Below are 57,671 nucleotides of genomic sequence, written 5' to 3' on the forward strand. Positions count from 1 at the left end.
AGAAGACTCGAACTTCCACGACCTTGCGGTCACCAGCACCTGAAGCTGGCGTGTCTACCAATTTCACCATCTGGGCAGCATCAGCAGCGTTGCACGCCGTTGATGGAGCGCACTATACGGAGCGGGTTTTGATCTGTAAACCCCTGTTTTGGTTTTAATAAATGGTTTTTCCGCTGAGGCAAACAAAATCGGCAACAGACGCAATAATCAAAAGCACAAAACCTAAACCCTGAAATGCAAAAACCCGCTTTCGCGGGTTTTTGGGAGAGTCATCAGATTTAATCTGCTGCTCTGAATTGGTGCCCAGAAGAAGACTCGAACTTCCACGACCTTGCGGTCACCAGCACCTGAAGCTGGCGTGTCTACCAATTTCACCATCTGGGCAATATCGACAAGCGTCTACCTGTCGATGGCGCGCACTATACGGAGCGCCTTTTGCACTGTAAACCCCCAGTGGTTAAAATATTTGAAAAAATTCGCAGGCGGTGTATTTGAAGGCTTTTTTGCATCCGGTCACGGGTTTTTCAGGCGATGTTCGAGTGTGAAATTTCCCGTTTCAATAGGTGTATGCCAAACTAGCCCCCATATAGACAAGGTGAAAACTATCTAATGGCCGATTGGCAGTCCCTCGATCCCGAGGCCGCTCGTGAAGCGGAAAAATATGAAAACCCTATCCCCAGCCGTGAATTGATTCTGGCTCACCTCTCCGATCGCGGTTCGCCTGCGAGCCGTGAGCAGCTGGTGGAAGAATTTGGCCTGACAACTGAAGATCAGTTCGAAGCCCTGCGCCGCCGTTTGCGAGCAATGGAGCGCGACGCTCAGTTGATCTACACCCGTCGTGGCACCTATGCCCCGGTGGACAAGCTGGACCTGATCCTGGGGCGAATCTCCGGGCATCGTGATGGTTTCGGCTTCCTGGTCCCTGACGATGGCAGCGATGACCTGTTCATGAGTCCGGCCCAGATGCGTCTGGTGTTCGACGGTGACCGTGCTTTAGCGCGCGTTTCCGGTCTGGACCGCCGCGGTCGCCGCGAAGGCGTGATCGTCGAAGTTATTTCCCGCGCCCACGAGTCCGTGGTCGGCCGATACTTCGAAGAGAGCGGCATTGGTTTTGTCATTCCTGACAATCCAAAAATTCAGCAGGAAGTGCTGGTTACTCCCGGTCGCAATAACAACGCGAAGATCGGTCAGTTCGTCGAGGTGAAAATCACCCACTGGCCAACGCCGCGCTTCCAGCCTCAGGGCGATATTGTCGAGGTCGTAGGCAACTACATGGCGCCCGGCATGGAAATCGATGTCGCGCTGCGTACCTACGATATTCCTCACGTCTGGCCAGAGGCCGTGCTTAAAGAAGCCGCCAAACTCAAGCCGGAAGTGGAAGAAAAAGACAAAGAAAATCGCGTCGACCTGCGCCATCTGCCGTTCGTCACCATCGACGGTGAAGATGCTCGCGACTTCGATGACGCTGTTTATTGCGAAGCCAAGCCCGGCAAATTGCGTCTGTTCTCGGGTGGCTGGAAGCTCTACGTCGCTATCGCTGACGTGTCGAGCTACGTGAAGATCGGCTCTGCTCTGGACGCCGAGTCGCAGGTGCGTGGCACCTCGGTTTACTTCCCCGAGCGGGTTGTGCCAATGCTGCCTGAGCAGCTTTCCAACGGCTTGTGCTCGCTGAATCCGCACGTTGATCGTCTGGCCATGGTTTGTGAGATGACCATCTCCAAAACCGGCGAGATGACTGATTACGTGTTCTATGAAGCTGTCATCCACTCCCATGCGCGTCTGACCTACAACAAGGTCAGTACCATGCTGGAACAGCCGAAAAGCAGCGACGCTCGCCAGTTGCGTGGCGAATACCCTGACGTGCTGCCGCACCTGAAGCAGCTTTATGCGCTGTACAAGGTGTTGCTCGGTGCTCGTCATGTGCGTGGCGCTATCGATTTTGAAACACAGGAAACCCGCATCATCTTCGGGACCGAGCGCAAAATCGCTGAAATCCGCCCGACTACGCGTAACGATGCTCACAAGCTGATCGAGGAATGCATGCTGGCTGCTAACGTCGCCACTGCCGAGTTCCTCAAGAAGCACGAAATTCCTGCGCTTTACCGCGTGCACGATGGCCCGCCGCCTGAGCGTCTGGAAAAACTCCGTGCGTTCCTGGGTGAGCTGGGTCTGTCTCTTCACAAAGGCAAGGACGGTCCAACTCCGAAGGATTATCAGGCGTTGCTGGAAACCGTACGTGATCGTCCGGACTATCACCTGATTCAGACCGTCATGCTGCGTTCGTTGAGTCAGGCGGTTTACAGCTCTGACAATAACGGCCACTTCGGTCTGAATTACGAGGCGTATACCCACTTTACCTCGCCGATTCGTCGTTATCCGGACCTGCTGACTCACCGCGCAATCCGCAGTGTGATCCGCTCGAAGCAGGACACCCCGCACGTGCGCCGAGCGGGCGCCGCGGTAATCCCGAAAGCTCGTATCTATCCGTATGACGATGCCATTCTCGAACAGTTGGGCGAACAGTGTTCGATGAACGAGCGCCGCGCCGATGAAGCTACGCGTGACGTGGTCAATTGGCTCAAGTGTGAGTTCATGAAAGACCGCGTAGGCGAATCTTTCCCTGGTGTGATCACCGCTGTGACTGGTTTTGGTCTATTTGTAGAACTGACTGATATCTATGTCGAAGGTCTGGTGCACGTCACTGCTTTGCCGGGCGATTATTATCACTTCGATCCGCTGCATCACCGCCTGGCGGGCGAGCGTACCGGTCGTAGCTTCCGCTTGGGCGATACCGTTGAAGTGCGCGTCATGCGCGTTGATCTGGATGAGCGCAAGATCGACTTCGAGATGGCCGAGAAAACCATCAGCGCCCCAATTGGCCGCAAGCGTCGCGGTGCAGAGCCGCAGCCAGTTGAAAAAGCCGCTGCTTCAGAGCGCGCACCGAGCAAGCGTCCGGCCAAGGCTAAAGCCAAGGCCAGCGCTGAGCCAGAGGCCTACCGGCCTAGTGATGCAGCCGCGAAAAACGCTGAAGTGCGCAAAAGTCGCGAACTGAAACAGGCTCTGTTGGCTGAAGCGAAGGGTGGTAGCAAGGCATCGTCGGGAAAGTCCGGTAAAGCCGGTTCTGCGCCATCATCGGACAGACCTGCTAAACCTAGCAAACACCGTAAAGGCCCGCCGAAAGCGGGTTCTGCTCCAGCCGCGAAAAGCGGCGGGGCGCGCAAGCCTAAGGCCAAGTCATGAGTTCGTTGGAAAAAATCTACGGCGTGCATGCCGTAGAAGCGCTACTGCGTCACCACCCCAAGCGGGTCAAGCAAATCTGGCTGGCCGAGGGTCGTAATGATCCTCGTGTGCAGGTGCTGGTTGCGCTGGCTGGTGAAAATCGCGTGTCGATCGGTCAGGCCGAGCGGCGTGAGATGGACGCATGGGTCGAGGGGGTGCATCAGGGCGTTGTTGCGGAAGTCAGTCCTAGTCAGGTCTGGGGCGAGGCAATGCTCGATGAGTTGCTGGATCGTACCGAAGGCGCGCCGTTGATTCTGGTGCTTGACGGTGTAACCGATCCGCACAACCTCGGCGCATGCCTGCGCACTGCCGATGCTGCCGGAGCGCTGGCGGTGGTCGTGCCCAAAGACAAGTCTGCAACCCTGACGCCAGCAGTGCGTAAAGTGGCTTGCGGCGCGGCTGAAGTGATCCCGTTGGTTGCCGTGACCAACCTCGCGCGAACCCTGGAGAAACTCCAGCAGCGCGGCCTGTGGGTTGTCGGTACTGCGGGGGAGGCTGAGCAGGAGTTGTATCAGCAAGACCTCACGGGCCCGACCATCCTGATCATGGGTGCTGAGGGCAAAGGCATGCGCCGTCTGACGCGTGAGCACTGCGATTACCTGGTGCGCCTGCCGATGGCGGGTAGCGTCAGCAGCCTGAACGTCTCGGTTGCAACCGGCGTTTGCCTGTTTGAAGCGTTGCGTCAGCGCAACGTAAAGGCGGCGGGAACCAAGAAGTAATATCCCCGCAGGAGAGCTGCCGCAGGCTGCGATTGGCCTTCAATCGCGACGAGGGTCCATCGGACCTTCGCAGCCTTTGGCACCTCCTGCGGTGGTTTATGGTAATTGCTCAAATATTCACCAATTGCCTTGCGCCTCTTCATCCCCTTCTCTACAATTGCGCCCCTTGCTGTCACGGCAGGCGCTCATGTGCCTGTCCCTGAGTAAGACTAACAGTGTCATTCACTCCTTGTCTGACCGCTTATTGGCGGCAGGCTACAACCCGTAAGGAGCATTCATGCGTCATTACGAAATCATCTTTTTGGTCCACCCGGATCAAAGCGAGCAAGTCGGCGGCATGGTAGAGCGTTACACCAAGCTGATCGAAGAAGACGGCGGCAAAATCCACCGTCTGGAAGATTGGGGCCGTCGTCAACTGGCTTACGCAATCAACAATGTTCACAAGGCTCACTACGTGATGCTGAACGTTGAGTGCACTGGCAAGGCTCTGGCCGAGCTGGAAGACAACTTCCGCTACAACGATGCAGTGATCCGTAACCTGGTCATCCGTCGTGACGAAGCCGTAACTGGCCAGTCCGAGATGCTCAAGGCTGAAGAAAACCGCAGTGAGCGCCGTGAGCGTCGCGACCGTCCTGAGCACTCCGACAGCGCCGATGGCGTTGATGGTGATGACAGCGACAACAGCGATAACGCTGACGAGTAATCCACGGACCTTTTAAGGAGCCAATCACATGGCACGTTTCTTCCGTCGTCGTAAATTCTGCCGCTTCACCGCTGAAGACGTGAAAGAGATCGATTACAAAGATCTCAACACTCTGAAAGCATACGTATCCGAGACCGGCAAAATCGTTCCAAGCCGTATCACTGGTACCAAAGCACGTTATCAGCGTCAGCTGGCCACCGCTATCAAGCGTGCCCGCTTCCTGGCCCTGCTGGCCTACACCGACAGCCACGGCCGCTGAGACCGGGCAGTCGACAAAGTAGTAAGGATCTAATGCATGCGCGCCTTGGCTGAATTCATCATGCGGGGACGCTTGCAGGCCATGCTGGTTGTGGCCGGATTTGCGGCATTGCCGTTGTTGTACTGTGTGGGTGCCGCTGCAGCTAGCCTTGTGCTACTGCGGCGCGGTTCGGACGCCATTGGCGTCATTGGTGTGGGAGTGCTTTCAGCGTTGGTTTGCTGGTACTTCCAGAAAGATCCCGGTGCACTTTTAGTGTTGCTTGGGGCTTGTGGTCTGTCGCTGGTTTTACGCGCAGGCCACACCTGGAATCGCGCGCTGCTGGTCAGCGTGGTAGTCGGGTTGTTGTGTGCAGTGAGCTTTGGAACGGTTTTCAGTCCCATGGTTGACAGTTTGAGTCAGGAGTTCGAGAAACTCATGCCTCAGGCTTTCGGTGAGGTCTACGAGAAACTCTCGGCCGACCAGCGAGTTACCTTCGCTTCACTGATTCCACCCCTGATCATCGGTTCGATGGCGGTTACGCTTCAGGTTTTCAGTGTGTTGTGCCTGATTCTTGGGCGCTATTGGCAGGCGTTGTTGTACAACCCCGGTGGTTTTGGTCGCGAGTTTCGTCAGATCAGAATCCCGAAAGGACTGGCGTTATCGTTGCTGGCAGCGATGTTTGTAGGGCCGATGCTTGGCGTACAGATGTTGATTTTGTTGCCGTTGTTGAGCATACCGTTGGCCTTCGCCGGGCTAGCCCTGATTCACGGGCTGGTGGCGCAGAAAAAACTGGCCAGTTTCTGGCTGGTGGGGATGTACGTCACGCTGGTGCCATTCATGCACCTGATAGGTCCGTTGCTCGTGGTTATTGCCATTGTCGACAGCCTGATTGATTTTCGCGGTCGTCTGGGATCGAAAGACTCCGATAGCGCGAACGGTGAAGGTTAAAAGTTAAGAGGATTTTCACATGCAACTGATCCTTCTGGAAAAAGTCGCGAACCTGGGCAACCTGGGCGACAAAGTAAATGTTAAGGCCGGTTACGGTCGTAACTACCTGCTGCCTTACGGCAAAGCTACCGCTGCGACCGCTGCTAACATTGCTGCGTTCGAAGAGCGTCGTGCCGAGCTGGAAAAACTGGCTGCAGACAAAAAAGCTTCTGCCGAAACTCGCGCTGCCCAACTGGCTGAGCTGGAAGTGACTATCACTGCCACTGCTGGTGACGAAGGCAAGCTGTTCGGTTCGATCGGCACCCACGACATCGCTGATGCACTGACCGCCTCTGGCGTTGAAGTTGCAAAAAGCGAAGTTCGTCTGCCGAACGGCACCATCCGTAACGTTGGCGAATTCGACGTAGCCGTGCACCTGCACAGCGACGTAGAAGCAACCGTTCGCGTTGTTGTGGTGGCTGCTTAAGCAGTACGTAATCGTCTGGCGACTTGCTCGCTAGAGGATTAACATCGGGCACGATCCTGTTTACAGGTCGTGCCCTTTGTCTTTCTGTACCCTTGGTTTTTACAAAACCTGATTTTTCACAACCCCTGATTCTGAGTGGTCATGAACGATATCTCCGCCCCTGAGCAATATGATCTGCAAACCGCCGCGCTGAAGGTGCCGCCGCATTCCATCGAGGCCGAACAGGCCGTACTCGGTGGTCTGATGCTGGACAACAACGCCTGGGAGCGCGTGCTCGATCAGGTGTCGGATGGCGATTTCTATCGACATGACCACCGTTTGATTTTTCGCGCCATCGCCCGTCTGGCTGACCAGAACCAGCCCATCGACGTGGTCACGCTGGCCGAGCAGCTGGAAAAAGAAGGCCAGACCTCGCAGGTTGGCGGGCTGGGTTACCTCAGCGAACTGGCGAAAAACATTCCGTCGGTTGCCAACATCAAGGCCTATGCGCAAATCGTCCGTGAACGGGCGACGCTGCGTCAACTGATCGGCATCAGCACGGAAATCGCCGACAGCGCGTTCAATCCGGAAGGGCGCAACGCTGCTGAGATCCTCGACGAAGCCGAGCGGCAGATTTTCCAGATTGCCGAAGCGCGTCCGAAGACCGGTGGCCCGGTTAGCGTGACCGACCTGTTGACCAAGGCCATCGACCGTATCGATACCCTGTTCAACACTGACAACGCGATTACCGGCCTGTCTACCGGTTATACCGACCTGGATGAGAAGACCAGCGGCCTGCAACCGTCCGACTTGATCATCGTCGCCGGTCGTCCGTCCATGGGTAAAACCACTTTCGCCATGAACCTGGTGGAAAACGCCGTTTTACGCAGCGACAAAGCGGTGCTGGTTTACTCGCTTGAGATGCCAGGTGAATCGCTGATCATGCGTATGCTGTCTTCGCTGGGTCGCATCGACCAGACCAAGGTCCGTGCCGGTCGCCTGGAAGACGACGATTGGCCACGCCTGACGTCGGCGGTCAATCTGCTCAACGAGCGCAAGCTGTTCATCGACGATACGGCCGGTATCAGTCCGTCGGAAATGCGCGCCCGGACACGGCGTCTGGTGCGTGAACACGGCGACATTGCCCTGATCATGATCGACTACCTGCAGTTGATGCAGATCCCCGGTTCAGGTGGTGATAACCGGACCAACGAGATTTCCGAGATTTCCCGCTCGTTGAAAGCCCTCGCCAAGGAATTCAACTGCCCGGTGGTTGCCCTTTCGCAGCTCAACCGATCTTTGGAGCAACGTCCGAACAAGCGCCCGATCAACTCCGACTTGCGGGAATCCGGAGCGATCGAGCAGGATGCTGACGTGATCATGTTTGTTTACCGGGACGAGGTGTATCACCCGGAAACCGAGCACAAGGGCATCGCTGAAATCATCATCGGCAAGCAGCGTAACGGGCCTATTGGTACCACCCGGCTTGCGTTCATCGGCAAGTACACCCGCTTTGAAAACCTCGCACCGGGCAGTTATAACTTCGACGACGAATAACATGCGGTGACTGTTTTACGTGGTAGCGGTGCATCTCAAGCTTATGCAAAACCTGTGGGACCGAATTTATTCGGGAAAGGGCCGGCAGTATTCAATACTTCTGTCGCCTGACAAGACGCATTCGCGAATGAATTCGCTCCCATCGGGATCACCTTTGCAGGCCAACATAGAATCTCCCACAGATAACCGTCTCAGGGCGGTCGCAAATCCCTGTGGGAGCCGGGCTTGCCCGCGATACTGGCGACTCGGTTTCATGGCCATACCGCGTCATCGTTCATCGCGAGCAAGCTCAGCTCCCACAGGTACTGGGCAGTACCGCCATCAGTAACTCAATTCCGACCATTGCCGTCGGACTTGATCAAAATTTGTGCTATATTCCGCGCCCGCGATTTTTCCAACGTGCAAACGTAGGTTCCAACATGCAAGCAGCCAAGCCGTTATTTGACTATCCGAAGTACTGGGCCGAATGTTTCGGGCCTGCGCCTTTCCTGCCCATGAGCCGGGAAGAAATGGATCAGCTTGGCTGGGATTCCTGCGACATCATCATCGTGACCGGTGATGCGTACGTCGATCACCCGTCGTTTGGCATGGCAATCATCGGCCGGCTGCTGGAGTCTCAGGGCTTCCGCGTCGGGATTATTGCCCAGCCGAACTGGCAGTCCAAAGACGATTTCATGAAGCTCGGCGAGCCGAACCTGTTCTTCGGTGTCGCTGCAGGCAACATGGACTCGATGATCAACCGCTACACCGCGGACAAGAAAATCCGTTCCGACGATGCCTACACACCAGGTGGCATGGCGGGCAAGCGTCCGGACCGCGCCAGCCTGGTTTATAGCCAGCGTTGCAAGGAAGCCTACAAGCACGTGCCTATCGTGCTGGGTGGCATCGAAGCCTCGCTGCGCCGCATCGCCCATTACGATTACTGGCAGGACAAGGTCCGCAACTCGATCCTCATCGACGCCGCCGCCGACATTCTCCTGTACGGCAACGCCGAGCGCGCCATTGTCGAAGTGGCTCAGCGTCTGTCCTACGGCCACAAAATCGAAGACATTACCGATGTGCGCGGCACGGCGTTCATCCGCCGTGACACGCCTAAAGACTGGTACGAAGTCGACTCCACCCGCATCGACCGTCCGGGCAAGATCGACAAGATCATCAACCCGTATGTGAATACCCAGGACACTCAGGCCTGCGCCATCGAGCAGGAAAAAGGTCCGGTTGAAGATCCGAACGAAGCCAAGGTCGTGCAGATCCTGGCCAGCCCGCGCATGACCCGTGACAAAACGGTCATCCGTTTGCCTTCTGTGGAAAAAGTGCGTGCCGATGCGGTTCTCTACGCCCACGCCAACCGCGTACTGCACCTGGAAACAAACCCGGGTAATGCCCGTGCGCTGGTTCAGAAGCACGGCGAAGTCGATGTCTGGTTCAACCCGCCACCGATTCCCATGACCACTGAAGAGATGGACTACGTGTTCGGCATGCCCTACGCACGTATTCCGCATCCTGCGTACGGCAAGGAAAAGATTCCGGCCTACGACATGATCCGTTTCTCCGTAAACATCATGCGTGGCTGTTTCGGTGGCTGTACTTTCTGCTCGATCACCGAGCACGAGGGCCGGATCATTCAGAACCGTTCTGAAGAGTCGATCATTCGCGAGATCGAAGAGATTCGTGACAAGGTGCCAGGTTTCACCGGGGTGATTTCCGACCTCGGCGGCCCGACTGCGAACATGTACCGCATTGCCTGCAAGAGCCCGGAAATCGAATCCGCGTGCCGCAAGCCGTCCTGCGTGTTCCCAGGCATCTGCCCCAACCTGAACACCGATCACTCTTCGTTGATTCAGCTGTATCGCAGCGCTCGTGCGTTGCCGGGCGTGAAGAAAATTCTGATTGCTTCCGGCTTGCGCTATGACCTCGCGGTCGAGTCGCCGGAGTACGTTAAAGAGCTGGTGACTCACCATGTGGGTGGTTACCTGAAGATCGCCCCGGAACACACCGAGGAAGGTCCGCTCAACCAGATGATGAAACCGGGCATTGGCAGCTATGACAAGTTCAAGCGCATGTTCGAGAAGTATTCTAAGGAAGCGGGCAAAGAGCAGTACCTGATTCCGTACTTCATCGCGGCCCACCCAGGCACTACCGATGAAGACATGATGAACCTGGCGTTGTGGCTCAAGGGCAACGGTTTCCGCGCGGATCAGGTGCAGGCGTTCTATCCATCGCCGATGGCCACTGCGACTGCCATGTACCACTCGGGCAAAAACCCGCTGCGCAAGGTCACCTACAAGAGCGATGCAGTGACCATCGTGAAAAGCGAAGAGCAACGCCGTCTGCACAAGGCGTTCCTGCGCTATCACGACCCGAAAGGCTGGCCAATGCTGCGTGAGGCACTGACCCGTATGGGCCGCGCCGACCTTATTGGTTCGGGCAAGGATCAACTGATCCCGCTGCATCAGCCAACTACCGACAGCTACCAGAGTGCCCGACGTAAAAACTCGACACCCGCTGGCAGCCACAAGGTCGCCAAGGAAACCACGCGGATCCTCACCCAGCACACCGGCTTGCCACCTCGGGGCAGCGATGGCAGCAAACCCTGGGACAAACGCGAGCAAGCCAAGGCCGCCGCCGAGGCGCGCAACAGGCAGGCCGCTAAAGAACGTATGGATGCTGCGAAAGGCAAAGGCCCCAAGCCGCCCAAGCGTAAGCCGGTTGTTCCGCGCTGATCTTCAGTTGAACTTGCCAAACGCCAGCTTCGTGCTGGCGTTTGGCTGTCTGGCGGTTGTGTAGCCTGCGTTCAAGGTGTTACCTATCAGCAGTTGCAGAAAGATATCCATCTGGCCCGCTAAAAGCTGGAGCGATACAGTCTGAAGAGTGCCCGCATAGTTGTTCACGATTTTGCGAACTGATCGTGTACGTATCAAAGGTTTCACTTCAAGGAAGAGTAAGTATGAGTAGCCTCCCTCTGGGCTTCGGCATGGACTCCAATCGTGCTCAGTTCATGGCGCGCCAGCGTGTCGAAAGCCAGATAAACCTGCCGCGGCTGTTTGCCGCCATCGATGCCGACCCCGGTGTTGTTGGTGCTGGTGTGGTGTACATCGATGCCGACTTCAATATCCTGACATTGCGTGAGTTCAAACCCATCTGCAGTATCAAGCCCAAGCGCATCATTTTGCGCGAGGCTCAGAAGTACATAGCGCCATCTCAATTCGCCGAGCAAGTGGTCAGTAATCCCCGGGAGTCCAGGCTGATTGGCGAGGCGGTAAACACCGGTCTCTCGTGCTTGGGTGCGATCCTCAGTTGGGCGGCCATTGCCAGTGGAACAATTCTGGTGCCCTTCAGTGCTGGCGCTAGCTCCGCCGTCGTTGTGATTGGATACGCGGCGGCGGGCGCAAGTGGGCTCCAGTGTGTCAATGGAATTACCCGAACAGCGCTCGAAATCGCCAAGCCGGAGGTAAATGATTGGCTCAACAGTGAGGCGTGGTATCAGAACGCATCAATACTTCTCGACGCCACATCGCTGGTTGGTGTGGGTACTTCGGCTCTTACGACGGTAAGGCTCATCACCGCTGCCAAAGCATCTACCGGCAAGAGTCTGCGTGAGATCCTTCGCGGGTTGAACCGCCAGGAACGGGCAAGGCTCACCAAAGAACTGCTGAGCATTAATGATCCTCGATTAACTGCCAAGATGCTCGCGCTCAAGCAGATGTCCGGGGAGCTGGCCAAACGCTTTACCCCTACTCAGCTCAAGCACAGCACAATCACCCAGATTAAAGACGTCTTGGGAGCCGCGGTAGGATTCACAGGAAGCGCATATTCAGGGAATGTCAAAACCATCGCGGTGGGGCTGTACGAGGAAATGGCCGAATGAGTCAGTTAATGACGCTGCGCGATTTTTTCAGGCATTACTTTTTGACGTTCATCGCCGGGATCTTCGCCGCTTACTTTTCGTTGGCTTTCGCCACTGCGCTTGCCTTCGTAACTTACTTTTCCGACAAGCCCATTGCAGATGGCTCTGGCAAGGGGATCATGTTCACTGGGGCTGCGCTAACGCTAGTGACCGTCCACAGTAACTTCATGATTCTGCGGGGGCGGCCGTCCTGGGTACGGGTGATGATAGGCATCCACGTTATGTGCGTACTGTTTGTGCTCCCGATGATTCAATACAGTCCTCACAAAGTCATTTATGCGCTGGCGCTGATATCCCCCATGCTTGGCCTGCTTATAATCAATAGTCGGGCTCAGCGAGAGATGCGTACAAAGCTCGTGGAAATTCGGGCCATTCGTGAGTCCGCTTAATCAGCCCGCTAGTCTCCGTGAGCGTCCGTGCAAGCATTTCCTGTACTGAAGGGAATGGTCTGATAAGGCGCAATCTGTCTGTTTTTTGCGGTATGAGCTTGTTTCTAACGCGGATAAAGGGCGCCGACTCGTGCTGGAGACTGACTGTCGCGCTGGTTTTCCTCCAAATAACAACCCGTCTGCCGCGCACTGAAATCAAATCAAGACTATTCCCACGCGACGACGCAGTTGGTCCTACATCCAGTAGGGCGGCCTGAGCCTATCCTCGGTTTCTTCAACAGAAGCGCTAGCGTTGCTAGCCGCCTAAGTCAGGGAGATCGCGGTGCTCATTATCAATAACAATTCAGTGAGAGCTCAGGGTTTCATCTCAACTCTGGACAGCAGGCCCTCAGCCACAGCAAACATAGTTGCTGACGAGGTGACCGATCAGGCTAGCACCGGTAGCTCGGTTTCAGTCCTCGCTCGTCAGATTAGCGCGGCTGCTTCGCGTGCCCAGGCCAGGGATGCCTCGCTCGACCCGCAGGCACTTGGGCAAAAGGCGTCGCAATTGCTCGACGAGCTATTGGGCGGTACTCATCAAGTTAAGCAAGCCAATACGTTTGCCAACCCTTTTCAAGGTATGCCCCGAGATCAGTTGGCTTTGATTGCGTATGACGAAGGTGGTGATTTTCCCTTCGCAGAGCGTGCGGCGGCCCTGCAAGAGTCCTCCAGTCTGGAACAGCGCTGGCGGCAGAATGCGACCCAGCACGCGCTGCTTGAGTACGACACCACCGGGAAAATGACCGGCTTTTTTAATGAAGCGCTCTCTCATTTCAAGTCACTGGCACCCATTGAGCAAAGCCAGTATCCGGTTGGTTATGCCGTCGATTTGCAGCAGAAGATTGAGCTCTATTCGGGCAGCAAGATGTCGCTAAGCGTAATGGACGCAGCGAACCCTCTGGAGGTGATTCAACAATCACTTCCCGAGCTGGCCTTTACTCAAGCATTGAGGTTGAGCGAGCAGCCGAAAGTTGTTCCCCCGTCTCAAGTTGATGTAGCTGCTACTCAAGCAAATAAGGTGGGCCGCCAGTTAATGGTGGAGCGCTTGTTCGGAGTGCGCGAGCCCGCCATCGCGGATGCGTCCAAAGGTTTAAAATTTGGGGACCTCGCCCGTAACGAATGTGAGTACCTCACGAAAGAAGATCGCGGGCTGCTTTCTGATATCTATGCTTATGCTCAAGGTGAAGATGTTGATATGGAATATGTTGATGGGGTCGCTCGTTCTCTTGGGCATTATCGGATGTATGGGCATTTCAAGTCGGATTTTAACAAGTGCAATTACGATCTCCAGGGTTGGAAGTTGACGGTTGCTTTTCCAGAAGAAGATGCAGTTGTCGCGTCGCGTATATTGAATGGCGCCGCTATAAATAGCACACGGCTCGATCCGGATTTTTTACGATATGCGCTGACTCCAGCCTCTGGCGCGTTGGTGAACTTGGGTTATTTTGAATTCATGGAACATGTCGTGACGAAGTTCTCTGATGAATCTAATACAGCAGCTCCTGTGGAGAGCACGTTCTCTAGCTATGTGCCCAGGTCAGGGGAGGGGTACTACGTAATGACGACCTCCAGTACGGTCAGGATGGCGAATTTCGTTCAATATGTCGTCAGTGAGGGGGGAGTTTTGCGTCTGACAGAGAAAGGTCGAGCACTGAGGGGGGATTCGGGGGAGGGGGACGATAAAACAGTTCGACCCCATCTGGAGCTTGTGAGGACCAGGGCGGGGCTGGAGATATTACGCGAATGGCCCGGCAATGATCTTCACCCAAGAGAGCCGGGTTGGCTTGGCAGTCTATGGGATCGGCTTGGCGAAATGTAGGGCTCGCACCGATCCTCGGCTTACAACGGCGCGAATCACTTGGTCGCGCCGTATTGAGCGCAGCGATGCCTCTGATTGGTCTTTTATTTAATATATATGTATGTCGCGCGGCCTGGACTGTTGAGTAAGCTTGGGGTATTAAGCACCACACTCAAGGAATGACTCGTGAAGAAAATTATAGCAATCACACTTTTGACTTTGTCAGCCAATACGTTCGCAGCAGAGGATGTCATTACAAAGTCTAAAGTGCCTGACCGGATTGTGGTCGCCAAAGCTGGCGTTGGTCTGTCCCAGTTTACGATGATGACTATGGATTTTCCCAGAAGTCAACGTTATTTACCGAAACGCTTGGAGAGCATAAATTGGACTAGTACCTACTATCCGAATAATACAGGTGAGAGCGTTCAGATATGTTATACCCGGCCAGGAAGAGCTGGTTACGACCAGTGCGAAGAAATTTCCAAGAACTCTTCAGGCTCGATTGAGGCTTTTAATCACCATAGTTTTGACAGATTTGCGAGAATTACTATTAAGCATTTGGTGAGTGGCGGACAAAACCAGGGAACTCCCGCTGGTGAAGATTCAATAGCTGTTCACTACAGCTACTAAGAGTCTACTCACGCGAATTTCTAACTCACGCTACAGTTTAATATCCTCACTGTTTCTCCGCCGGCTCCCAGTGGCAGCGAATTCATTCACAAAGCACCACGTCAGACGTAACTGATTTCAGTAGTCCCGCTGTCGTAAATGAATTCGCCGCCACAGCTGATCACAATCTGCTCAGCCCCCTCGACTGTCCGCCAGCTCGTTCACAAATTTTCCCTCCCTGTGCCTTATTTCTGTGCAACGCTTGCACCGCGGGGCACGGTAGGCGCTTTAATAGTGCCTGGTTCTGCCTCGCCATCGAGGAACCGCCGTATTTGCCCGGATGGCATAAGTCTTGCGCGGTTCCATTACCGTCCAGGCTCGCAGGAGGCACGCCGTGTCGATTCACATTGCCTTGCACCACGTCACGCATTACCGCTACGAACGAGCGGTTGAACTGGGTCCGCAGATTGTCCGCCTGCGTCCTGCGGCCCACAGCCGCACCCGGGTTTTGTCGTATTCACTGAAAGTCCTGCCTGAAAATCACTTCATCAACTGGCAGCAAGACCCTCAAGGCAACTACCTTGCGCGTCTGGTCTTTCCGGAAAAGACCAACGAGCTGCGTGTTGAAGTCGATCTGGTCGCCGAAATGGCGGTCTTCAACCCGTTCGACTTCTTCCTCGAGCCTTATGCCGAGAAGATCCCGTTCTTCTATGCCAGCGAAGAGCAGCGCGAACTGGCGCCGTACCTTGAAAAACTTCCGCTGACGCCAAAGTTTGCCAACTATCTGGCCAGCATCGACCGCACGCCATTACCTGCCATCGACTTCCTGGTCGGGCTCAACCAGCGCCTGAGTCAGGACATCGATTACCTGATCCGTATGGAGCCCGGCGTACAAACCCCGGAATTCACGCTGGAAAATGCTTCCGGCTCCTGCCGCGACTCGGCATGGTTGCTCGTGCAGCTGCTGCGTCATCTGGGCATGGCCGCGCGTTTCGTGTCCGGCTATTTGATTCAGCTCAAGGCTGACGTTGAAGCGCTTGATGGGCCATCCGGTACCGATGTCGATTTCACTGACCTGCACGCCTGGTGTGAGGTGTATCTGCCGGGCGCAGGCTGGGTGGGGCTTGATGCGACGTCCGGCCTGTTCGCGGGGGAGGGGCATATTCCTCTGGCGTGCAGCCCGGAGCCTTCGTCGGCAGCGCCGATCAGTGGTCTGGTTGAGCCCTGTGAAACCGAGTTCAGTCATGAAATGTCGGTGGAGCGCATTTGGGAAGCGCCTCGTGTTACCAAGCCTTACACCGAAGAACAGTGGGCCGAGATTCAAGCGCTGGGCCATCAGATCGACCGCGACCTGACTGACAACGATGTGCGACTGACCATGGGGGGCGAGCCCACGTTTGTCTCCATTGATGATCGCGACGGTGCCGAGTGGAACACCGCTGCGCTGGGGCCGAAAAAGCGCGCCCTGTCGGCTGAGTTGTTCCAGCGCATGCGCAAACACTATGCGCCGCTGAGTATCGTGCACTTTGGTCAGGGCAAGTGGTACCCGGGCGAGCAGTTGCCGCGCTGGTCGCTCAATTGCTTCTGGCGCAAAGACGGGCAGCCTGTGTGGCACAACAATGCGTTGATCGCCGACGAAACCGAAAGCTACGGCGCAACGGGCGAACTGGCCGGGAAGTTCCTGGCCAGCGTCGCTGAGCGGCTGAAAGTGCCGACGCGTTTTGTGTTCCCTGCCTACGAAGACAATTTCTATTACCTGTGGCGTGAGGGCGCACTGCCTGCCAACGTCAGTGCCGAAGACTCACGTCTCAGTGACGAACTCGAGCGTGCGCGACTGCGCAAGGTGTTTGCTCAAGGGCTGGACAAGGTTATCGGTCAGGTCCTGCCCTTGGCGCGCTCCGTCGACGGTGATCGCTGGCAGAGTGGTCGCTGGTATCTGCGGGATACCCATTGCCGTCTGGTGCCGGGTGATTCGGCGCTGGGCTATCGTTTGCCGTTGGCATCGCAACCCTGGGTCAAGGCGGCGGAATATCCGTTCATTCACCCCACCGACTTCAATCAGGATTTCCCCGAGCTGCCAGATGACGGGCAAGTTCAGGCGCAACTTACCGGGCTAACAGAACAGCTGGACGCCAACGCTGAACGTATGCCGAAGATCGACGAGTCGGCCGACTGGCTGACCCGCACGGCGCTCTGTGCCGAAGCGCGGGAAGGGCGTTTGTATGTGTTCATGCCGCCGCTGGAAAAACTCGAGTATTACCTGGAGTTGGTGTCGGCCATCGAAGCCAGCGCCGAAGAGCTGAACTGCCCGATTCTGCTTGAAGGCTATGAGCCCCCGAGTGATCCGCGTCTGGCGAATTTCCGTATCACGCCTGATCCGGGAGTCATTGAAGTCAACGTACAGCCGTCCGCATCCTGGGACGAGTTGGTGGAGCGCACCGAGTTTCTCTACGAACAGGCGCGTCTGACGCGACTGACCACCGAAAAATTCATGATCGACGGCCGTCACACCGGTACCGGCGGCGGCAACCACTTCGTACTGGGTGGCGCGACGCCCGGGGATTCGCCGTTCCTGCGCCGTCCTGATGTACTGCGCAGCCTGCTCAGCTACTGGCACAACCATCCGTCGCTGTCGTACCTGTTTTCCGGGCTGTTCATTGGCCCGACTTCCCAGGCACCACGGGTCGATGAGGCGCGTAACGACTCCCTGTACGAGCTGGAAATTGCCTTCGCGCAGATGCCCAAACCCGGTGAAGAAGTAGCGCCCTGGGTCGTTGACCGGTTGCTGCGTAATTTGCTGATTGATGTCACCGGCAACACCCACCGGGCCGAGTTCTGTATCGACAAGCTCTATTCCCCGGACGGTGCCACTGGCCGTTTGGGGCTTTTGGAGCTGCGTGCCTTCGAAATGCCGCCGCATGCGCGGATGAGCCTGGCTCAGCAACTGTTGCTGCGTGCGCTGGTCGCGCGGTTCTGGCGCGAGCCGTATGCACCGGCCAAGCTGGCCCGATGGGGTACTGAGCTGCATGACCGGTTCATGCTGCCGCACTTCATCGAGCAAGACTTTGCGGACGTGATCGAAGAGTTGAACAGTGCCGGTTATCCGGTACGCGCCGAGTGGTTTGCGGCGCATCTGGAGTTCCGCTTCCCCAAGGTTGGCGATTATGCAGTCAGCGGCATCGAGCTGGAATTGCGTCAGGCGCTGGAACCGTGGCACGTGCTGGGCGAGGAGGGTTCGGCCGGCGGCGCTGTGCGTTACGTGGATTCTTCGCTGGAGCGCTTGCAGGTCAAGATTAATGGCCTTCCGCCGAAACGGTATGTATTGACCTGTAATGGCATTGCGATACCGTTGCAGCCCACCGGGCGGGTTGGCGAATTTGTTGCCGGTGTGCGTTATCGGGCCTGGCAACCTGCCAATTGTCTGCAACCGACCATTCCGGTGCATGCACCGCTGGTCTTCGATCTGGTTGATACATGGATGCAGCGCTCACTGGGCGGCTGCGAGTATCATGTCGCGCATCCTGGTGGGCGCAATTACGAAACCCTGCCAGTCAACGCCAACGAAGCGGAAAGCCGCCGTCTGGCGCGGTTCTTCAGGATCGGTCACACCCCCGGCAAACTGGAAGTGCCACTGCTGAGCGTTAACGATGAACTGCCAATGACGCTGGATATGCGTCTGCATAAATAAGAAACAGGTAGGAGCTGCTGCCCCAGTATCCATTGCTCCGCGCTGTTTCGCGGCAACATTGGACTGTAGGAGCTCACCGAGGTTACGAGGCCAGCGATAGCGGTTTGTCTGATACGCCGCCATCGCTGGCCTCGTAACCTCGGTGAGCTCCTACAGGGAATCCTTTTTTGCATAAAACGCAGTCGACCCTCAGCTGACATCCGACTGCGCTACTCTGAAATTTTTAGTCTCTGCCGAGCCTTCCATGCGCGACTTGCTTGACCATTACCCTGTGTTTGCGGGTACCTATCACGAAATGCTTGATGCCGATGGAGCTGTTCGCCCTCATTGGCAGCGCATGTATGAGCAACTGCAACGCAGCACTCCCGCGCAATTGATTCAACGGCAGGCCCTGTTGGCCCGGCAGATTCAGGAAAATGGCGTCACCTACAACGTCTACGCCGACCCCAAGGGCGCGGACCGTCCGTGGGAGCTGGATCTGCTACCGCACCTGATTCCTGCCGAAGAATGGCAACAGGTTGCGGCGGGCATTGCGCAACGGGCCAAAGTGCTCAATGCGGTACTGGCTGACCTGTATGGTCCGCAAACCCTGATCGCCCAAGGCCTGCTGCCCGCCGAACTGGTGTTTGGTCACAACAATTTTCTCTGGCCGTGCCAGGGCATCACTCCGCCGGAAGGCGCATTTCTGCATATGTACGCAGTGGATTTGGCGCGTACCCCGGATGGTCGCTGGTGGGTAACGGCTGATCGTACCCAGGCGCCGTCAGGCGCTGGTTATGCACTGGAAAACCGCCAGATCGTGTCCCGTGCTTTCCCGGAAACCTATCGGGATTTGCGGGTTCAGCACCTGTCCGGTTTTTTCCGTGCATTGCAGGAAACCCTGGCGCGTCAGGCGCCGGCCAATAACGAAACGCCGCTGATCGTGCTGTTGACCCCGGGGCGCTTCAACGAAAGCTATTTCGAGCATCTGTATCTGGCGCGTCAGTTGGGTTATCCACTGGTCGAAGGTGGCGACCTCACGGTGCGGGACGCGACGGTGTATCTGAAAACCCTCAGTGGCCTGCGTCGGGTGCACGCGATCATGCGTCGCCTGGACGATGATTTCTGCGACCCGCTGGAGCTGCGCACCGATTCCGCGCTTGGCGTGCCGGGCCTTCTGGAAGCGGTGCGTCAGGGCAAAGTACTGGTTGCCAACGCGTTGGGCAGCGGTGTGCTGGAGTCGCCGGGCCTGCTGGGCTTTTTACCGAAGATTTGTCAGCACCTGTTTGGCGAGGACTTGATCCTGCCGTCCGTGGCGACCTGGTGGTGCGGCGAGCCGCCCGTGCTGGCTCAGGCGCTAGAGAAGCTGCCAGATTTGCTGATCAAACCGGCGTTCCCTTCGCAAAGTTTTTCGCCGGTGTTTGGCCGGGATTTGAACAAGGCACAACGCGAAGCACTCGCCCAGCGCATGCAGGCCAGACCCTACGCCTACGTGGCTCAGGAACTGGCGCAGCTGTCTCACGCGCCGATCTGGCAGTCCGATGGTCAGCAGTTGCAGCCTCGTGCCATTGGTATGCGTGTGTATGCCATGGCCAGTTCTGAAGGTTATCGAGTTCTGCCGGGCGGTTTGACTCGCGTTGCCGCCGAAGCTGATGCCGATGTGGTTTCGATGCAGCGCGGCGGTGCGAGCAAAGACACCTGGGTGCTGGGCGAGCTGTCGCAAACCGGCGAGCCCTGGAAAGGCCAGCGCACGTTGGGCGTGCACGACCTGATTCGTCGCGATCCGTATTTGCCGTCCCGCGTGGTGGAGAACCTGTTCTGGTTCGGTCGTTATTGTGAACGTTGCGACAACAGTGCGCGCCTGCTGCGCATCATGCTCACCCGTTATGTGGACGGCGACGATCCTGAAGCGCTCGAGGCGGCCGTGGAACTGGGTGAACGTCTGAACTTACTGCCTGATGAGGAAGAGGGCGGAACATTGCCTGAGCGGCTTCTCGCGGCCCTTCTCGGCGAAGAGTGGCCGTTCAGCCTGCGCGCCAATCTGCAGCGTTTGCAGTGGGCCGCCTCGCAAGTGCGTGGCAAGTTGTCTCGGGAAAACTGGCAGGCGCTGGTCGAACTGCAGCGTGAAGCGACTAGCCTGGACAGCAAGGATCCAGATTTCGGCGAGCTGTTGGACTTCCTCAACCGGCTGGTCATGTCGCTGGCAGCGTTATCCGGTTTTGCCCTGGATGACATGACCCGTGACGAAGGCTGGCGCTTCCTGATGATCGGTCGTCGTATCGAGCGGCTGAAGTTTCTCAGCAACAGCCTGTCGGCGTTTCTGCGCAGCGCGGCCGTGACCGATCAGGCCGGTCTGGAGTGGCTGCTGGAACTGGGCAACAGCAGCATTACCTATCGCTCGCGATACCTGGCCGTGCCGCAGTTGATCCCGGTCCTGGACCTGCTGTTGCTGGACGATCAGAACCCTCACGCGGTGCTGTTCCAGCTCAAGCTGGTGTCCAAATCCCTGAATCATCTGAACGAAGAGTTCGGTGCGCCTCGCGATGCCAGTCTTGGGACGCTGGTTCGACGCCTGTCGAGTTTCGATCTGGGTTGTCTGGAGAATCCCTTGTTTGGTGACAGCAGTATCAAGGCCGTGCTGGAAGGGCTTGCGGACATGTTGCATAGCATTGGAGATGCCAGCGGGCAGGTTTCTGATCGCCTCGCCTTACGTCACTTCGCCCACGTCGACGATATCAGCCAACGTACGGTGTCCGTCTGATGAGCGCCCGTTACCAGATTTTTCACGACACGCATTACAAATACGACAGCCCGGTTTCGCTGGCCCAGCAGTTGGCGCACCTGTGGCCGCGACCCAATCCCTGGCAGCGCTGCACCGAGCAGCAGTTACTGGTCAGCCCGATCCCGACGATTCGCCGGGATGAGTTCGACGTGTTCGGCAACCCGCTGACCCGGCTGGCATTTGAGCGGCCTCATGATGAACTGGAAGTGAATGCGCGCCTGCAGGTCGAAGTCCTTGAACGCTCGCCGCTTAATTTCGATCATTCGCCTGCGTGGGAAATGACTCGCAGCATCATGACCTACAACGCCCGGCCGATGTCAGCGGACATCATGGAAGCCTGTCGCTATCGTTTCGAATCGCCTTACGTGCATTTGAAGCAGTCGTTCATCGAGTTCTCGGCAGATTGCTTTGTGCCGAGTCAGCCGTTGATGTGGTGCGTGCAGGCATTGATGGAGAAGATCTTCACCGAGTTCACGTTTGACAGTGAAGCAACCCAAGTGGCGACGCCACTGGTCGAGGTGCTGGAACGCCGTCGTGGCGTCTGCCAGGACTTTGCCCACCTGATGCTGGCGTGCTTGCGCTCACGTGGTTTGTCGGCTCGATACATCAGTGGTTATTTGTTGACCCAGCCACCACCGGGTCAACCACGGCTGATCGGCGCGGATGCGTCCCATGCCTGGGTGTCGGTGTTTTGTCCGGTACTGGGTTGGGTGGACTTCGACCCGACCAATAACGTGCAGCCTGCGCTTGAGCACATCAGTCTGGCCTGGGGGCGGGACTTTTCAGACGTTTCGCCGTTACGCGGAGTAATTCTGGGGGGTGGCAGTCACGACCCCGAAGTACGGGTGACGGTGATGCCGATTGAGGTTTGAAAGAGCTTCCAAAACCTGTGGGAGCGAATTTATTCGCGAAAGCGCTGTGTCAGACGCTGATATGTTTCTGGTCGATCCCCTTCGCGAATAAATTCGCTCCCACAATGAAATAGCAGTGTGTCAGGGATAAGCTGCGGTCCGTCGGACTACCGACGGACTCGCTGTCTTGCTTCAGCTGGCTGGCTTGTCGTCAGTGCTGGTCTGTTCTACTGGCGCAGCTTCATCGGTCGCTTCAGTCGCTTCGGTCTCGCCTTCAGCACTGGTTTCGGCCAAGGCAGCGTTTTTGCGCTGTAGCTTTTCCTCTTTCTTCTGCTCTTTGGCCAGATCTCGCTGACGTTTCGCGAAGGAGTAGTTAGGTTTAGCCATGGGCGATCCTCTGTTTCATGCTGGAAATGCGGCCATTCTGCCTGAGAACGGCGTCGGGCACACGGCGTTGTGCGTCCTCTGGTCCAAAGCCTTAATTCCAGACACCAGTTTTTTGTTACTCAATCGTTATCAAAACGGGTTTGATTCCTCAGCGCTGCTACCAGTGGCACCGCATGCGTAAGCGGCGAGCAAACTACGGAAAAAGCTGTTGAGCTGCATGATGGTCATCCTGAAAGTGGCGATGAGGCATCTTGCACGCGGCGCTGATCGCCAGCTCTTTGATTGTCTCGATGACCCCGATAGCCAACTGCCACTGAGCCTTGTTGACGCAGGTCATTGGAACCTGACGCCATATCAGGCAGTCTTTGCCGGAATAAACAAAATACCCAGCCTTGGAGATTCCCCATGATTCGCAAGCTTGTTGCTGTATCCCTGCTGACATTGGCCAGCGGCCATTTGCTGGCGGCAGAGTGCAGCGTAGACGTTGATTCCACTGATCAAATGTCCTTCAACACCAAGGCCGTTGAAATCGATAAAAGCTGCAAGACGTTCACCGTAAATCTGACCCACTCCGGTAGCCTGCCCAAGAATGTCATGGGCCATAACTGGGTGTTGAGCAAAGAGGCTGACATGCAGCCGATTGCGACTGATGGTTTGGGTGCAGGTATTGAAAAGGATTATTTGAAGGACGGCGACGCTCGCATCATCGCGCACACCAAAGTGATTGGCGCTGGCGAGAAGGATTCGGTGACCTTTGATGTGTCGAAGCTGGATCCGGCTGAGAAGTACGGCTTTTTCTGCTCGTTCCCAGGCCATATCGGCATGATGAAAGGCACGGTAACACTGAAGTAAGCGTTACCTTCGCATTCCGGTGTCCATGGCCCCGCGCTGTCTCGCGGCAAACATAGGATCTGTAGGAGCTGCCGAAGGCTGCGATCGCGGTGTATCAGGAGAAACGCTTCGCAGCCTTCGGCAGCTCCTACAGAAAATGCATTTCAATCCAGTAGATTGCATGCTGTTTGATAGGAGCTAACTTGTTGGCGAGGCGATGTGTCAGGTGAAACGCTTCGCGAACAAGTTCACTCCTACAGGAACCTAATCTACATCAAGGCGCGTACGGCAATTCCCGCTTGTGCTGGGTCTTGGCGTAGGTCTCACAAATGATCTTGAACGCTTCTTCACGCACAGGCTCACCGTGAAGGAAGGCGTCAATCTCGGCGTAAGTCACGCCGTGTGATGCTTCGTCCGGTTTGCCGGGCACCAGGTCTTCAAGGTCAGCGGTCGGGACTTTCTCGACCAGCGATTCCGGCGCTCCAAAGTGACGGGCGATCGCGCGAACCTGATTCTTCACCAGCCCGCTCAGGGGGGCGAGATCGCACGCGCCGTCGCCGAACTTGGTGAAGAAACCCATCACAGCTTCCGCTGCATGGTCGGTCCCGATCACCAGACCCTGATGGGCACCGGCAATGGTGTACTGCGCGACCATGCGCATGCGTGCTTTGGTGTTGCCGAGTACGAAGTCCACAGCGCTGGCATTTTTACCTTCGAACGCTTTGATCTCGCTCGCCATGGCCTTGACCGCACCGCCGATGTTCACGGTGTGACGAACATCCGGATTGATGAAATCCACCGAAGCCTGAGCTTCGTGTTCGTCATGCTGGACAAGGTAAGGCAAGCGCACAGCGATGAACTGATAGCTGTCGTCACCGGTAGTGGTGCGCAGCTCTTCAACTGCGCGCTGAGCCAGCAGCCCGGCAGTCAATGAATCCACACCGCCGCTGATGCCCAGCACCAGCGTTTTCAGCCGGGCGTTGGTCAGGCAGTCCTGAATGAAAACGATACGCCGGGCGACTTCGGCTTGAAGCGCGTTTTCGTCGGCGAAAGGCGGTTGCACCTTGAGCTGCTCGGCGATTTGGAGCTGTACGGCTTGCATGATTCACTCCTTGGTAAGGATGGGGGCGACGGATTCTGTTTGCGGATCAGTCCGCCACTTTGAACACATGTCGCAGGTACGAGACGAAGTTGGGGTCCTTGCATTGCGTCTTGCCAGGTTCGTCGGAGATTTTCGCAACGGGTTGCCCGGCACAGGCAGTCATTTTCAGAACGATACTCATGGGGTCGACGCCCGGTATGTCTGCAGTGAGGTTAGTGCCAATTCCGAAGCTCACGTTGATGCGACCGCGCAACGCGCGAAATATTTCCAGAGCCTTTGGCAACGTCAGGCCGTCGGAGAACACCAGCGTCTTGCTCATCGGATCAATGCCGAGCTTCTGGTAATGCGAGATGCATTTTTCGGCCCACTTCACCGGATCACCGGAGTCATGGCGCAGACCGTCAAACAGTTTGGCGAAATACAGATCGAAATCCTGCAGGAAAGCATCAGTGGTGATGCAGTCCGTCAGGGCGATCCCCAGCAATCCCCGGTATTCGTGCACCCAGCAATCGAGCGCGGCGCTTTGACTGTCGATCAGGCGCGGGCCGAGTTGCTGGTGAGCCATGATCCATTCGTGGGCCATGGTGCCTAACGGTTTCAGGTCAAATTTGCGTGCCAGTTGCACATTACTGGTGCCGACGAACTGGCCAGGGAAGTCGCGCTTGAGTACGTCGACGACTTCTTCCTGAACGCGATAAGAAAAACGACGACGGGTGCCAAAGTCAGCGACCTTGAGTTCAGCCAGCTCGTCAGCCTTGGCATTGGCGGTCAGCCAGTCGAACTTGCGATACAGCTGATCCCGCGCTTGGCTGAGCAGGATTTCGGGGTGGCGGTGGCGGTTGCGCACTTCACTCACAATCGCCAGCACCGGCACTTCGAAAAGGATCACATGCAGCCATGGCCCTTGCAGGCGAATACACAGCTCATCATTTTCAATAGTAGTTTTCACGTAGCGTGTGTTGAAGCGGAACAGGCCGAGAAACCTCAGGAAGTCGGGCTTCATGAAGTTGATGCGTTCCAGGAAATTCAGCTCAGGAGCCGCTAGTGACAGCTCGCACAGCTTCTGGATTTGTTGCTGGATTTCACCCAGATAGGGACGCAGGTCCTCACCGTTTCGGCAGCGAAATTCCCACTCAACGTCGACGTTGGGGTAGTTGTGCAACACCGCCTGCATCATGCTCAGTTTGTACAGATCGGTGTCGAGCAGGTTTTGCACGATGCGATTGGAGAAAGCGCTCTCGCTCATTGGGTCGCTCCAGCAGGACCGGCCGCCAGACGCGGCCAAACGAAAAATGAATCAAGTGGTCACGGCGTCCCGTGGCAGAGCCATCGAGCGCTCATTGAGCTTGTTGTTGATAATGACCGACATAATGCCAGTCAGTGCGGGATAGGGGCAGTTTTCTTTGGTAGGGGGAGGCGTGTGGAGAGCGGCCTGGGTTGGAATAGAGCTCACGGTGGGAGCGAATTTATTCGCGAAGGGGGCAGACCTGAAAACATCGGGGGTCGGCCACACCGCTTTCGCGAATGAATTCGCTCCCACTGGTTTTTGTGTTTGCTGCGTGAAAGCGCTCTTTCAGCGTGCCGCCGCAACTGCCGGAAAATTAAGAGTGAATTTCCCGTTGGGTGTGTCATCACGAAACCGCTCCATCACAGTCTTGAGCTTTTTCGCCGATTCCTCGTCGGTGGCGTAGTAAAAAACGCTCGATGCTGCGGCCGAAGCGCGAGGGATGGTCAGGCGCATTTCTGCTACCTCAATCCAGTTCTTCGGCCTCTCCGGGAACCACTCGTTGTAGACAAATGCGTAGTGAACGTCCTTCTCGTCCATCAGTGTGGTCATCCAGTCGACGTCGTTACGCGTCTTGCGATAGTGCAGCGCCTGGATGCTGCCCAGCCCCCATAAATCCAGGATGTATTGCTTGCCATTGAGCGCGACAAGGCCCAGATCATTGACGGCAACCGGTTCGCCCAGTGCCCGAACGATCTCCCCGCTGGAATATTGCTGGTTATAAATCGCTGCCGAGGAAAGAGGCACACGCAGCGTCGTGTACACCGGAATCGCGAAAGCGACCGGCAGCATCGCGAACAGGGCGGTCATGTAGCGCTCGCTCATGCGTGTGACGCAGGCGTAGATGACGAACACGCCAACAAAGGTCAGCCAATAGGCTTCATAGCGGCCTTGCCCTGATCGACCAAACAACGTGTGCAGCGCTGCCACAGTGAGCAGCATCAGGATCAGGGGCTTCCTGTCGAAAAACAGCACACACACGAACAGCTGGGCAAGCAAGACCCAGCCATAGGCATCGAGCTGATTCGTGACGTTAAAGAACAGCGCGGCCAGGCCCGTACCGGTTTTTGCCTGCACGGACGATGGGATGTAGCCCAGGCCCAGATGATTCAAGAACAGCGAAAATGCCACAACCAGCGCACCGATAACTGCAGCACTGACCACCGTGCTGCGCCGTTCGCCATGCCAGAACAGATAAGCCAGTACTGGAAGGGAAACGGCCAGTCCTTCATAGCGCACCAACGGTAATAGAATCAGCGCGATATAGATGGGCAGCGGTGTTATGGCTACCTGACCGAACTCTTTTTTCACCACCGCGCACGCTATCAAGGTCACGAGATAGACCTGCAGCGTGTGCTCCATCCCCGCGAAAATCAGGCCGTAGAGATTGGTGGCGAGGAAGAAACCACCGAGAATCAGCACCTTGCTCACGGGATGCAAACCCTCGAGCAACCTGAGCAACGGGCCTATGGTCAGGAACGCGAAAATCAGATTGAGGAAAAAAGGTGCCAACACCATCCCGTTCCCCAGAACGGCAAAAGGTGCGAGCAGGAAGGGCCAGATAATGCTTGAGGATGGCGCTGAAAATTCAACGGGGTTGATACCGTAATGGCCGCTGAACATCTGTTTGGCCAGCGCGAGGTGAATGTAGGGATCGTCCAGCGTGTAAATGAACATGCCGTGGTTGTTGATCAGGATCGCCAGCGTCATCAGCATCACCGGCAACGCGAGCAAAATAACCGTCAGGTGCCTGTCTGTAAGCCGTGGCAGTGAGTTTGCCTTTGCAATGTTAGCGGTCGCCATAGCGTCATAACCTGTCAGGGGATCAAGTCAGGGAAACTACGTAGCGATCGACATGCGCAGCGCGAAGGCTTCTACCCAGGGTTGCAGGAATATAGGTTCAACGCCGGGCAGCACACAGCCATAAAAAACTATTTGATGGGTAGAAGCAGCCGTAATGCTGGCGTCAGGATTCGGGGGATTCTATGTCCGCTTTCAAGCTTGAGTTTGTAGACCGGCTTTAGCCGAGGGGGGGGCGCAAATCCTGTTGGAGGGAGCCTTGCCGCGATGCAGGCGCTTTGCTCCGTCAGGCACACCGCGTTACCGTTCTTCGCGGGCAAGCCCGGCTCCTGCGGAATAGCGCGGTCTATGTGGGAGCGAGGCTTGCCCGCGATGCATGAGAGACAGCCAGAAGACATATCGCGTTATCGTTTATCGTCGGGATGCCGCCTCGCGAACAAGTTCGCTCTACCGTTTGGTGCGGTGTCAGGTGGGAGGCAACTTGTTCGCGAGAGGTTTCGTGCGCTCATTCTTCTCCCAACTGCTCAAGCATCCACTTGGCAAAGTCCCTGATCTTTGGCACTTCAGCAGCGTGTTCCGGGTAGGCCATGTAATACGCGTCGCTGCTTGGCAAGGCGTGTTGCCATGGGATGACCAGCTTGCCGTCAGCCAGTTCTTCTTCCACCAGAAACCGCGGCAGCAGGGCGACGCCGCAGCCGACCTGCGCAGCGCGAATGCACATGTAGAAGGTTTCGAAGCGTGGTCCGTGGTAGCTGTGCTCGGTGTGATAGCCCTGACTGTCGAACCAGTCATGCCAGCCTTGGGGGCGATTGGCGTTTTGCAGCAGGACCAGATCGGCCAGTTGTGTCGGATCGGTAAACGGCGTGGCGGGTAGAGCGGCCGGTGAACAGACGGGCACCAGTTCTTCGCCAAACAACCGAATACTCTCTGCGCCCGGACGCGCGCCCTGGCCGAAGTAGAAGGTGAAATCGCAGCGGCTTTGAATCAGGTCATCGTTCTCCTGCTCGTTGACCACATCCAGGTGGATATGCGGATGACGCAGACGCCAGCCTTTCAAGCGCGGCACCAGCCAGCGTGCGCCGAAGGTCGAGGGTGTCGAAACCCGCAGCACCTCGGTCTCGCCGCCGTAGGAGCGCAGGAAGTGCGTAGACATCTCCATCTGGCTCAGAATCTTGCGCACTTCGCCCAGATACAGCGCGCCGGCCGGGGTCAGTTGCAAGCGGCGACGCACGCGACGAAACAGTAAGTGCTGCACCAGTTCTTCAAGCTGCGCCACTTGCTTGCTGACGGCACTTTGCGTGAGGTTCAGTTCCTCGGCCGCGCGCGTGAAGCTCAAATGCCGGGTGACCGCTTCGAAGCATTGCAGCGCCGTGATGGACGGCAGGTGGCGTCTGTTCAGCATGTTCTAGCCTTTTCCGATCTTGATACTGCGAGCATGAATAAAAGGAATGATATCTCGCCTAATGGTCGTTTGTTGATGGCGTTAAGGCCAGTTATTACTAGAGCCTGAAGATTTACCGTTATTCCAGCATTCCCGAAATCAGGAGAGAACATGCTTACCGACCTGCTAAACCGCCTCGGTGTCGACCCCGCGAAATATCAAAAGGGCGACCAGCCTGTCCATACACCTATCGACGGCAGCCGTATCGGTGCGGTGAGCTGGGAAGGTGCTGCAGAGGTTGAGCAGCAAGTTACGCGTGCCGACGCTGCTTTTCAGGCCTGGCGCAAGGTACCGGCTCCACGTCGTGGCGAGCTGATTCGTCTGTTCGGTGAAGCGCTGCGCAAGCACAAGGCTGACCTGGGCGAGCTGGTTTCATGGGAAGCCGGCAAGATCACCCAGGAAGGTCTGGGTGAAGTGCAGGAAATGATCGATATCTGCGACTTCGCCGTCGGCCTGTCCCGCCAGCTGTACGGCTTGACCATCGCCTCTGAGCGCCCAGGTCACCACATGCGTGAAACCTGGCATCCGCTGGGCGTGGTCGGTGTGATCAGTGCGTTCAACTTCCCGGTCGCGGTCTGGTCCTGGAACACAGCACTGGCGCTGGTGTGCGGCAACTCGGTGATCTGGAAGCCGTCTGAGAAAACCCCATTGACCGGTCTGGCGTGCCAGGCGCTGTTCGACAAGGTCGCGGCTGACTTTGGCGATGCGCCGGAGCATCTGGCTCAAGTGATCATCGGTGGTCGTGATGCGGGTGAAGCGCTGGTCGATGATCCGCGTGTGGCTCTGATCAGTGCAACCGGAAGCACCCGAATGGGGCGTGAAGTGGCTCCGAAAGTGGCCGCCCGTTTCGCTCGCAGCATCCTCGAACTGGGCGGCAACAACGCCATGATTCTCAGCCCGACAGCCGATCTGGATCTGGCCGTACGCGCCATCCTGTTCAGCGCCGTCGGTACTGCCGGGCAGCGCTGCACGAGCCTGCGTCGTTTGATCGCCCATGAGTCGGTGAAAGCCGAAATCGTTGCGCGTCTGAAAACTGCCTACGAAAAAATTCGTATCGGTCACCCGTTGGAAGGCAATCTGATTGGTCCGCTGATCGACAAGCATAGCTATCAAGCCATGCAGGATGCGCTGGAGCAGGCAACGAGCGAAGGCGGCAAGGTGTTTGGCGGCAAGCGTCAGTTGGAGGACAAATTCCCCAATGCTTATTACGTATCTCCGGCCATCGTCGAGATGCCAGAGCAGAGCGATGTCGTGCGCGACGAGACTTTCGCGCCGATTCTGTACGTAGTGGGTTATGAAGATTTCAACGAAGCGCTGCGTTTGAACAACGCTGTGCCGCAAGGTCTGTCGTCGTGCATATTCACCACGGACGTGCGCGAAGCGGAGCAGTTCATGTCGGCGCTGGGCAGTGACTGCGGTATCGCCAACGTCAACATCGGCCCGAGCGGTGCTGAAATCGGCGGTGCATTCGGTGGCGAGAAAGAAACCGGTGGCGGTCGTGAGTCCGGCTCCGATTCGTGGCGCGGTTACATGCGTCGCCAGACAGCGACCGTGAACTACTCGCTGGAACTGCCGCTGGCGCAGGGCATTACGTTCGATTGATAGCTTTTCCGCTGGCGCGGGCGGGTGGCATCTATCTCGATTGCCCCGCCGGCTTCAACAGGTGAATGAGTACTCTGTGGGAGCGAATTTATTCGCGAAGGGGCCTGTATATTCGATAGAAATTTTTCGTCTGCCAGGCAGTCTTCGCGAATAAATTCGCTTCCACGGAATCTGCGCAATCCCGTAGGGCCGGCTAAAACGGAACGCCGCCCGGCCAGTCCTACAAGATCAAGCTTGCTGGCAAACATAGAATCTCCCATGGGTTCCGCGCTTAGCCGTTGTAAAGTGTTGTTGGCGAAACTGCTTCAGTTGCAAAACCTCCACTAACCTCAATTGGTGCGTCCCGTAGCGCAGGCGCACCGCCGGTGTGCAGATCGGTGACGCATGCTGTTACAGCGGGGTTGTACGTGGCGTGATGCGTAGGTTGCTACGTATTTTGCCGCTGGTTGCACCTTTTTATTTCAGGGTTGTACTTTGCTTGATATAGAGGGTTGCATGCCCTGCGGTCCAAGGCTCTAGCCGGGCCGGACGCAACAAATCCGAGAGTTTCATCAGAATAAAAAACGAATGGCACGCCACTTGCTCAGAGCAACTCTGTAGTTGCAGTGCTAATCAAAAAAATCTCAGGAGCACCACTCATGTCGCAGACGTTTTACAGAAAAGGCTTTCTTGCACTTGCAGTCGCTACTGCATTCGGCGTGTCTTCGTTTGCTCAGGCTGATCTGAAGATCGGTGTCGCGGGGCCAATGACTGGCGCCAACGCATCGTTTGGTCAGCAATACATGAAAGGCGCTCAGGCAGCCGCCGACGCGATCAACAAAACTGGCGGCGTTAACGGCGAAAAAATTGTACTGACGGCGTATGACGATGCCTGCGAACCGAAACAGGCCGTTGCCGTCGCCAACAAGGCCGCCTCGGACAAAGTAGCCGGTGTTGTCGGTCACTTCTGCTCCTCGTCAACGATTCCAGCCTCGGAAGTTTATGACGAAGCCGGCATCATCGCGATCACCCCAGGCTCTACCAACCCGACGGTGACCGAACGCGGCCTGACCGCCATGTTCCGCATGTGCGGTCGTGACGACCAGCAAGGTATCGTGGCGGGCGACTACATTGTCGATGTTCTGAAAGGCAAGAAAATCGCCGTAATCAACGACAAGGACACCTACGGTAAAGGTCTGGCTGATGCGACCGCCAAGCAACTCACCGCACGTGGCGTGAAACCGGTTCTGGAAGAAGGCCTGACTCGCGGCGAGAAAGACTTCAGCGCCCTGGTGACCAAGATTCGTTCTGTCGGCGCGGACGTCGTCTACTTCGGCGGTCTGCACCCGGAAGCCGGTCCTCTGGTTCGTCAGATGCGTGAGCAAGGCCTGAAAGATGTCAAGTTTATGTCTGATGACGGCATCGTTACCGACGAACTGGTCACCACCGCTGGCGGCGCGCAATACGTTGATGGCGTTTACATGACGTTCGGTGCTGACCCACGCGTGCTGCCAGACAGCAAGGCCGTCGTGGATGAGTTCCGCAAGTCCGGCTACGAGCCTGAAGGCTACACGCTGTATGCCTACGCTTCGGTTCAAGCCTTGGCCGCTGGCTTCAATGGTGCCAAATCCAACAAGGGCGAAGATGCCAGCAAGTGGCTCAAAGCTCACCCCGTTAAAACTGTAATGGGCGAGAAAGCCTGGGACACCAAAGGCGACCTGAAAGTCTCCGACTATGTGGTTTACCAGTGGGACAAAGACGGTAAATACCATCAGCTCGAAAAACAGAAGTAAGCAAAGCGCATAGCCGCGCGAGTACCTCAAAGGTGCTCGCGCGTCTTGTTAATGGGGGCGCAAGGTCGCGACCCCGAAGTTCTTCTGTCAGCTACTGAATGACGGTCCGCTGTTTCTCACAAGGAAACTTCGGACTGCATCGTTAGCCTTTCAAGTTCGTGAGCGTGCGTGATGGACGGTATTTTCCTGCAGCAAATGATCAACGGTCTGACCCTCGGGTCGGTCTACGGTTTGATCGCCATCGGTTACACGATGGTCTACGGCATCATTGGCATGATCAACTTCGCCCACGGCGACGTGTACATGATCTCTGCGTACCTGGCCGCCATCGGTCTGGCCGTCCTCTCATTTTTCGGTCTGGAGTCTTTCCCTTTCCTTATTCTCGGCACGCTGATCTTTACCATTGTGGTGACCGGCGTTTACGGCTTTGTGATCGAGCGCGTGGCTTACAAACCACTGCGTAACTCGACACGCCTTGCCCCCCTGATCAGCGCCATTGGTATCTCGTTTGTGTTGCAGAACTACGCGCAAATCAGTCAGGGCGCGAAACAGCAAGGTGTACCGACCTTGCTTGAAGGCGCATGGCGTTTTGAGGTCGGCAGCGGCTTCGTGCAGATCACCTATACCAAGGTATTCATCTTGATTGCTGCGTTCGTTGGCATGGGCGTACTGACCTATATCATCAAGTACACCAAGCTGGGCCGGATGTGCCGCGCGACCCAACAGGATCGCAAGATGGCATCGATTCTGGGCATCAATACCGATCGGGTGATTTCTTACGTGTTCATTATCGGCGCAGCCATGGCCGCACTGGCCGGTGTGTTGATTACCATGAACTACGGTACTTTTGATTTTTATGCTGGCTTCGTCATCGGCATTAAAGCCTTCACCGCGGCTGTGCTAGGTGGCATCGGCTCCTTGCCTGGAGCAATGCTTGGCGGGCTGATCCTTGGGGTTGCGGAGTCGCAATTCGCTGGTCTGATCAATTCTGATTACAAAGACGTGTTCAGTTTCGGCCTGCTGGTACTGATCCTGATTTTCCGTCCTCAAGGCCTGCTGGGTCGCCCACTCGTGGCGAAGGTATAAATATGTCTGCTCCTAAAAAACCCATCAGTATCAAGAAAAGTCTTATCGACGCGGTATTTGCCGGTTTGCTGGCTTTGGTCGTGTTCGGACCCGTTGTCGGCGTCGTGCTCGACGGTTACAGCTTCAACCTGCATCCAACGCGTGTAGCCTGGCTGGTAGGGATTGTCATGTTCGGCCGCTTTATCTTGAGCTTGTTGCTGCAAACGCCTAAAGGCATTGCTATCGGCGAGAGTTTTGAGAGTGCTGGCTCTGGCGTGCACGTGCAGTCACCTGATCACAGGAGCAAGTTGATCTGGGTGATCCCGCTGATGGCTGTGATTGCCGTGATCTTTCCGGCGTTTGCCAACAACTACATTCTCGGGATCGTCATCCTCGGGCTTATCTACGTATTGTTGGGCCTGGGCCTGAACATCGTGGTCGGTCTGGCCGGCCTGCTTGACCTGGGGTATGTGGCGTTCTACGCCATCGGCGCTTATGGTCTGGCCTTGGGCTACCAATATCTGGGCTTGGGTTTCTGGTCGGCGTTGCCGCTTGCGGCCATCGCCGCGGCGCTGGCAGGCTGCATACTCGGTTTCCCTGTATTGCGCATGCACGGTGATTACCTAGCGATCGTGACTCTTGGTTTTGGCGAAATCATTCGTCTGGTTCTGACCAACTGGCTGTCGTTCACCGGTGGCCCGAACGGAGTAGCGGTTCCGTCTCCAACTTTCTTTGGACTGGAGTTTGGCCGTCGCGCGCGAGATGGCGGGATACCTATCCATGAATACTTCGGGTTCGAGTACAACGGCAACCTCAAATTCATCTTCATCTATGCGGTGCTGGTTCTAGTCGTACTTGCGGTGCTTTACATCAAGCACCGCTTGACCCGTATGCCGATTGGTCGTGCCTGGGAAGCGTTGCGTGAGGACGAAATCGCCTGCCGCTCCATGGGCCTGAACCATGTCTTGGTCAAGCTCTCAGCATTCACTATAGGTGCATCAACTGCGGGCCTGGCTGGTGTGTTCTTTGCCAGTCAGCAAGGCTTCATCAACCCGACTTCGTTCACCTTCATTGAGTCGGCCTTGATTTTGGCCATTGTTGTGCTCGGTGGTATGGGTTCGACGATAGGCGTGGTGATCGCCGCATTTGTATTGACCATTACTCCGGAGTTGTTACGTAGCTTCGCCGAATACCGTGTATTGCTGTTGGGGATCTTGATGGTGCTGATGATGATCTGGCGGCCACGAGGCCTAATCCGTATTGCTCGCACCGGGGTCACTCCACGCAAGGGGGTTGCGCCATGAGCAACGACATCGTTCTTTCGGTTGAGCACCTGATGATGCACTTTGGCGGCATCAAGGCGCTCAGCGACGTCAGCATTCAAGTGCGACGCAATTCTATTTTTGCCCTGATCGGCCCCAACGGCGCGGGCAAAACCACGGTATTCAACTGCCTGACCGGTTTCTATAAAGCCACTGGCGGTCGCATCGAATTACACACCCGCGGTACGACCACCAACGTGATCAAACTGCTGGGGGAGCCGTTCAAGGGCACAGACTTTGTCTCGCCGAAAAGCTTCCTCAGTCGCGTCTACTACAAGATGTTTGGCGGCACGCATCTGGTTAACCGGGCAGGGCTGGCGAGGACCTTCCAGAACATTCGTCTGTTCAAGGAAATGTCGGTGCTGGAAAACCTGCTGGTCGCTCAGCACATGTGGGTCAACCGCAGCCTGTTGGCGGGCATTTTCAATACAAAGGGTTATCGCGAGGCAGAAGAGGTCGCCATCAATACGGCGTTCTACTGGCTGGAAGTGGTGGACCTGGTGGATTGTGCTAACCGTCTGGCGGGCGAGCTTTCCTATGGCCAGCAACGCCGTCTGGAGATCGCCCGTGCCATGTGCACCCGGCCGCAGGTGATTTGCCTGGATGAACCGGCTGCGGGCCTCAACCCGCAGGAAACCGAAGCGCTGAGCGGCATGATCCGTCTGCTGCGTGATGAACATGACATGACCATTGTGCTGATCGAGCACGATATGGGCATGGTCATGGGGATTTCCGACGATATTGTGGTGCTCGACCATGGCAACGTCATTGCCACTGGCGGGCCTGAACAGATTCGCAACGATCCGAAAGTGATTGCGGCGTATCTGGGCGCTGATGAAGAGGAACTGGTATGAGTACGCCGATCCTCGAAATGAAAGAGATCGATGTTTTTTACGGGCCGATTCAGGCCTTGAAGAAAGTCTCGTTGCACATCAATGAAGGCGAAACCGTCAGCCTGATCGGTTCCAACGGCGCGGGTAAATCCACGCTGCTGATGTCGATCTTCGGCCAGCCGCGGGCGGCCAATGGGCAGATTATTTACCAGGGCACCGACATCACCCAGAAGTCGTCGCACTACATCGCGTCCAACGGCATTGCGCAGTCGCCGGAAGGGCGTCGGGTGTTCCCCGACATGTCAGTCGAGGAGAACCTGATGATGGGCACTATCCCGATTGGCGACAAACATTCGGCTGAAGACATGCAGCGCATGTTCGAACTGTTTCCGCGCCTCAAGGAGCGTCGTAATCAGCGCGCCATGACCATGTCCGGTGGCGAGCAGCAAATGCTCGCCATTGCACGGGCGTTGATGAGTCGCCCGAAGTTGCTGCTGCTTGATGAGCCAAGCCTCGGCCTGGCACCGATCATCGTCAAACAGATCTTTGCCACCCTGCGCGAACTGGCTGCTACCGGCATGACCATTTTCCTGGTCGAGCAAAACGCCAACCATGCGCTGAAACTGTCGGACCGGGCTTATGTCATGGTCAACGGCGAGATTCGTCTGAGCGGCACCGGGCAGGAGTTGCTGGTTAATGAAGAGGTGCGCAACGCTTATCTGGGTGGGCATTGACCAGATGGCATGATGCAAATTGTTGGATTGAAATGCATTTTCTGTAGGAGCTGCCGAAGGCTGCGAAGCATTTCTCCTGATACACCGCTATCGCAGCCTTCGGCAGCTCCTACAGGTCGTGGGTTTGCCGCGAGACAGCGCGGTGTCATGCACACCGGGGCCACTCCTAAAGGAACAAGGGTGCCTCTCAAGCTCAATTCACAACGGAATCATCGTCGTCGACAACACCGAACGCAGACCCATGAATGAGCGGATCTGGCGCACGCCCGGCAGGTAAAGCAACTGTTCGGCGTGCAGTCGGTTGAAGCTTTGACTGTCCCGGGTGCGCAGCATCATCAGGTAGTCGAATTCCCCCGTCACCACATGCAGCTCCATGCAGCCGGAGATTTTCTGCGCCGCGGTCTCGAAGGCCGAGAATGATTCCGGGGTCGAACGATCCAGCACCACGCCAATAATCACCACCATCCCCGCATCCAGTGCTTCGTAATCCAGCACCGCAACAATCTTCTTGATCAGCCCTGCCTGCTTCAGCCGCTCAACCCGTCGCAAGCACGCCGGGGCGCTTAGCTTGACCTTCTCCGCCAGCGCGACGTTAGAGATTGAAGCGTCTCTTTGCAGGGCTTTGAGGATGGCCCGGTCAATTCGGTCGGTACTGCTGGCGTCTGTGTTGGTGGTCATTTCAGTGGCGGTCTTTTATTGCGTGATTAAAATAATCCTAACAACTTTATTAGGCTAAATCCTTAAAGGATTAATAAAGCGCCAAAAATAGCCTTAAGTTTGCAACCCGTTTTTTTGCGTGTTTCCTTAACATTGAGTCCATCGCAAGCACTGCAGAACGTGCCTGGATACTCTCAATATCAAGGAGCCCTGTTATGAATCTGAGCAAATTCAAGCGCTACCCTCTGACGTTTGGTCCTTCGCCCATCACGCCTCTTAAACGACTCAGTGCGCACCTGGGTGGCAAGGTCGATTTGTACGCCAAGCGTGAAGACTGCAACAGCGGTCTGGCCTTCGGCGGCAACAAGACCCGTAAGCTGGAATACCTGATTCCCGAAGCGTTGGAGCAGGGCTGCGACACGCTGGTTTCCATTGGTGGTATTCAATCCAACCAAACCCGTCAGGTAGCTGCCGTAGCTGCGCATCTGGGCATGAAGTGCGTGCTGGTGCAGGAGAACTGGGTCAACTATTCCGATGCGGTGTATGACCGGGTCGGCAATATCGAGATGTCGCGAATCATGGGCGCTGATGTGCGTCTGGATGCGGCCGGCTTCGACATCGGTATCCGTCCGAGCTGGGAGAAAGCCATGTCGGACGTTGAGGAAAGCGGCGGCAAGCCTTTCCCGATTCCTGCTGGCTGCTCTGAGCATCCTTACGGCGGCCTGGGTTTTGTCGGCTTTGCCGAAGAAGTTCGCGAGCAGGAAAAAGAGCTGGGCTTCAAGTTTGATTACATCGTGGTTTGTTCCGTCACTGGCAGCACCCACGCGGGCATGCTGGTGGGCTTTGCAGCGGATGGCCGTGCGCGTCGGGTGATCGGTATTGATGCGTCGGCCAAGCCGGAAAAGACCAAGGCGCAGGTGCTGCGTATCGCCCAAAACACCGCGAAGCTCGTGGAGCTTGGGCAGGACATCACCGAGGACGACGTGATCCTCGATACGCGTTTTGCCTATCCGGAATATGGTCTGCCGAACGAAGGGACGCTGGAGGCGATTCGCCTGTGCGCGCGTACCGAAGGCGTGCTGACCGATCCCGTGTACGAAGGCAAGTCGATGCACGGCATGATCGAGATGGTCCGCAACGGCGAATTCCCGGAAGGCTCGAAAGTGCTCTACGCCCACCTGGGCGGCGTGCCTGCGTTGAGTGCTTACAGCTTCATCTTCCGTAATGGTTGATAGGTTGGCTCCATAGCTGAATTGGAATGCTGCTTCCTTTGTGGGAGCAGAGCTTGCTCGCGATTAGGCTGGACGCGGTTCACTTAATCCCGAGTCGCCCTTATCGCGGGCAAGCCCGGCTCCCACAGGGTCTGCGTTCATCTTTAGACCCAGTTGCCCTCATCGTTGGATTGCCAAACCGAGCACCCACATAGGTGTGACGTCCAATCAAACCCCAATAAACCGCTCTTCCAGAATGCTCTTCGCCAATGTGCTGACCTTTGCCAGAATCTCCTCAACCTGCTGATCCATGGCTTCTGCTGAAAAATCTGATTCCCCAAGCCTGACCACATGCAATTTGTGGCCGCATACCGAGCCTAGCCAGGTGAGTTGCGGCGAAGGGCTTTCTTCGATATCCAGCAAATAACAGCCTTTGGACACCGAGCGCAGCAGTTGGCTGGCATGGCAGCGTGTGTCCAGATTGAGAGCGGCTTGACTCGATTCTGCCCGTAGCCAGTCTTCTAGAAACTCGTTGGGCTCTCTGACATGCAGATAACCGACCTGGTCCCAATCATCTATCGCACTGCGCAAACGCTCGCTGATGTAGCCCGGCAATCCGGCACGCGTAACGATCACTACGCCGACTTCCGGGGAGGGGGTTTTGACCCAGACAGCAGATTCCGATATCCCAAGCATGACGGCGCTCCTGGCGGCTTGAAGGTGCACGTTTTCTGAGTTCTAAACTACTGAAAGTCCAGCGGGGTTTCCTACGTATTAACGCCCTTGAATCGGAAGGTCGTCCGCTTCGCAATGGCTGTGCGGATGAATGTTCACGCTCAGGCATTTTTCGCGGGTCGTTGTTCATATACCGGCACGATTTGCGCATGACTGCCGGTCTGCCCATTCATTCAAGGAGGTCACGGACGATGAAAGAGCCGCCTCAAACGCCTGAAGTGACGGTGCAGGAGCGCAAGATCCTGCGGGCGCTGCAGATCGATGGCCGTATCAGCAACGCAGACCTCGCCAGAAAGGTCGGGCTGAGTACCACCGCATGCTGGAACCACACGCGACGGCTATACGCAAACGGCATCATTAAAAGCGTGCGCGCCCAGATCGACCCCAATGCAGTGCAGCAAGGCACCGTCGTGCTCATCGGTGTAGTGCTTGACCGCTCGACACCCGAGAGCTTCGCCACCTTCGAAGCGGCTGCCCGTGAACTGCCACAAGTGCTGGAATGCTGGCTGGTTGCAGGGGATGTGGATTACTTCATGAAAATCAGGGTTCGGGATTTACCAGCGTTCAATCACTTGCATAACACCCGGATTATTGCGCTGCCCGGCGTACGTCAGGTCCGGACTTTTTTCGTACTGAATGAGGTGAAGTCCGACGGCTTGCTGTTGATCTGATGACCGCCCTCAAACATCGCTTGCCGAATTGTGGAAAACAATTTTGAAGAGCCGCCAAACCGCGACATAAAGCCGCTGCAAATGCTTGTTTTGTCACGCTTTTGACTTGTTCAGGTTTACTGTGGAACTGCCTGTGAATAACGTGGGAGCACTTAGCTGAAGCCCTTGTTTTATAAGGCTTGTAGAGTGATGGTTAAAATTTGATCAGCGCTTTTCGAGCTTGCTCGGCGTGCATTTGTCAACGCTTTGGGGGCTGGTTTTTCATACAGGTATTTCATTTGCTTTGCCTGTGGATAAGTCTGTGGGCAAGCATTGGAAATAGTTCGCAAACCGGCAGCGGATATGGCCTGAAGCAATGACAAGGGGATTTCGGCGCGGCGGATGTTTCATTGCCATTACACGAGGAGAGAATGAGGTCAAGGGAAAAACCACTTTGGCTCTCCTTCAGGCCCCGCAATCCGGGGCCTTTGATGAAAAGAGTTGCCCACGGATATTGTGGGCCTGACTGTGGATAACGTGGGTAAAACCCCGTTTGACCCCGGCTACGCCTGGTCCTGCAGTATCTGGTTGTTTTTTGTACAAAAAGTGCATTGTTTTATCCACAGACTTGCTCCCGACCTCTCTGGGCGGGCATTCTGCTGGGCTTGTTTATTTATCGTTATTAACCGGTCTGCACTCAGGTGCGGCACATCAGGAGAATGAAATGACTTCCACTGTGTTCATTACTGGCGCTACTTCCGGGTTTGGCGAAGCCTGTGCCCGTCGCTTCGCACAAGCCGGCTGGTCGCTGGTGCTGACCGGCCGCCGTGAAGAGCGTCTCAATGCCCTCAGCGCTGAACTGTCCACGCAGACCAAAGTGCATACGCTGGTGCTGGACGTGCGCGACCGCGCTGCCATGGAAGCTGCCATTGAAAGCCTGCCAGCCGAGTTCGCAACCATCCAGGGTTTGATCAACAACGCCGGTCTGGCTCTGGGCATCGATCCTGCGCCCAAGTGCAGCCTGGATGACTGGGACACCATGATCGACACCAACATCAAGGGTCTGGTCTACAGCACCCGCCTGTTGCTCTCGCGCCTGATTGCTCATGGTCGCGGTGCAAGCATCGTAAACGTGGGTTCGGTGGCGGGTAACTATCCTTACCCGGGCGGCAACGTTTACGGCGGGACCAAGGCCTTCGTCGGCCAGTTCTCGCTCAACCTGCGCAACGATTTGATCGGCACTGGCGTGCGGGTTACCAACCTTGAGCCAGGCCTGTGTGAAAGCGAATTCTCGCTGGTGCGCTTCGGTGGTGATCAGAGCAAGTACGACGCGACGTACGCAGGCGCAGAAGCGATCCAGCCGCAGGATATCGCAGAGACCATCTTCTGGATCATGAACGCCCCGGCGCACGTGAATATCAACAGCCTGGAATTGATGCCGGTCAGCCAGACCTGGGCAGGCTTCGCGGTTGATCGTAATCGCGGTTGATTCAAGAGGTGTGCAGGAGCCAGATTGTTGGCTCCTGTCAAACAAAGCCGGTCCGTCAGTTGCAACGTATTCTTGTAGGAGCTGCCGAAGGCTGCGAAGCATTTATCCTGACATACCGTGATCGCAGCCTTCGGCAGCTCCTACAGGTCATCTGTTTGATGCGCGACAGCGTGGTGTCAGCGATAGCTCTGGAAATACCTGGCCAACCCGATATAACACGTCGCCAGGTGATAGGGCGTGGTCGATGGCATGTCGCTGCGGCTGACCTGACCATTGGCGTCCAGGCACTCGTTCCAGCCGCTGGCATGCAGGAATCGCTTCTGCAGTGCCAATAACTGTTTACCCAGCGCCGCTTCGCTGCCGGGCCGTAAAGTCAGCGCCCGCAAATACTCGGCCTGTGCCCAGATGCGCTGGGTGCCATCCTGAATATGTCCATCGCTGGTCAGCGCGGCCGCTACGGCGCCTGTTTTCGCATCCACCCCTTGGGCTTCGGCATGGATAAACGCCGTGCTCAGTGACTGATGCAGCGCGCTACCGCGCAAGTGCGGCGACGACTCCAGCAGGAAGTACCATTCAAACTGATGGCCGGGCTCGTACCAGTTATCCACAGCGGCCAGCGGTTTCTCAAGCATCACCCCGTGTTCGCTGTCCACGAAGCGCCGTTGCATGGCGGCTGCCAATTCGTTCAGGGTCGCCAGTGTCGCCTCGTCGTCACGTACCTCGACGGTAGCCATGAGCGCTTCAGCCAGGTGCATCAACGGGTTCTGCAACGGCCCGCTGCCCAGCGTTGTCCAGTTCTCATCAAGCACCGCTTCATACAGCCCGTCATCATCGGCAAATTGCTCTGCGACGACATCCAGCGCTGCATTGAGCACTGACTCGACCAAGGGCTCGCGAACCCTGGACCAATAGTGTGCGCAAGCGAAGATGATAAAAGCGTGGGTGTAGAGATCCTTGCGACGGTCCAGTGGCGCGCCCTGCGGGTCGATGCTGTAGAACCAGCCACCGTGCTCGGCGTCATGGAAGTGCCGTTGCAGTGAGCGAAACAGCGCGGCTGCACGGGTGGCAGCTTCGGGCACCGCTGGATCATCGATCAGGCTGGAAAACAGGAACAACTGTCGCGCACAGGCCATGGCGCGATAACGCTGCGGTGGCAGTGGCTGGTGTTGCGCATCGACCGCTTCATACGGCAGCACCAGCTGTGCATTCCAGCCAGGACCAAGCCAGACCGGCACGATGGTTTGCAGGAAGTGCGCCTGAACGCTGGCGAATACGGCGTTCAGGTCAGGCTGAAGGGCGGAGCAGGAAACATCTGGCATCGGCAGGCGTCACAGCAGGGGCGAATTGCGCGACATGGTAGCAGCTAGTACCAGACTGTAGGAGTCGTCCCGAGGATCAGGCAGTTCACGACAACCTCTGCTGGAATGCTATCCCTGTGGGAGTGGTCCCGGTATCCCTGACACCGCGCTGTCGCGCAGCAAACGGGTGACCTGTAGGAGCCAACTTGTTGGCGAGACGTCGGACCCGCATCGTCAGAAATTCCGCTTCGCCAACAAGTTAGCTCCTACAAGGTCCGCGTTTCAAATCCATTATTGGAGTGATGTTTGATAGGAGCCGGGCTTGCCCGCGATAAGGCTGGACACGATCTAAAGTGCATCGCATCCAGCCTTATCGCGGGCAAGCCCGGCTCCCACAGGGAGCGCGTCTAATTCAACAGTGCAGTATCAAGCAGCCAGCAACCAAACACCCGCAGCTGCCGAGGCAGCACCGGCAATCCGCACCAATGGCGCAGCCGCAGTCGGCAGGTAGCGCACAACGGCATAACCAGCAGCGTGCAGGGCAGCAGTGGCGACTACGAAGCCGATGGCGTAGGCCGCCGGGCTGGACATGTCTGGCAGCTCAAGGCCGTGGGCAACACCGTGGAACAAAGCGAACAGCGCTGTGGCGCCTACGGCCATGAACAGCGGTGGACGAATCGCCAGTGCAACGGCCAGACCCAACGCCAGCACCGAAGCCGCGATACCGCTTTCCAGCGCAGGCAGGTTCAGGCCTTCGAAGCCCAGCAAGCCACCGATCAGCATGGTGCCGACGAAGGTGGAAGGCAGGGCCCAGCGCGCAGCGCCTTTTTGTTGAGCGGCCCACAGGCCTACGGCCAACATGGCCAGCAAGTGATCCAGGCCACCAATCGGGTGGCTGATACCGGCAACGAGGCCGTTGTCGCCATGTCCAGGGTGAGCGAAGGCCAGCGCTGGAACCAGCAGCAGAGCAAGGGTGCCGAGGGCTTGTTTGTAGTTCATGCAAAGCTTCCTTGAGGGAGTGAAAATCAGGCCGCGTTGGTCAGCAGACCCTGGCGTTCGATGAAGGCGATGATCTGTTCCAGACCCTGGCCGGTTTTCTGGTTACTGAACACGAACGGCTTTTCGCCGCGCATCTTCTTCGTGTCGCGGTCCATCATTTCCAGGGACGCGCCCACCAGCGGTGCCAGATCGATTTTGTTGATCACCAGCAGGTCGGATTTGCAGATGCCAGGGCCGCCTTTGCGTGGCAGCTTGTCGCCCGCTGAGACGTCGATCACGTAGATGGTCAGGTCCGAGAGTTCAGGGCTGAAGGTGGCGGACAGGTTGTCGCCGCCTGACTCGACGATGATCAGGTCAAGGCCTTCAAAGCGACGGTTCAACTGGTCGACTGCTTCCAGGTTGATAGAAGCATCTTCGCGAATGGCCGTGTGCGGGCAGCCGCCGGTTTCCACACCAATAATGCGTTCCGGTGCCAAGGCTTCGTTGCGCACCAGGAAGTCAGCGTCTTCGCGGGTATAAATATCGTTGGTGACCACTGCGAGGTTGTAACGCTCACGCAGGGCCAGACACAGCGCCAGCGTCAGGGCTGTCTTGCCTGATCCGACCGGACCACCGATGCCGACACGCAGAGGTTGGCTGTTCATTGAGTTCTCCGTTGAGCTCTGGTTCTTGAGCTCTGTTAGTCATTTGCCAGGTAGAAGATCAGGACCGAAACAGCCGGCTGTATTGACGCTCATGGGCCATGCTCGCCAATGACAGACCGAAAGCGGCACTGCCAATATGTTGTGGATCAAGGTCTGTCGCATGCTGTTGGGCTTGCTGCAGCAACGGCAGCAACTCGCTGGTCAGGCGCTGCGCAGCCTGTTGACCCAGCGGCAGGGTTTTCATCAGGACTGCGAGCTGGTTTTCCAGCCAGCTCCACAACCAGGCAGCCAGAGCGTCCTGCGGGCTGATCTGCCAGGCACGAGCAGCCAAGGCCCAACCCAGTGCGAGATGTGGCTCCTCGGTTTGCGCCAGAAACTCCCGCGCAGGGCGATCAAGCTCTGGCAGCCCGATGAGTAGCTGTTTCAGGGAATAGCCCATTTGCCGACTTTCCAGATTCAGCTCGCGGGTTTCCCGACTGGCGCGATGTTCGTCGCTCAACTGCAGCAACTGGCACCAGTTTTCTTCTGCCGCTGCAACACAATGAGCGAGCAGCAGCGGAGCCTCGAAGCGGGCGAGGTTGAGCAGCAACTGGTCGCCGATCCAGCGTGACGCGCTGGCTGGATCAACCACCCGTTGGTTTTCCACCGCCATTTCCAGGCCTTGGGAGTAGCTGTAGCCGCCAATCGGTAATTGCGGACTGGCCAGGCGCAGCAGCGCCCAGGCGCTGTTCATATACGCACGCCAAACTGGTGCAGTTTCGGCGGGTAGTTGAAATCTTCCTCGCCTGCCCGTGAGTGGTGGTGGCCGCCACCATAGGCACCGGTTTCCGGGGAGAAGGGCGCTTCAATCGATTCCGTCGTTGCGCCCAACTGATCGAGCATCGCCTTGAGCACATAGTCGTCGAGCAGGCGCAGCCAGCCGTCCCCTACTTGCAGCGCAACGTGACGGTTGCCCAGATGGTAAGCGGCGCGGGTCAGTTCGAAGGTGCTGCTGCAGGTGACGTGCATCAATTGTTCGGGACGGGCGCAGACACGGACGATACGGCCGTCTTCGGCCTTTAGAAACTCACCATCGTGCAGCGGTTGCTGACCGCGCTCCAGAAAGAGGCCAACGTCTTCACCGTCGGCACTGTAGCAACGCAGGCGGCTTTTGCTGCGCGCCTCGAAATTCAAATGCAGCTCGGCGGCCCATTCGGTTTGAGAGTCGATTCTTTTGTGAATCACCAGCATCGGAAGGCATCCAGCTAATTGCGATGCTTCAAGACAGAGCAAGGGGCTTGCCAACAGTGCAGGTTGTAGGAAAAAGCCGACGGAAAAGGTGGGAATGAAACGCCGGTCGAGATATTTCGCACCCAAACAGTGCTATTCGTTTGGAGTGCACCAATTTGAGTCGACTGGCTATTCCGCGCTGGGCAGTCCGCGCCAATGTTTGGCACCACTGAAGATGAAACGCAGTTGGTGAGTGATCTTGGCCTGAGGCTTCAAGTGTACGGGCAGCGCATCGCTTGGTGGGTCGATCAGTTCAGGGAGCATGGCGAACACGCTTTTCACGACCAGGTCTGCAAGGATCGACAGCGATGCAGCGTCCAGATGCTGCCATTTAGGCATGGTACCCAAATCTGTCGCGAGGTCGGCACTGATGCCATCACGAAGTGCGCAGAGCGCTTGCCGCACCTGCCGGGAGCCGCCGTATTGCTCGCGGGCCAGAAACAGGAATTGCGCACGTTTGGCTGATACCACTTCGAGAAAGATACGAACCGATGCTTCGATCAGGCCGCCCATGACAAACTCGTTGTGACGCACCAGACGCAGGGTTTCGCGAAATGTCTGACCGACCTCGCTGACCAAAGCGAGACCCAACTGATCCATATCGTCGAAGTGGCGATAGAACCCCGTCGGCACGATGCCCGCGGTGCGCGCCACTTCCCGAAGGCTCAGGCTGCCGAAGCCGCGTCCGCTTTCCATGAGGGTGTGGGCGGCGTTGAGCAGCGCATGGCGGGTCTGTTGTTTCTGTTCGGCGCGGGGCAGCATGACGGTAGACAAATCCGGGATGACAGGCAGCACTTTAGCAAATGCGCTTTGGATGCGTCGAAGGGGTTTTAGCCTGGGGCGGTTGATCGGTCTCCCGCAGGCGCTGCTATCTCGTCTACAGCCGCTGCTGTCGCGCGGTAAACACAGGATCTGTAGGAGCGCGCTTGCCCGCGATAGCGTCAGTGCAGCTGACATGTTTATCGACTGACATACCGTTTCGCGGGCAAGCGCGCTCCTACAGGTTTAAAAGCATTCCAAATATATTGTCTGGATGGGAGATTTTCAGTTTCTAAACCCGCTGATACTGCTTGATCAACTGCGCATGGCCATCCTGCGCAATCGTCTCGTGCAGGGTCTGCATGCCCATCTTCACTTCAGCACTGGGTTCGCGCTCGGGCGCTGGTACGGCCCAGACGTTAGCGGCCAAAAAGGAAAAGGTCAGGGCGAGCCATACGCGTTTCATGATATTCGCTCCTCTCAAGAGCTTGCGGGGTGATGTATGGCAGCGATATTACGCCCGGCCTGTCGATAGAGAAGTTCGTATTCCTGATGGTGAAAATCATCGATATTGATTGATCCTCCAGCCCTTGCTGGCTGTGGCTTGCAGGCGTGGCTTCATATTTCCTCACATAGAAGCTTGGGTTTTAAGCCCTATGCTGTAATTTGCACATCCGATCAAACCCTCAGGTTTTTTGTAAGTCGAAGCTTAAAGTCGACTGCAACAGGCCTGGGCCGGTCTGTTGTTATCTGGAGAGTCATGCAATGACGCGCAGCCGTAAAATTTTTGCCTGGACCGGTGCCATTCTGTTGTTGGTACTGGCTGTATTGGTCGTTGTGATCGCCACGTTTGACTGGAACCGAATCAAGCCAACGCTCAACGAAAAAGTCAGTGAAGCGCTGCATCGTCCCTTCGCGATCAATGGCAACCTTGCGGTTATCTGGGAACGTGAACCTGAGGAGGGCGGCTGGCGTGCATGGGTACCATGGCCGCGTTTCGTGGCTGAGGACTTGAGCCTGGGTAACCCGGAGTGGTCGAAAACGCCGCAGATGGTCACCCTCAAGCGCGTCGAATTCCGCCTCTCGCCGTTGCCATTGATCGTGCAGCACGTTGTGATCCCGCGGATTGACCTGACCGGCCCGGATGCAAAACTTGAGCGCCTGGCTGATGGCCGCGCCAACTGGACGTTCGATTTGCCCAAATCTGACCCGAATGCTGAACCTTCCAGCTGGGTGCTGGACATCGGCGCCATCAAGTTCGACAAGGGTCTGGTGAGCTTCAACGATCAGACCCTTAACACTCAGGTGGACCTGGTGATCGACCCGCTGGGCAAGCCCATTCCATTCGGCGATATCGTCGGCAGTGGAGACGCAAAGAAAGCTGAGGAGAAGGGCGTCAGGCCGCAGGATTATGCGTTTGGTGTGACGTTCAAAGGCCAATATAAAGGCCAGAAGCTTAACGGCAGCGGTAAGCTCGGCGGGCTGCTGGCGCTCAAGGATGCTGCTCAGCCATTCCCGGTTCAAGTCGATGCTCACGTCGGTGACACCCACGCGGCTATTGCGGGCACAGTGACCGATCCGCAGAACCTGGGCGCGCTGGATCTGCGCCTCAAGTTGTCAGGCAGCAGTCTGAGCAACCTCTATCCGTTGACGGGTGTGACACTGCCGGATTCGCCTGCTTATTCCACGGACGGTCGACTGATCGCCAAAATCCATGACCCGGCGGGCGCCAACTTCCGCTACGAAGGCTTCAACGGCAAGATCGGCAACAGCGACATTCATGGCGACCTGGGTTTTGTCGCCAGTCAGCCAAGGCCGAAACTCACCGGCACACTGGTTTCCAATCAATTGCTGTTTACCGACCTGGCACCTTTGATCGGCGCGGACTCCAATGCCGCTCAGAAAAAACGCGGCGGGGAGAGCAAGCAGCCAACGGGCAAGGTGCTGCCTGTGGAAGAGTTCCAGACTGACCGCTGGCGGGCCATGGACGCCGATGTCGAGTTCACCGGCAAGCGCATCGTGCAAAGCCCGGACCTGCCGTTCTCTGACCTTTATACCCACGTCGTGTTGAACGACGGGCAACTGAGCCTGCAACCGCTGCGATTCGGCGTTGCGGGCGGCAAGCTCGACGCCGACATTCGTCTTGATGGTCGCAGCAAACCGATGCAGGGCAGGGCGAAGCTTTCTGCGCGCAACCTCAAGCTCAAGCAGCTGTTCCCGACCTTTGAACCAATGAAAACCAGCTTTGGTGAACTGGCGGGTGATGCCGACATCAGCGGCAAGGGCAACTCGGTTGCGGCGTTGCTGGGCACTTCCAATGGTGACTTGAAGATGCTGGTCAACGACGGCGCGATCAGCCGCAGTCTGATGGAAATCGCCGGGCTCAACGTTGGTAATTATGTGGTGGGCAAGTTGTTCGGCGATCAGGACGTGAAGATTAACTGCGCAGCGTCTGACGTGGGCATCAAGGACGGTCTGGCGACGCCTCGTCTGTTTGTGTTCGATACCGAGAACGCGATTATCTTTATCGATGGCACGGCCAACCTTAAAACCGAGCAACTGGATTTGAGCGTCAAGCCTGAGTCGAAAGGCTTCCGCGTATTCTCGTTGCGGTCTCCTCTTTATGTGCGCGGGCCGTTCGCCAAACCGAATGCGGGCGTGCAGTCCGGGCCGTTGCTGTTGCGCGGAGCGGGGATGGTACTACTGGGTGCCGCAATCGGACCGGCTGCTGGTTTGCTCGCCCTTGTTGCGCCTAGCAGTGGTGAGGAGCCCAACCAGTGCGCGCCCTTGCTGGAGCAGATGAGATCGGGCAAAGCGCCGAAGACGGTGCAATAAAATACCGCGCTCCCACAGGGTCTCAGCAACTCCAGGGTCGGCCGGGCGGACATCGGGGCATGCGCTAAATCCTCCGTCAGAAATACCGCGCTCGTGTCTATTTTGTGGGAGCAGAGCTTGCTCGCGATATTGGCGACGGGGTTTCAAAGCCGTACCGCGTCATCGTTCTTCGCGGGCAAGCCTCGCTCCAACAGGATCTCTGCCAGTCCTACAGTTCTTCGCATTGGCAGGCACAAAAAAGCCAGGACTCAGTCCTGGCTTTTTTGCATCACGACTCACCGATCACAGGTCGTTGAGAATATCCGCCATGTCGTCGGCGTGTTCTTCTTCCTGAGCCAGGATGGTTTCGAAGATACGGCGAGTCGTCGGGTCATCTTCGCCGATGTATTTGATGATTTCGCTGTAGCTGTCGATGGCGATACGTTCAGCCACCAGGTCTTCGTAGACCATCTCCTTCAGCGTCGTGCCTGCCACGTACTGGGCGTGGGAATTCTTCGACAGCAGGTCAGGGTTGAATTCCGGCTCGCCACCCAGTTGCACAATGCGCTCGGCCAGTAGATCAGCGTGTTCGGCTTCCTGCTGCGCGTGCTCAAGAAACTCGGCAGCGGCGACGCTGGCCTTGAGGCCGGTCGCCATATAGTAGTGGCGCTTGTAACGCAGCACGCACACCAGCTCGGTAGCCAGCGATTCGTTCAGCAGGCGCAGTACCGTTTCGCGGTCAGCGCTATAGCCTTCAGTGACAGCGCCGTTCTCGACGTTCTGGCGCGCACGTGCGCGCAGGGTGCTTACATCCGACAATTGTTGGTCGTGGTTCATGGTTTATCTCCAAAGCTAATCCGGTATCCGTCTCGCTCTTGATGCGCCAATCCTCTACAGCATTGAGTGGCGCCCGGCATGATCGGTAACAGGTGTGAGTGCTCGGCTTCGGGAAAAGTTTTATTCTTTTGCATCATTGGTTGATGAACAAAATATTAGGAAACGACTGTTACACGCCGCGGTCCCAACCTTGAGACGAAAATATATGGAGATACACAATGCTCAAGTTCCTCGGCAGCACCATCGGCATCATCTTCCTGATCGGCCTGATTGTGGTCATCGCCCTGTTCAAGCTGGTGTTCTAAGCGCGAACGACTGCACATGTAAAAGCGCCGCCCAATAAAAAGCCCGATGCATATGCATCGGGCTTTTGCGTATCAACGACCCGCTTACATGGCGCGTTCGTTGGCTTCGCGTTGCTCGCAGGTCATGAAACCCTTGTTATCCACGCGACCGTTGGCGTTGAAGCTGACGTGATAGACCTGCTCGTGGCCGTCTTTATTCATCACGTAGTTGTTGCAAACACCCGGGTGCACCTTGCGCTGTACGCGAGTAGACGGCGTGCCGCCGATGGTCAGCACTTGCTGCTCGGTCATGCCGTCTTCAACTTGCTTGACCAGCGGCTCGTTGCGATAGGTCACGTAATCCACCGGGTTCTGCACGGTGGTGTTGGCGCAACCGCTGACTGCGGCGATAACGAAAGCTGCTGCGAGGCTCTTCTTGATCATGAAATACCACTCCAATGACAGAGCCATTGTTGGCCCGTTGCAGCTTGGAGCTGCGAAGGTTCGCAAGAGTTCGATTATTTGATGGCCTTTGAATACTACGTACGTCGCACGGTGATTTCGTTACCTGACAGTCAGGCATCTGACTGCAATCGTAACCGCCCGTAGGGCAGCAGCCTGACTTGATGAAAGTTGCTCGCACGTTCACGAAAGGGCGCGGTCAATGTGATGGCATGGTCAGGAGATTCAGTTCTCACCTGGGTGCAGTCATCGGTGATGACTACCCCCGACCACCGTAAACCCTGTGAAATTGTTTGTTGAGCACGCCGCGCGCCTCAAGGCTGCGGGCCTTTAGCTATCCCAGCTGTTGTTCGTAGTTTGCCGCCCGGTCGGGTCGGCATTGGAGTGATGCAATGAGCGATAAAGAACACTACGCAATCGAGTACACCCTGGCGGGCGAGCACCACGTGGACGTGATCGAGAATCTTGATGTACCGATCATCGACGTAGTTCACGAGCTGGCACAGAAGCATCACGTCGTACTGGATGACGACGTGCAGAGTTTTATCGCCGTGGATGAGGCAACGGCCCACGCATCGGGTATCACCGATGTGTCGATTCACAGCATCGAAGAAGAGGAACTGCGACTCGACACGCGCAACGTCGGGTAGGTCTGAACTGAGCGGGTCGCGCCGCATATTCCTTGGCTACACTCCAAAGCAGGCCACGCTGGTCGGCATGGCCACTGTGGAGTGGATAACCATGAAAATGCTGCGCGTCCCTGTGTTGTTGGTGAGTCTGTTGATGTGTGCCCAGAGTTATGCGGCCACTGCGCAACAGAACAAGATGACCACCTGTAATGCCGATGCTTCAGCTCAGTCCTTGAAAGGCGATGAGCGCAAGACGTTCATGAGCACCTGCCTTAAAGCGTCACCACCGCAAACCCAGCAACAAAAGATGACCAGTTGTAACGCAACGGCTACGACTGAGGCGCTCAAGGGCGATGCTCGTAAGGCTTTTATGAGCGATTGTCTCAAGAAGAAATAATTTTCCAGTGAGGGCTCAGGCGCTGGAAAACGTGCCGTTCAGCGTCCTGAAACCTTTAATTCCGGCGTCTGGTGCAGGTGGCTTATTCATCGGTCTGTAGGTCGTTTCCGATGGGGTCGTCTGATCACTGGTCCTTAGCTCAGAACGCTGGCAGACTGCCTGCCTCTTAGCGCCGTTCGTCTTGAGGCTATATGCCAACGTTTTCCTCGCGACAAGTGTTGTTGGCCAGCTGGATTCTGATATTCGGCGGTCTGTTGATGGTTCTGCCGTTCAAACTGCTGCCGAGTCTGTTGGCCGGGTTGCTGGTCTATGAGCTCGTCAACATGCTGACGCCCAAGCTGCAAAGGCTGATCGCCGGGGAGCGTGCCCGCTGGGTCGCGGTGGCGTTGCTTGGGACGCTCGTGGTCAGTGTGCTGGCGTTGATCTTCGCCGGAGCCTTCAGCTTCGTGCTGCATGAGGCGGAAAACCCCGGCGCGTCGCTGGATAAATTCATGATCCTCGTGGATCGCGCTCGCGGTCAGCTTCCGCCGTTCATCGACGCTTATTTACCGGCCAGCGCTGCCGAGTTCCGGATATCGCTGGGCGAATGGATACAGAAGCACGTTGGTGAACTGCAGCTGATTGGTAAAGGCGCGGCGCATATGTTTGTCACCATGCTGATCGGCATGGTGCTGGGCGCAATCATTGCCTTGCAGCGCATTTCCGACGTGCACACCCGCAAGCCGCTGGCGGCTGCGCTGTTTGACCGTCTGAGCCTGTTGAGCAAAGCGTTCCGCAACATCGTTTTCGCCCAGATCAAAATCTCGCTGCTGAACACCGCGTTCACGTCGGTGTTTCTGGTCATCGTGCTGCCGTTGTGCGGTATTCACCTGCCGTTGACCAAAACCCTGATCATCATGACCTTCCTGCTCGGCTTGTTGCCGGTAGTGGGTAACCTGATGTCCAACACGTTGATCTTCATCGTCGGCATGTCGATTTCAATCTGGGTGGCGCTGGCGGCGCTGGGTTACCTGATCGTGATCCACAAGGTTGAGTACTTCCTGAATGCCAGGATCGTTGGCGGGCAAATCAATGCCAAGTCGTGGGAGTTGCTGCTGGCGATGCTGATTTTCGAAGCCGCGTTCGGCCTGCCAGGGGTTGTGGCCGGGCCGATTTACTACGCGTACCTGAAGAGCGAGTTGCAGCGGGAAGGGTTGGTGTAAGAGAGCAGCTGCAAGCTTTAAGCTTCAAGCTTCAAGAGGCGCACGGCCTGCTTTTAACTTGTAGCTTGAGGCTTGCAGCTTGCAGCTGCCCTTCAGCCATAGCGCTTCTTCGCCTCAATCGCCAACCCGCTGCCGATGCTGCCAAAGATATTCCCTTCAACATGACGCGCATTGGGCAGCATGGCCGAGACGCTGTTGCGCAGCGCCGGGATGCCGCTTGAGCCACCCGTGAAGAACACCGTGTTGACATGATCAACACCCGCACCCGCCTTGAGCAGCAATTCGCTCACGCTGTTACGTACGCGCTCCAGCTGCGAATCAATGGCGGCTTCGAACATCGCCCGGCTCAAGTCCACACTCAAGCCCGGTTCGATGCGATCCATCGGCAGATGACGGCTTTCGGTGTGGGTCAGCTGGATCTTGGTTTCTTCCACTTCCATGGCCAGCCAGTGCCCGGCGCGCTGTTCAATCAGCTTGAACAGGCGATCAATGCCCTGGGTGTCTTCAATGTCGTAACGCATGCTGCCTAACGCCAACTGGGACTTCTGCGAATAGACCGAGTTGATGGTGTGCCACGTTGCCAGGTTCATGTGGTGGCTGGTCGGCATGTACGCCTGGCTTTTCATCCGGCTGCCGTAGCCGAACAGCGGCATGACGCCTTGAATGCTCAGTTGCTTGTCGAAGTCGGTCCCGCCGATATGCACGCCACCGGTGGCGAGAATGTCTTCGTGACGGTCATCGTAGAAGCGACGGTCAGGTGACAGGCGCACCAGGGAGAAGTCCGACGTACCACCGCCGATGTCGACAATCAGTACCAGCTCTTCTTTGGTAATCGTTGATTCATAGTCGAAGGCGGCGGCGATAGGCTCGTACTGGAACGACACGTCCTTGAAGCCGATCTTGCGGGCGACTTCGGCCAGCGTGTCCTCGGCTTCCTGATCAGCGGTAATGTCGTCATCGACGAAATGCACCGGGCGACCCAGCACCACTTCTTCGAATTCACGACCGGCGTTGGCTTCGGCACGCTTCTTCAACTCGCCGATAAACAGCGCCAGCAGGTCCTTGAACGGCATTGCCGTACCCAGCACGCTGGTGTCGTGTTTGATCAGCTTGGAGCCCAGCAGGCTCTTGAGCGAGCGCATCAGGCGGCCTTCGTAGCCTTCCAGGTACTCGTGCAGCGCAAGGCGGCCGTAAACCGGGCGGCGTTCTTCCATGTTGAAGAACACCACCGAAGGCAGGGTGATCTTGCCGTCCTCCAGCTCAATCAGCGATTCCATGCCGGGGCGCAGCCAGCCGACGGTGGAATTGGACGTGCCGAAATCGATACCGCAGGCACGGGCCGGGGATTGGTCATTCATGTCTTTTACGTTCCAGTCAAAAAACGGCCGCGCAGTGTATGTCAGTGCACGCCGGATGCGTAGGGCGAAACATCGGTTAAATGTAGATAACTGTATTTGTATGCCTGACTTGAACTAACCGACCGGACCCCCAATCTTCAGTGAATTGTGTTCACATCAGGCCGTCGAACCTTTCAGGCATCAAGCGGGCGGGTTGCACGGCCGATATATCTCAACGTATTGGATTCAGAGACCTCACACAGAGGATGCTGTGCGCAGTGTTCAGCGCTGCACGGCGTAACCGGGGAAAGCATTAGATGGACTTTAAAGACTATTACAAGATTCTTGCGGTGGATCCGACTGCGGATGAGAAAGCGATCAAGGTCGCTTACCGCAAGTTGGCGCGCAAGTATCACCCGGACGTCAGCAAAGAGGCTGGCGCGGAAGAAAAATTCAAAGAAGCGAACGAAGCGTACGAGGTGCTGAGCAGCCCTGAAAAGCGCGCCGAATACGACGACTTACGCAAATACGGTCGCCAGGGCCAACCCTTCCAGGCACCACCGGGCTGGCAGAGCCGAGCGGGTGCGGGCGGGTTTGGCGGCGCTGATAACGGCGACTTCTCCGACTTCTTCAGCTCGATCTTTGGTGGTCGTCCGCAGCAGGGCGGTCGATCTCGCAACCCTGGGCGCAAGGGACAAGACGTCGAAATGGAGTTGGCTATCTTCCTGGAGGAGACCCTGTCGGGCGAATCCAAGCAGGTCAGCTTCAAGGTGCCGCAGCACAATGCAGCGGGCCAGCGTGTGGCTGATGTCACCAAGACGCTGAATGTGAAGATTCCTGCCGGTGTCACCGACGGCGAGCGTATTCGCCTCAAGGGGCAGGGTGCGCCAGGTGTTGCAGGGGGTGAGAGCGGTGATCTGTACCTGATCATCCGCCTCGCGCCGCATCCTAAGTTCGAAGTCGAAGGCCACGACCTGATCATCACTGTGCCCGTGGCCCCATGGGAAGCTGCGTTGGGTGCCAAAGTCGCTGTGCCGACCCTCACGGGCAAGATCAACCTTACTGTCCGTCCCGACAGTCAGAATGGTCAGCGACTGCGCATCAAAGGCAATGGCTTGCTGAACAAACAAGGACAGCGTGGCGACTTGCTCGCGCAGATCAAAGTGGTAATGCCAAGGTCCAGCGATGAGGCGACTCAGGAACTGTGGAAAAAACTGGCTGACAAGGCAGCGTTTGATCCGCGGGCGCAGTGGTGAGTTAAGCTCCGGCTGCGGCCGCTCCCATAAATGCGGTTTTTATGTGGGAGCCGGGCTTGCCCGCGATAAGATCAACGCGATTTGACTGACATACGCGGCGGCATTATCGCGGGCAAGCCCGGCTCCCACATGAGATTGCATCCATCCAGTCAGCTAGACGCTCTTCGGCAACACCACCGTAAACGTCGTCCCGTCACCGACATTGGACGTCACGGTAATGCTGCCGCCGTGGGCGTTGACCACTTCCTTGACGATGAACAGTCCCAGGCCGAGGCTGGTGGACCGACCGCTGGGCGTCGAGCCTTCGCTGATGGCGCGTACCAATGGGTCAAAGATGCTGCCGATGGCGTCTTCGGAAATGGGGTCGCCGAGGTTGTGCACGATCAACTGCACATGATCCTGCTCACCGCAGACTTTGACGTTGACCTCTTCCTCCCCCTTGCCATGCTGCAGGGCATTGCCGATCAGGTTCTGCAATAACTGGTCGATACGTCCGCGATCCCAATGACCGACCGTATCGCCTTCCACGACCAGATGCGGATGTGAGTCCGGGCGACCGGCACAGGCTTCATCGATGGCCTCGCGGCACGCTTTGCCCAGGTCCATGGCATTGCGTTCAACCGGCAGGCTGGCACCAAGGCGGCTGCGCACGAACTCCAGCAGGTCGCTGACCATCGCCCCCATATGTCGAGTGCTGCTCTTGATCCGCGAAACGTAGCCCTGGGACTTCGCATCCAGTTCTTTTCTGTGCTCCAGCAGGTCGGCGGACATGCTCACCGCTTGCAGAGGTGCGCGCAGGTCATGGCCAAGAATGGCCAGGAAGATATCTCGCGAACGTGCCACCTGCTCGGCATACGCCGCAGTCGATTCGGCCAGGGCTTCGTCAATGGCTTCGTTGAAGCGGATCATGTCAGTGAAGTAGGCCAGGTCAGGCGTTTTCAGGCTTTCGACCCACAACCGGATGACACTGGCGCGCAGATGGCGGAACTCGGAAGTCATCTGCACCAGATCAAACCCGACCATGTGCCGCAGTTCGCCGTGGCTGGCGGCCGCTTCGTCAAGGCTGGGTGTCTTTTGCAGGTCTGCGCCTTTTGACTTGGCCGCTTGCTCGCTTTTGGTCTGCGAGGTGTTCATGTCCCGTGCTGCGGCCAGCAGAATGGCTTGGGCGTGATCGCGCAACTCGACACTGTTCATGGCATCGGCGGCAGGCTTGATGGTTTTTGCGAAGTTTTCCCACTCGTCGACGATACGATCCACATGAGCAACGATGAAGTCCGAGAGGCGCATGGCCGGTTACCTTGCTGCGGGAGCTGTAATGAAGATGGCGCATCTTACAGCCTTTAACCTTCGGGTATCGAGACAGCGACCGGAGGCCAAGGTCATTTCCGGCAACAGAGGCAAGCAGCGGCCAGGCTTGTCGGCAAAAAATAAAGGCAGCCGTAGCTGCCTTATTTGCGAGTGTAGTGGATCAGAACAGGAAATACCGCTGCGCCATTGGCAGCACATCCGCCGGCTCGCACCACAGCAGTACACCGTCTGCCTTGACCTGATAAGTCTGTGGGTCGACGTCGATTTTCGGCAGATAGTCGTTGTGGATCAGGTCTTTCTTCTGCACGGACCGGCAGCCTTTGACGACGCTGATCACCTTTTTCAGCCCCAGTGATTCAGGCACACCGGCGTCGAACGCTGCCTGGCTGATGAAGGTCAGGCTGGTAGCGTGCAACGAACTGCCGTAGCTGGCGAACATCGGACGATAGTGCACGGGCTGCGGTGTCGGAATCGACGCGTTGGCGTCGCCCATCAGGCTCGCGGCAATCGCTCCGCCCTTGAGGATCAGGGTCGGTTTGACGCCGAAGAACGCCGGGCGCCACAGCACCAGGTCAGCCCATTTGCCTACTTCCACCGAGCCAACTTCATGGCTGATGCCGTGGGTGATCGCCGGGTTGATGGTGTATTTGGCGATATAGCGTTTGGCGCGGAAGTTATCGTTGCCTTCACCATCGCCAGGCAGCGGACCACGCTGGCGCTTCATCTTGTCGGCGGTTTGCCAGGTGCGCATGATCACCTCGCCAACCCGGCCCATGGCCTGACTGTCGGAGCTGAGCATCGAGAAGGCACCCAGGTCGTGCAGGATGTCTTCGGCAGCAATGGTTTCCCGGCGAATACGGCTTTCAGCGAAGGCTACGTCTTCGGCGATGCTTGGGTCCAGGTGATGGCAGACCATCAGCATGTCCAGGTGTTCGTCGATGGTGTTGCGCGTGAACGGCCGGGTCGGATTGGTCGAGCTAGGCAAGACGTTGGGGAAGCCGCAGGCCTTGATGATGTCCGGCGCGTGACCGCCGCCCGCACCTTCGGTGTGATAGGTGTGAATCGTGCGGTTCTTGAACGCCGCCAGCGTCGTTTCGACAAAGCCGGATTCATTCAGGGTGTCGGTGTGGATCGCAACCTGCACATCGTATTCGTCGGCGACGCTCAGGCAGTTATCGATGGCCGCTGGCGTGGTGCCCCAGTCTTCGTGCAGCTTCAGACCAATTGCACCGGCTTTGACTTGCTCCACAAGCGGCCCAGGCAGGCTGACGTTGCCTTTGCCGGTAAAGCCGATGTTCATCGGGAAGGAGTCGGCCGCTTGAAGCATGC

Annotated in this window: 50 protein-coding genes, 1 tRNA gene and 1 pseudogene (1 of these 52 running past the window's edge); 31 read left to right on the forward strand and 21 right to left on the reverse strand. The window is 56.9% G+C overall.

The window, feature by feature from the left end; all coding sequences use genetic code 11:
• Window positions 1-297: 297 nt before the first annotated feature.
• Window positions 298-384, reverse strand: a tRNA-Leu gene (locus tag RX972_RS05855).
• Between the two features lie 225 nt (window positions 385-609).
• Here RX972_RS05855 and rnr point away from each other — a divergent pair.
• From rnr to RX972_RS05930, 15 genes are all read left to right on the forward strand, one after another.
• Window positions 610-3,240 carry a ribonuclease R gene (gene rnr / locus RX972_RS05860; RefSeq protein WP_099267772.1) on the forward strand — a complete coding sequence of 877 codons (2,631 nt, stop codon included), beginning with the start codon at window positions 610-612 and terminating at the stop codon, window positions 3,238-3,240.
• Entirely contained in the window at window positions 3,237-3,998 is a 762-nt protein-coding gene (rlmB, locus tag RX972_RS05865; RefSeq protein WP_027900436.1) for a 23S rRNA (guanosine(2251)-2'-O)-methyltransferase RlmB, read from the forward strand. Before rnr ends, rlmB begins: the two co-directional genes overlap by 4 nt.
• A 277-nt stretch (window positions 3,999-4,275) precedes the next feature.
• Window positions 4,276-4,701: a 30S ribosomal protein S6 gene (rpsF, locus tag RX972_RS05870; RefSeq protein WP_027900435.1), complete on the forward strand. Its 426-nt coding sequence runs from the start codon at window positions 4,276-4,278 to the stop codon at window positions 4,699-4,701.
• A 28-nt stretch (window positions 4,702-4,729) separates the two neighbouring features.
• Window positions 4,730-4,960 (forward strand): 30S ribosomal protein S18, encoded by a 231-nt coding sequence (gene rpsR, locus RX972_RS05875; protein ID WP_002551829.1) that lies wholly within the window; start codon window positions 4,730-4,732, stop codon window positions 4,958-4,960.
• A gap of 36 nt (window positions 4,961-4,996) precedes the next feature.
• Complete coding sequence (locus RX972_RS05880; protein ID WP_027900434.1) at window positions 4,997-5,887, forward strand: hypothetical protein; 891 nt, start codon at window positions 4,997-4,999, stop codon at window positions 5,885-5,887.
• A gap of 19 nt (window positions 5,888-5,906) precedes the next feature.
• Complete coding sequence (gene rplI, locus RX972_RS05885) at window positions 5,907-6,353, forward strand: 50S ribosomal protein L9 (RefSeq protein ID WP_020293665.1); 447 nt, start codon at window positions 5,907-5,909, stop codon at window positions 6,351-6,353.
• Between the two features lie 141 nt (window positions 6,354-6,494).
• Window positions 6,495-7,889: a replicative DNA helicase gene (dnaB, locus tag RX972_RS05890; protein ID WP_027900433.1), complete on the forward strand. Its 1,395-nt coding sequence runs from the start codon at window positions 6,495-6,497 to the stop codon at window positions 7,887-7,889.
• Between the two features lie 419 nt (window positions 7,890-8,308).
• Window positions 8,309-10,612: a YgiQ family radical SAM protein gene (locus tag RX972_RS05895; protein ID WP_255885427.1), complete on the forward strand. Its 2,304-nt coding sequence runs from the start codon at window positions 8,309-8,311 to the stop codon at window positions 10,610-10,612.
• Window positions 10,613-10,836: 224 nt separating this feature from the next.
• Window positions 10,837-11,757, forward strand: coding sequence for an NAD synthetase (locus RX972_RS05900; protein WP_263270027.1), 921 nt, complete (start codon window positions 10,837-10,839; stop codon window positions 11,755-11,757).
• Window positions 11,754-12,185, forward strand: a complete 432-nt coding sequence (locus RX972_RS05905) for a hypothetical protein (RefSeq protein WP_255878039.1) — start codon at window positions 11,754-11,756, stop codon at window positions 12,183-12,185. Before RX972_RS05900 ends, RX972_RS05905 begins: the two co-directional genes overlap by 4 nt.
• Before the next feature lie 322 nt (window positions 12,186-12,507).
• The gene (locus RX972_RS05910; protein WP_263270029.1) at window positions 12,508-14,043 is read left to right on the forward strand and encodes a hypothetical protein; all 1,536 of its coding nucleotides are present in this window, start codon (window positions 12,508-12,510) and stop codon (window positions 14,041-14,043) included.
• 165 nt (window positions 14,044-14,208) lie between these two features.
• Window positions 14,209-14,652 carry a hypothetical protein gene (locus tag RX972_RS05915; RefSeq protein ID WP_231677820.1) on the forward strand — a complete coding sequence of 148 codons (444 nt, stop codon included), beginning with the start codon at window positions 14,209-14,211 and terminating at the stop codon, window positions 14,650-14,652.
• Window positions 14,653-15,025: 373 nt separating this feature from the next.
• On the forward strand, window positions 15,026-18,319 hold the full coding sequence (locus tag RX972_RS05920) for a DUF2126 domain-containing protein (RefSeq protein ID WP_122808435.1): 3,294 nt from the start codon (window positions 15,026-15,028) through the stop codon (window positions 18,317-18,319).
• Between the two features lie 244 nt (window positions 18,320-18,563).
• Window positions 18,564-21,059, forward strand: a complete 2,496-nt coding sequence (locus RX972_RS05925) for a circularly permuted type 2 ATP-grasp protein (RefSeq protein WP_316873304.1) — start codon at window positions 18,564-18,566, stop codon at window positions 21,057-21,059.
• Window positions 21,059-21,952 (forward strand): transglutaminase family protein, encoded by an 894-nt coding sequence (locus tag RX972_RS05930; RefSeq protein WP_231671072.1) that lies wholly within the window; start codon window positions 21,059-21,061, stop codon window positions 21,950-21,952. Before RX972_RS05925 ends, RX972_RS05930 begins: the two co-directional genes overlap by 1 nt.
• 171 nt (window positions 21,953-22,123) lie before the next feature.
• On the opposite strand, the gene RX972_RS05935 is transcribed toward RX972_RS05930, so the two are convergent.
• Window positions 22,124-22,318 (reverse strand): hypothetical protein, encoded by a 195-nt coding sequence (locus RX972_RS05935; RefSeq protein ID WP_027902387.1) that lies wholly within the window; start codon window positions 22,316-22,318, stop codon window positions 22,124-22,126.
• A 193-nt stretch (window positions 22,319-22,511) separates the two neighbouring features.
• Window positions 22,512-22,655, reverse strand: a complete 144-nt coding sequence (locus tag RX972_RS05940) for a hypothetical protein (RefSeq protein ID WP_164706274.1) — start codon at window positions 22,653-22,655, stop codon at window positions 22,512-22,514.
• A gap of 68 nt (window positions 22,656-22,723) precedes the next feature.
• Between RX972_RS05940 and azu the strand changes: the two genes are divergently transcribed.
• Window positions 22,724-23,170 carry an azurin gene (azu, locus tag RX972_RS05945; protein WP_231677817.1) on the forward strand — a complete coding sequence of 149 codons (447 nt, stop codon included), beginning with the start codon at window positions 22,724-22,726 and terminating at the stop codon, window positions 23,168-23,170.
• A 253-nt stretch (window positions 23,171-23,423) separates the two neighbouring features.
• Here the strand turns inward: azu and nadE are convergent, their stop codons facing one another.
• The 4 genes from nadE to RX972_RS05965 form a co-directional block, all read right to left on the reverse strand.
• On the reverse strand, window positions 23,424-24,251 hold the full coding sequence (gene nadE, locus RX972_RS05950) for an ammonia-dependent NAD(+) synthetase (RefSeq protein ID WP_027902389.1): 828 nt from the start codon (window positions 24,249-24,251) through the stop codon (window positions 23,424-23,426).
• Window positions 24,252-24,297: 46 nt separating this feature from the next.
• Window positions 24,298-25,497 carry a nicotinate phosphoribosyltransferase gene (gene pncB / locus RX972_RS05955; RefSeq protein ID WP_122708730.1) on the reverse strand — a complete coding sequence of 400 codons (1,200 nt, stop codon included), beginning with the start codon at window positions 25,495-25,497 and terminating at the stop codon, window positions 24,298-24,300.
• Between the two features lie 327 nt (window positions 25,498-25,824).
• The gene (locus RX972_RS05960; protein WP_316873311.1) at window positions 25,825-27,339 is read right to left on the reverse strand and encodes a hypothetical protein; all 1,515 of its coding nucleotides are present in this window, start codon (window positions 27,337-27,339) and stop codon (window positions 25,825-25,827) included.
• A 502-nt stretch (window positions 27,340-27,841) separates the two neighbouring features.
• Entirely contained in the window at window positions 27,842-28,738 is an 897-nt protein-coding gene (locus tag RX972_RS05965; protein WP_316873313.1) for a LysR family transcriptional regulator, read from the reverse strand.
• 150 nt (window positions 28,739-28,888) lie between these two features.
• Here RX972_RS05965 and RX972_RS05970 point away from each other — a divergent pair, with 150 nt between their 5' ends.
• The 6 genes from RX972_RS05970 to RX972_RS05995 all read left to right on the forward strand — a co-directional run bounded on the left by RX972_RS05970 (window position 28,889) and on the right by RX972_RS05995 (window position 36,105).
• The gene (locus RX972_RS05970) at window positions 28,889-30,379 is read left to right on the forward strand and encodes an aldehyde dehydrogenase family protein (RefSeq protein WP_316873315.1); all 1,491 of its coding nucleotides are present in this window, start codon (window positions 28,889-28,891) and stop codon (window positions 30,377-30,379) included.
• A 638-nt stretch (window positions 30,380-31,017) separates the two neighbouring features.
• A complete protein-coding gene (locus RX972_RS05975) occupies window positions 31,018-32,151 on the forward strand; it encodes a branched-chain amino acid ABC transporter substrate-binding protein (RefSeq protein ID WP_027898117.1) in 1,134 nt (377 codons plus the stop codon).
• A gap of 171 nt (window positions 32,152-32,322) precedes the next feature.
• Window positions 32,323-33,237, forward strand: coding sequence for an ABC transporter permease subunit (locus RX972_RS05980; protein ID WP_122396115.1), 915 nt, complete (start codon window positions 32,323-32,325; stop codon window positions 33,235-33,237).
• Window positions 33,238-33,239: 2 nt separating this feature from the next.
• Window positions 33,240-34,520 (forward strand): high-affinity branched-chain amino acid ABC transporter permease LivM, encoded by a 1,281-nt coding sequence (gene livM / locus RX972_RS05985; protein ID WP_122708727.1) that lies wholly within the window; start codon window positions 33,240-33,242, stop codon window positions 34,518-34,520.
• Complete coding sequence (locus RX972_RS05990; protein ID WP_122396117.1) at window positions 34,517-35,392, forward strand: ABC transporter ATP-binding protein; 876 nt, start codon at window positions 34,517-34,519, stop codon at window positions 35,390-35,392. The genes livM and RX972_RS05990 overlap by 4 nt, the downstream gene beginning before the upstream one ends.
• The gene (locus tag RX972_RS05995) at window positions 35,389-36,105 is read left to right on the forward strand and encodes an ABC transporter ATP-binding protein (RefSeq protein ID WP_255884163.1); all 717 of its coding nucleotides are present in this window, start codon (window positions 35,389-35,391) and stop codon (window positions 36,103-36,105) included. The genes RX972_RS05990 and RX972_RS05995 overlap by 4 nt, the downstream gene beginning before the upstream one ends.
• A 198-nt stretch (window positions 36,106-36,303) precedes the next feature.
• Here RX972_RS05995 and RX972_RS06000 read toward each other — a convergent pair whose 3' ends face one another.
• Window positions 36,304-36,783: an Lrp/AsnC family transcriptional regulator gene (locus tag RX972_RS06000; RefSeq protein WP_231677813.1), complete on the reverse strand. Its 480-nt coding sequence runs from the start codon at window positions 36,781-36,783 to the stop codon at window positions 36,304-36,306.
• 194 nt (window positions 36,784-36,977) lie between these two features.
• Between RX972_RS06000 and RX972_RS06005 the strand changes: the two genes are divergently transcribed.
• On the forward strand, window positions 36,978-37,994 hold the full coding sequence (locus tag RX972_RS06005) for a 1-aminocyclopropane-1-carboxylate deaminase (RefSeq protein WP_027899734.1): 1,017 nt from the start codon (window positions 36,978-36,980) through the stop codon (window positions 37,992-37,994).
• 207 nt (window positions 37,995-38,201) lie between these two features.
• On the opposite strand, the gene RX972_RS06010 is transcribed toward RX972_RS06005, so the two are convergent.
• The gene (locus RX972_RS06010) at window positions 38,202-38,669 is read right to left on the reverse strand and encodes a transketolase (protein WP_099267797.1); all 468 of its coding nucleotides are present in this window, start codon (window positions 38,667-38,669) and stop codon (window positions 38,202-38,204) included.
• Window positions 38,670-38,899: 230 nt separating this feature from the next.
• Between RX972_RS06010 and RX972_RS06015 the strand changes: the two genes are divergently transcribed.
• Together RX972_RS06015 and RX972_RS06020 are read left to right on the forward strand one after the other, a co-directional pair.
• Complete coding sequence (locus RX972_RS06015; protein WP_122808473.1) at window positions 38,900-39,379, forward strand: Lrp/AsnC family transcriptional regulator; 480 nt, start codon at window positions 38,900-38,902, stop codon at window positions 39,377-39,379.
• A 703-nt stretch (window positions 39,380-40,082) separates the two neighbouring features.
• Entirely contained in the window at window positions 40,083-40,847 is a 765-nt protein-coding gene (locus RX972_RS06020) for an SDR family oxidoreductase (protein ID WP_316873331.1), read from the forward strand.
• Between the two features lie 176 nt (window positions 40,848-41,023).
• Here the strand turns inward: RX972_RS06020 and RX972_RS06025 are convergent, their stop codons facing one another.
• From RX972_RS06025 to RX972_RS06055, 7 genes are all read right to left on the reverse strand, one after another.
• A complete protein-coding gene (locus RX972_RS06025) occupies window positions 41,024-42,166 on the reverse strand; it encodes an AGE family epimerase/isomerase (RefSeq protein WP_316873333.1) in 1,143 nt (380 codons plus the stop codon).
• Between the two features lie 405 nt (window positions 42,167-42,571).
• A complete protein-coding gene (locus RX972_RS06030) occupies window positions 42,572-43,144 on the reverse strand; it encodes a HupE/UreJ family protein (RefSeq protein ID WP_316873335.1) in 573 nt (190 codons plus the stop codon).
• A 26-nt stretch (window positions 43,145-43,170) separates the two neighbouring features.
• Window positions 43,171-43,788 carry an urease accessory protein UreG gene (gene ureG / locus RX972_RS06035; RefSeq protein ID WP_027902252.1) on the reverse strand — a complete coding sequence of 206 codons (618 nt, stop codon included), beginning with the start codon at window positions 43,786-43,788 and terminating at the stop codon, window positions 43,171-43,173.
• Between the two features lie 58 nt (window positions 43,789-43,846).
• Entirely contained in the window at window positions 43,847-44,521 is a 675-nt protein-coding gene (locus tag RX972_RS06040; protein ID WP_099267800.1) for an urease accessory protein UreF, read from the reverse strand.
• Window positions 44,518-45,018 carry an urease accessory protein UreE gene (ureE, locus tag RX972_RS06045; RefSeq protein ID WP_099267801.1) on the reverse strand — a complete coding sequence of 167 codons (501 nt, stop codon included), beginning with the start codon at window positions 45,016-45,018 and terminating at the stop codon, window positions 44,518-44,520. The genes RX972_RS06040 and ureE overlap by 4 nt, the downstream gene beginning before the upstream one ends.
• Before the next feature lie 168 nt (window positions 45,019-45,186).
• Window positions 45,187-45,819, reverse strand: coding sequence for a TetR family transcriptional regulator (locus RX972_RS06050; protein WP_231677185.1), 633 nt, complete (start codon window positions 45,817-45,819; stop codon window positions 45,187-45,189).
• A gap of 289 nt (window positions 45,820-46,108) precedes the next feature.
• The gene (locus tag RX972_RS06055; RefSeq protein ID WP_161628615.1) at window positions 46,109-46,282 is read right to left on the reverse strand and encodes a hypothetical protein; all 174 of its coding nucleotides are present in this window, start codon (window positions 46,280-46,282) and stop codon (window positions 46,109-46,111) included.
• 299 nt (window positions 46,283-46,581) lie between these two features.
• Between RX972_RS06055 and RX972_RS06060 the strand changes: the two genes are divergently transcribed.
• Window positions 46,582-48,651, forward strand: a complete 2,070-nt coding sequence (locus RX972_RS06060; RefSeq protein WP_316873340.1) for an AsmA family protein — start codon at window positions 46,582-46,584, stop codon at window positions 48,649-48,651.
• 282 nt (window positions 48,652-48,933) lie between these two features.
• Here RX972_RS06060 and RX972_RS06065 read toward each other — a convergent pair whose 3' ends face one another.
• Together RX972_RS06065 and osmE are read right to left on the reverse strand one after the other, a co-directional pair.
• Window positions 48,934-49,467, reverse strand: a complete 534-nt coding sequence (locus RX972_RS06065; RefSeq protein WP_231677158.1) for a bacterioferritin — start codon at window positions 49,465-49,467, stop codon at window positions 48,934-48,936.
• A gap of 389 nt (window positions 49,468-49,856) precedes the next feature.
• Complete coding sequence (osmE, locus tag RX972_RS06070; RefSeq protein WP_027902910.1) at window positions 49,857-50,195, reverse strand: osmotically-inducible lipoprotein OsmE; 339 nt, start codon at window positions 50,193-50,195, stop codon at window positions 49,857-49,859.
• 191 nt (window positions 50,196-50,386) lie between these two features.
• Between osmE and RX972_RS06075 the strand changes: the two are divergent.
• The 4 genes and pseudogenes from RX972_RS06075 to RX972_RS06090 all read left to right on the forward strand — a co-directional run.
• Window positions 50,387-50,547 (forward strand): annotated as a pseudogene (locus tag RX972_RS06075) (triacylglycerol lipase); the annotation flags it as partial.
• Between the two features lie 58 nt (window positions 50,548-50,605).
• Window positions 50,606-50,863, forward strand: coding sequence for a hypothetical protein (locus RX972_RS06080; RefSeq protein WP_027902911.1), 258 nt, complete (start codon window positions 50,606-50,608; stop codon window positions 50,861-50,863).
• Window positions 50,864-50,954: 91 nt separating this feature from the next.
• Window positions 50,955-51,239, forward strand: a complete 285-nt coding sequence (locus RX972_RS06085) for a PsiF family protein (RefSeq protein WP_231677159.1) — start codon at window positions 50,955-50,957, stop codon at window positions 51,237-51,239.
• 191 nt (window positions 51,240-51,430) lie between these two features.
• Window positions 51,431-52,441 carry an AI-2E family transporter gene (locus RX972_RS06090; RefSeq protein ID WP_231677160.1) on the forward strand — a complete coding sequence of 337 codons (1,011 nt, stop codon included), beginning with the start codon at window positions 51,431-51,433 and terminating at the stop codon, window positions 52,439-52,441.
• Window positions 52,442-52,533: 92 nt separating this feature from the next.
• On the opposite strand, the gene RX972_RS06095 is transcribed toward RX972_RS06090, so the two are convergent.
• The gene (locus tag RX972_RS06095; protein ID WP_316873347.1) at window positions 52,534-53,799 is read right to left on the reverse strand and encodes an Hsp70 family protein; all 1,266 of its coding nucleotides are present in this window, start codon (window positions 53,797-53,799) and stop codon (window positions 52,534-52,536) included.
• Window positions 53,800-54,095: 296 nt separating this feature from the next.
• Here RX972_RS06095 and cbpA point away from each other — a divergent pair, with 296 nt between their 5' ends.
• Window positions 54,096-55,034: a curved DNA-binding protein gene (cbpA, locus tag RX972_RS06100; RefSeq protein ID WP_027902531.1), complete on the forward strand. Its 939-nt coding sequence runs from the start codon at window positions 54,096-54,098 to the stop codon at window positions 55,032-55,034.
• A gap of 153 nt (window positions 55,035-55,187) precedes the next feature.
• On the opposite strand, the gene RX972_RS06105 is transcribed toward cbpA, so the two are convergent.
• A complete protein-coding gene (locus RX972_RS06105) occupies window positions 55,188-56,321 on the reverse strand; it encodes a sensor histidine kinase (protein WP_231677162.1) in 1,134 nt (377 codons plus the stop codon).
• Between the two features lie 181 nt (window positions 56,322-56,502).
• Window positions 56,503-57,671, reverse strand: the 3' portion of a protein-coding gene (ureC, locus tag RX972_RS06110; protein ID WP_027902529.1) for an urease subunit alpha. Its footprint extends 532 nt past the window's final position; only the last 1,169 of its 1,701 coding nucleotides appear in the window; its start codon lies off the right edge, out of view; the stop codon is at window positions 56,503-56,505.

The organism is Pseudomonas syringae group sp. J309-1, from assembly GCF_032582135.1.
In the GTDB taxonomy this organism is placed as follows: Bacteria; Pseudomonadota; Gammaproteobacteria; order Pseudomonadales; family Pseudomonadaceae; genus Aquipseudomonas; species Aquipseudomonas quasicaspiana.

Coding starts and splice junctions, on each gene's coding strand:
- osmE (WP_027902910.1), bottom strand. CDS start 50,195: ATGATCAAGAAGAGCCTCGCAGCAGCTTTCGTTATCGCCGCAGTCAGC.
- RX972_RS06025 (WP_316873333.1), bottom strand. CDS start 42,166: ATGCCAGATGTTTCCTGCTCCGCCCTTCAGCCTGACCTGAACGCCGTA.
- RX972_RS06060 (WP_316873340.1), top strand. CDS start 46,582: ATGACGCGCAGCCGTAAAATTTTTGCCTGGACCGGTGCCATTCTGTTG.
- RX972_RS05880 (WP_027900434.1), top strand. CDS start 4,997: ATGCGCGCCTTGGCTGAATTCATCATGCGGGGACGCTTGCAGGCCATG.
- RX972_RS05940 (WP_164706274.1), bottom strand. CDS start 22,655: ATGACCTGCGTCAACAAGGCTCAGTGGCAGTTGGCTATCGGGGTCATC.
- ureE (WP_099267801.1), bottom strand. CDS start 45,018: ATGCTGGTGATTCACAAAAGAATCGACTCTCAAACCGAATGGGCCGCC.
- RX972_RS06030 (WP_316873335.1), bottom strand. CDS start 43,144: ATGAACTACAAACAAGCCCTCGGCACCCTTGCTCTGCTGCTGGTTCCA.
- rpsF (WP_027900435.1), top strand. CDS start 4,276: ATGCGTCATTACGAAATCATCTTTTTGGTCCACCCGGATCAAAGCGAG.
- RX972_RS06010 (WP_099267797.1), bottom strand. CDS start 38,669: ATGCTTGGGATATCGGAATCTGCTGTCTGGGTCAAAACCCCCTCCCCG.
- RX972_RS05905 (WP_255878039.1), top strand. CDS start 11,754: ATGAGTCAGTTAATGACGCTGCGCGATTTTTTCAGGCATTACTTTTTG.
- RX972_RS05965 (WP_316873313.1), bottom strand. CDS start 28,738: ATGCTGAACAGACGCCACCTGCCGTCCATCACGGCGCTGCAATGCTTC.
- RX972_RS05970 (WP_316873315.1), top strand. CDS start 28,889: ATGCTTACCGACCTGCTAAACCGCCTCGGTGTCGACCCCGCGAAATAT.
- rlmB (WP_027900436.1), top strand. CDS start 3,237: ATGAGTTCGTTGGAAAAAATCTACGGCGTGCATGCCGTAGAAGCGCTA.
- RX972_RS06000 (WP_231677813.1), bottom strand. CDS start 36,783: ATGACCACCAACACAGACGCCAGCAGTACCGACCGAATTGACCGGGCC.
- rpsR (WP_002551829.1), top strand. CDS start 4,730: ATGGCACGTTTCTTCCGTCGTCGTAAATTCTGCCGCTTCACCGCTGAA.
- rnr (WP_099267772.1), top strand. CDS start 610: ATGGCCGATTGGCAGTCCCTCGATCCCGAGGCCGCTCGTGAAGCGGAA.
- nadE (WP_027902389.1), bottom strand. CDS start 24,251: ATGCAAGCCGTACAGCTCCAAATCGCCGAGCAGCTCAAGGTGCAACCG.
- RX972_RS05925 (WP_316873304.1), top strand. CDS start 18,564: ATGCGCGACTTGCTTGACCATTACCCTGTGTTTGCGGGTACCTATCAC.
- livM (WP_122708727.1), top strand. CDS start 33,240: ATGTCTGCTCCTAAAAAACCCATCAGTATCAAGAAAAGTCTTATCGAC.
- RX972_RS06080 (WP_027902911.1), top strand. CDS start 50,606: ATGAGCGATAAAGAACACTACGCAATCGAGTACACCCTGGCGGGCGAG.
- RX972_RS06040 (WP_099267800.1), bottom strand. CDS start 44,521: ATGAACAGCGCCTGGGCGCTGCTGCGCCTGGCCAGTCCGCAATTACCG.
- RX972_RS06065 (WP_231677158.1), bottom strand. CDS start 49,467: ATGAACCACGACCAACAATTGTCGGATGTAAGCACCCTGCGCGCACGT.
- RX972_RS06105 (WP_231677162.1), bottom strand. CDS start 56,321: ATGCGCCTCTCGGACTTCATCGTTGCTCATGTGGATCGTATCGTCGAC.
- RX972_RS05975 (WP_027898117.1), top strand. CDS start 31,018: ATGTCGCAGACGTTTTACAGAAAAGGCTTTCTTGCACTTGCAGTCGCT.
- RX972_RS06055 (WP_161628615.1), bottom strand. CDS start 46,282: ATGAAACGCGTATGGCTCGCCCTGACCTTTTCCTTTTTGGCCGCTAAC.
- RX972_RS05930 (WP_231671072.1), top strand. CDS start 21,059: ATGAGCGCCCGTTACCAGATTTTTCACGACACGCATTACAAATACGAC.
- RX972_RS05960 (WP_316873311.1), bottom strand. CDS start 27,339: ATGGCGACCGCTAACATTGCAAAGGCAAACTCACTGCCACGGCTTACA.
- dnaB (WP_027900433.1), top strand. CDS start 6,495: ATGAACGATATCTCCGCCCCTGAGCAATATGATCTGCAAACCGCCGCG.
- RX972_RS05935 (WP_027902387.1), bottom strand. CDS start 22,318: ATGGCTAAACCTAACTACTCCTTCGCGAAACGTCAGCGAGATCTGGCC.
- RX972_RS05895 (WP_255885427.1), top strand. CDS start 8,309: ATGCAAGCAGCCAAGCCGTTATTTGACTATCCGAAGTACTGGGCCGAA.
- RX972_RS06015 (WP_122808473.1), top strand. CDS start 38,900: ATGAAAGAGCCGCCTCAAACGCCTGAAGTGACGGTGCAGGAGCGCAAG.
- RX972_RS05995 (WP_255884163.1), top strand. CDS start 35,389: ATGAGTACGCCGATCCTCGAAATGAAAGAGATCGATGTTTTTTACGGG.
- RX972_RS05900 (WP_263270027.1), top strand. CDS start 10,837: ATGAGTAGCCTCCCTCTGGGCTTCGGCATGGACTCCAATCGTGCTCAG.
- rplI (WP_020293665.1), top strand. CDS start 5,907: ATGCAACTGATCCTTCTGGAAAAAGTCGCGAACCTGGGCAACCTGGGC.
- RX972_RS06090 (WP_231677160.1), top strand. CDS start 51,431: ATGCCAACGTTTTCCTCGCGACAAGTGTTGTTGGCCAGCTGGATTCTG.
- azu (WP_231677817.1), top strand. CDS start 22,724: ATGATTCGCAAGCTTGTTGCTGTATCCCTGCTGACATTGGCCAGCGGC.
- RX972_RS06085 (WP_231677159.1), top strand. CDS start 50,955: ATGAAAATGCTGCGCGTCCCTGTGTTGTTGGTGAGTCTGTTGATGTGT.
- cbpA (WP_027902531.1), top strand. CDS start 54,096: ATGGACTTTAAAGACTATTACAAGATTCTTGCGGTGGATCCGACTGCG.
- RX972_RS05980 (WP_122396115.1), top strand. CDS start 32,323: ATGGACGGTATTTTCCTGCAGCAAATGATCAACGGTCTGACCCTCGGG.
- pncB (WP_122708730.1), bottom strand. CDS start 25,497: ATGAGCGAGAGCGCTTTCTCCAATCGCATCGTGCAAAACCTGCTCGAC.
- RX972_RS06020 (WP_316873331.1), top strand. CDS start 40,083: ATGACTTCCACTGTGTTCATTACTGGCGCTACTTCCGGGTTTGGCGAA.
- RX972_RS06050 (WP_231677185.1), bottom strand. CDS start 45,819: ATGCTGCCCCGCGCCGAACAGAAACAACAGACCCGCCATGCGCTGCTC.
- RX972_RS06095 (WP_316873347.1), bottom strand. CDS start 53,799: ATGAATGACCAATCCCCGGCCCGTGCCTGCGGTATCGATTTCGGCACG.
- RX972_RS06005 (WP_027899734.1), top strand. CDS start 36,978: ATGAATCTGAGCAAATTCAAGCGCTACCCTCTGACGTTTGGTCCTTCG.
- ureG (WP_027902252.1), bottom strand. CDS start 43,788: ATGAACAGCCAACCTCTGCGTGTCGGCATCGGTGGTCCGGTCGGATCA.
- RX972_RS05990 (WP_122396117.1), top strand. CDS start 34,517: ATGAGCAACGACATCGTTCTTTCGGTTGAGCACCTGATGATGCACTTT.